Origin of the sequence: Microbacterium hominis (assembly GCF_013282805.1) — a bacterium.
In the GTDB taxonomy this organism is placed as follows: domain Bacteria; phylum Actinomycetota; class Actinomycetes; order Actinomycetales; family Microbacteriaceae; genus Microbacterium; species Microbacterium hominis_B.
The window spans coordinates 2,578,437-2,635,398 of sequence record NZ_CP054038.1; the positions used below are offsets into that span (position 1 = coordinate 2,578,437).

49 protein-coding genes (2 of these 49 only partly in view) are annotated in these 56,962 nt (G+C 72.2%); 23 read left to right on the forward strand and 26 right to left on the reverse strand.

Annotated elements, in window-relative coordinates; all coding sequences use genetic code 11:
• From HQM25_RS11740 to HQM25_RS11750, 3 genes are all read right to left on the reverse strand, one after another.
• Positions 1-38 carry the start of a thiamine-binding protein gene (locus HQM25_RS11740; RefSeq protein ID WP_172990396.1) on the reverse strand. 280 nt of this gene lie to the left of the window's left edge, so 38 of the gene's 318 nt are visible here — the first part of the coding sequence; it begins with the start codon at positions 36-38; the stop codon falls past the left edge of the window.
• Between the two features lie 32 nt (positions 39-70).
• The gene (locus HQM25_RS11745; protein ID WP_172990397.1) at positions 71-1,288 is read right to left on the reverse strand and encodes a glycosyltransferase 87 family protein; all 1,218 of its coding nucleotides are present in this window, start codon (positions 1,286-1,288) and stop codon (positions 71-73) included.
• Positions 1,289-1,374: 86 nt separating this feature from the next.
• Positions 1,375-2,220, reverse strand: coding sequence for an ADP-dependent NAD(P)H-hydrate dehydratase (locus HQM25_RS11750; RefSeq protein WP_172990398.1), 846 nt, complete (start codon positions 2,218-2,220; stop codon positions 1,375-1,377).
• 56 nt (positions 2,221-2,276) lie between these two features.
• On the opposite strand from HQM25_RS11750, the gene HQM25_RS11755 reads away from it, so the two are divergent.
• A complete protein-coding gene (locus HQM25_RS11755; RefSeq protein WP_172990399.1) occupies positions 2,277-3,368 on the forward strand; it encodes an NADH:flavin oxidoreductase/NADH oxidase in 1,092 nt (363 codons plus the stop codon).
• Positions 3,369-3,550: 182 nt separating this feature from the next.
• Here HQM25_RS11755 and HQM25_RS11760 read toward each other — a convergent pair whose 3' ends face one another.
• The gene (locus HQM25_RS11760) at positions 3,551-4,609 is read right to left on the reverse strand and encodes a hemolysin family protein (RefSeq protein WP_172990400.1); all 1,059 of its coding nucleotides are present in this window, start codon (positions 4,607-4,609) and stop codon (positions 3,551-3,553) included.
• On the reverse strand, positions 4,606-5,940 hold the full coding sequence (locus tag HQM25_RS11765; protein WP_172990401.1) for a hemolysin family protein: 1,335 nt from the start codon (positions 5,938-5,940) through the stop codon (positions 4,606-4,608). The genes HQM25_RS11760 and HQM25_RS11765 overlap by 4 nt, the downstream gene beginning before the upstream one ends.
• Positions 5,941-6,385: 445 nt before the next feature.
• On the opposite strand from HQM25_RS11765, the gene HQM25_RS17860 reads away from it, so the two are divergent.
• Complete coding sequence (locus HQM25_RS17860) at positions 6,386-7,339, forward strand: hypothetical protein (protein WP_254359306.1); 954 nt, start codon at positions 6,386-6,388, stop codon at positions 7,337-7,339.
• A 5-nt stretch (positions 7,340-7,344) separates the two neighbouring features.
• The gene (locus tag HQM25_RS11775; RefSeq protein WP_172990402.1) at positions 7,345-7,587 is read left to right on the forward strand and encodes a hypothetical protein; all 243 of its coding nucleotides are present in this window, start codon (positions 7,345-7,347) and stop codon (positions 7,585-7,587) included.
• On the opposite strand, the gene HQM25_RS11780 is transcribed toward HQM25_RS11775, so the two are convergent.
• On the reverse strand, positions 7,577-9,043 hold the full coding sequence (locus tag HQM25_RS11780) for a GuaB1 family IMP dehydrogenase-related protein (RefSeq protein ID WP_172990403.1): 1,467 nt from the start codon (positions 9,041-9,043) through the stop codon (positions 7,577-7,579). The two genes, HQM25_RS11775 and HQM25_RS11780, sit on opposite strands and share 11 nt — an antisense overlap.
• A gap of 177 nt (positions 9,044-9,220) precedes the next feature.
• Between HQM25_RS11780 and HQM25_RS11785 the strand changes: the two genes are divergently transcribed.
• Complete coding sequence (locus HQM25_RS11785; protein ID WP_172990404.1) at positions 9,221-12,955, forward strand: multifunctional oxoglutarate decarboxylase/oxoglutarate dehydrogenase thiamine pyrophosphate-binding subunit/dihydrolipoyllysine-residue succinyltransferase subunit; 3,735 nt, start codon at positions 9,221-9,223, stop codon at positions 12,953-12,955.
• Positions 12,956-13,027: 72 nt separating this feature from the next.
• Complete coding sequence (locus tag HQM25_RS11790; RefSeq protein WP_172990405.1) at positions 13,028-13,930, forward strand: diacylglycerol kinase; 903 nt, start codon at positions 13,028-13,030, stop codon at positions 13,928-13,930.
• A gap of 48 nt (positions 13,931-13,978) precedes the next feature.
• Here HQM25_RS11790 and HQM25_RS11795 read toward each other — a convergent pair whose 3' ends face one another.
• Together HQM25_RS11795 and HQM25_RS11800 are read right to left on the reverse strand one after the other, a co-directional pair.
• Positions 13,979-14,221, reverse strand: coding sequence for a zf-HC2 domain-containing protein (locus HQM25_RS11795; RefSeq protein WP_172990406.1), 243 nt, complete (start codon positions 14,219-14,221; stop codon positions 13,979-13,981).
• The gene (locus tag HQM25_RS11800; protein WP_172990407.1) at positions 14,218-14,817 is read right to left on the reverse strand and encodes a sigma-70 family RNA polymerase sigma factor; all 600 of its coding nucleotides are present in this window, start codon (positions 14,815-14,817) and stop codon (positions 14,218-14,220) included. The genes HQM25_RS11795 and HQM25_RS11800 overlap by 4 nt, the downstream gene beginning before the upstream one ends.
• 141 nt (positions 14,818-14,958) lie before the next feature.
• On the opposite strand from HQM25_RS11800, the gene aroA reads away from it, so the two are divergent.
• Genes aroA through bcp form a run of 3 tightly spaced genes read left to right on the forward strand, consistent with a single transcriptional unit; the run spans position 14,959 to position 17,870 of the window.
• The gene (gene aroA / locus HQM25_RS11805) at positions 14,959-16,323 is read left to right on the forward strand and encodes a 3-phosphoshikimate 1-carboxyvinyltransferase (protein WP_172990408.1); all 1,365 of its coding nucleotides are present in this window, start codon (positions 14,959-14,961) and stop codon (positions 16,321-16,323) included.
• Positions 16,320-17,384 carry a ribosome small subunit-dependent GTPase A gene (rsgA, locus tag HQM25_RS11810; protein WP_172990409.1) on the forward strand — a complete coding sequence of 355 codons (1,065 nt, stop codon included), beginning with the start codon at positions 16,320-16,322 and terminating at the stop codon, positions 17,382-17,384. Before aroA ends, rsgA begins: the two co-directional genes overlap by 4 nt.
• Positions 17,385-17,393: 9 nt before the next feature.
• On the forward strand, positions 17,394-17,870 hold the full coding sequence (bcp, locus tag HQM25_RS11815) for a thioredoxin-dependent thiol peroxidase (protein ID WP_172990410.1): 477 nt from the start codon (positions 17,394-17,396) through the stop codon (positions 17,868-17,870).
• Positions 17,871-17,932: 62 nt separating this feature from the next.
• Here the strand turns inward: bcp and HQM25_RS11820 are convergent, their stop codons facing one another.
• On the reverse strand, positions 17,933-18,313 hold the full coding sequence (locus HQM25_RS11820; protein ID WP_172990411.1) for a histidine kinase: 381 nt from the start codon (positions 18,311-18,313) through the stop codon (positions 17,933-17,935).
• 248 nt (positions 18,314-18,561) lie between these two features.
• Here HQM25_RS11820 and HQM25_RS11825 point away from each other — a divergent pair, with 248 nt between their 5' ends.
• A complete protein-coding gene (locus tag HQM25_RS11825; protein ID WP_172990412.1) occupies positions 18,562-18,810 on the forward strand; it encodes a WhiB family transcriptional regulator in 249 nt (82 codons plus the stop codon).
• A gap of 81 nt (positions 18,811-18,891) precedes the next feature.
• Here HQM25_RS11825 and HQM25_RS11830 read toward each other — a convergent pair whose 3' ends face one another.
• From HQM25_RS11830 to HQM25_RS11840, 3 genes are read right to left on the reverse strand one after another with little or no spacing between them, the layout of a single operon-like run.
• Positions 18,892-20,379: a sensor histidine kinase gene (locus HQM25_RS11830; RefSeq protein ID WP_172990413.1), complete on the reverse strand. Its 1,488-nt coding sequence runs from the start codon at positions 20,377-20,379 to the stop codon at positions 18,892-18,894.
• A 9-nt stretch (positions 20,380-20,388) separates the two neighbouring features.
• Positions 20,389-21,621 (reverse strand): AAA family ATPase, encoded by a 1,233-nt coding sequence (locus HQM25_RS11835; RefSeq protein WP_172990414.1) that lies wholly within the window; start codon positions 21,619-21,621, stop codon positions 20,389-20,391.
• Entirely contained in the window at positions 21,618-22,247 is a 630-nt protein-coding gene (locus HQM25_RS11840) for an SAF domain-containing protein (protein ID WP_172990415.1), read from the reverse strand. Before HQM25_RS11840 ends, HQM25_RS11835 begins: the two co-directional genes overlap by 4 nt.
• A gap of 100 nt (positions 22,248-22,347) precedes the next feature.
• Here HQM25_RS11840 and HQM25_RS11845 point away from each other — a divergent pair, with 100 nt between their 5' ends.
• A complete protein-coding gene (locus tag HQM25_RS11845; RefSeq protein ID WP_172990416.1) occupies positions 22,348-22,626 on the forward strand; it encodes a DNA-binding protein in 279 nt (92 codons plus the stop codon).
• 25 nt (positions 22,627-22,651) lie between these two features.
• Here the strand turns inward: HQM25_RS11845 and HQM25_RS11850 are convergent, their stop codons facing one another.
• Positions 22,652-23,254: a hypothetical protein gene (locus tag HQM25_RS11850; protein ID WP_172990417.1), complete on the reverse strand. Its 603-nt coding sequence runs from the start codon at positions 23,252-23,254 to the stop codon at positions 22,652-22,654.
• Between the two features lie 128 nt (positions 23,255-23,382).
• On the opposite strand from HQM25_RS11850, the gene HQM25_RS11855 reads away from it, so the two are divergent.
• Positions 23,383-23,823, forward strand: coding sequence for an Rv3235 family protein (locus HQM25_RS11855; RefSeq protein ID WP_172990418.1), 441 nt, complete (start codon positions 23,383-23,385; stop codon positions 23,821-23,823).
• 92 nt (positions 23,824-23,915) lie between these two features.
• Here HQM25_RS11855 and HQM25_RS11860 read toward each other — a convergent pair whose 3' ends face one another.
• From HQM25_RS11860 to secA, 3 genes are all read right to left on the reverse strand, one after another.
• On the reverse strand, positions 23,916-25,142 hold the full coding sequence (locus tag HQM25_RS11860) for a pyridoxal phosphate-dependent aminotransferase (RefSeq protein WP_172990419.1): 1,227 nt from the start codon (positions 25,140-25,142) through the stop codon (positions 23,916-23,918).
• A gap of 65 nt (positions 25,143-25,207) precedes the next feature.
• On the reverse strand, positions 25,208-25,816 hold the full coding sequence (locus HQM25_RS11865; protein ID WP_172990420.1) for a PH domain-containing protein: 609 nt from the start codon (positions 25,814-25,816) through the stop codon (positions 25,208-25,210).
• Positions 25,817-25,890: 74 nt separating this feature from the next.
• Positions 25,891-28,713 (reverse strand): preprotein translocase subunit SecA, encoded by a 2,823-nt coding sequence (gene secA, locus HQM25_RS11870; protein WP_172990421.1) that lies wholly within the window; start codon positions 28,711-28,713, stop codon positions 25,891-25,893.
• 256 nt (positions 28,714-28,969) lie between these two features.
• On the opposite strand from secA, the gene HQM25_RS11875 reads away from it, so the two are divergent.
• The 3 genes from HQM25_RS11875 to HQM25_RS11885 are packed head-to-tail and all read left to right on the forward strand — an operon-like array spanning position 28,970 to position 33,161.
• Positions 28,970-29,590 (forward strand): PadR family transcriptional regulator, encoded by a 621-nt coding sequence (locus tag HQM25_RS11875; RefSeq protein WP_172990422.1) that lies wholly within the window; start codon positions 28,970-28,972, stop codon positions 29,588-29,590.
• Positions 29,587-30,303, forward strand: coding sequence for an ABC transporter ATP-binding protein (locus tag HQM25_RS11880; protein WP_172990423.1), 717 nt, complete (start codon positions 29,587-29,589; stop codon positions 30,301-30,303). Before HQM25_RS11875 ends, HQM25_RS11880 begins: the two co-directional genes overlap by 4 nt.
• A complete protein-coding gene (locus HQM25_RS11885) occupies positions 30,300-33,161 on the forward strand; it encodes an ABC transporter permease (protein WP_254359307.1) in 2,862 nt (953 codons plus the stop codon). Before HQM25_RS11880 ends, HQM25_RS11885 begins: the two co-directional genes overlap by 4 nt.
• A 150-nt stretch (positions 33,162-33,311) precedes the next feature.
• Here the strand turns inward: HQM25_RS11885 and HQM25_RS11890 are convergent, their stop codons facing one another.
• Positions 33,312-35,051 (reverse strand): SulP family inorganic anion transporter, encoded by a 1,740-nt coding sequence (locus tag HQM25_RS11890; RefSeq protein WP_254359308.1) that lies wholly within the window; start codon positions 35,049-35,051, stop codon positions 33,312-33,314.
• Positions 35,052-35,088: 37 nt separating this feature from the next.
• On the opposite strand from HQM25_RS11890, the gene HQM25_RS11895 reads away from it, so the two are divergent.
• Positions 35,089-36,951 carry a DEAD/DEAH box helicase gene (locus HQM25_RS11895; protein WP_172990424.1) on the forward strand — a complete coding sequence of 621 codons (1,863 nt, stop codon included), beginning with the start codon at positions 35,089-35,091 and terminating at the stop codon, positions 36,949-36,951.
• An 84-nt stretch (positions 36,952-37,035) separates the two neighbouring features.
• Positions 37,036-38,391, forward strand: coding sequence for a hypothetical protein (locus tag HQM25_RS11900; protein ID WP_172990425.1), 1,356 nt, complete (start codon positions 37,036-37,038; stop codon positions 38,389-38,391).
• A gap of 200 nt (positions 38,392-38,591) precedes the next feature.
• Here HQM25_RS11900 and hpf read toward each other — a convergent pair whose 3' ends face one another.
• From hpf to mtrA, 5 genes are all read right to left on the reverse strand, one after another.
• Positions 38,592-39,251, reverse strand: coding sequence for a ribosome hibernation-promoting factor, HPF/YfiA family (hpf, locus tag HQM25_RS11905; RefSeq protein ID WP_172990426.1), 660 nt, complete (start codon positions 39,249-39,251; stop codon positions 38,592-38,594).
• A gap of 88 nt (positions 39,252-39,339) precedes the next feature.
• Positions 39,340-40,032: a ComF family protein gene (locus HQM25_RS11910; protein ID WP_172990427.1), complete on the reverse strand. Its 693-nt coding sequence runs from the start codon at positions 40,030-40,032 to the stop codon at positions 39,340-39,342.
• A gap of 107 nt (positions 40,033-40,139) precedes the next feature.
• Positions 40,140-41,810 carry an LpqB family beta-propeller domain-containing protein gene (locus HQM25_RS11915; protein WP_172990428.1) on the reverse strand — a complete coding sequence of 557 codons (1,671 nt, stop codon included), beginning with the start codon at positions 41,808-41,810 and terminating at the stop codon, positions 40,140-40,142.
• A gap of 2 nt (positions 41,811-41,812) precedes the next feature.
• Positions 41,813-43,519: an MtrAB system histidine kinase MtrB gene (mtrB, locus tag HQM25_RS11920; RefSeq protein ID WP_172990429.1), complete on the reverse strand. Its 1,707-nt coding sequence runs from the start codon at positions 43,517-43,519 to the stop codon at positions 41,813-41,815.
• A 7-nt stretch (positions 43,520-43,526) separates the two neighbouring features.
• Entirely contained in the window at positions 43,527-44,207 is a 681-nt protein-coding gene (gene mtrA / locus HQM25_RS11925) for an MtrAB system response regulator MtrA (protein WP_172990430.1), read from the reverse strand.
• A gap of 204 nt (positions 44,208-44,411) precedes the next feature.
• On the opposite strand from mtrA, the gene HQM25_RS11930 reads away from it, so the two are divergent.
• From HQM25_RS11930 to aqpZ, 6 genes are all read left to right on the forward strand, one after another.
• Positions 44,412-45,722 carry a hypothetical protein gene (locus HQM25_RS11930; RefSeq protein ID WP_172990431.1) on the forward strand — a complete coding sequence of 437 codons (1,311 nt, stop codon included), beginning with the start codon at positions 44,412-44,414 and terminating at the stop codon, positions 45,720-45,722.
• Positions 45,722-46,387: a DUF4129 domain-containing protein gene (locus HQM25_RS11935; protein WP_172990432.1), complete on the forward strand. Its 666-nt coding sequence runs from the start codon at positions 45,722-45,724 to the stop codon at positions 46,385-46,387. Before HQM25_RS11930 ends, HQM25_RS11935 begins: the two co-directional genes overlap by 1 nt.
• Complete coding sequence (locus HQM25_RS11940; RefSeq protein ID WP_254359309.1) at positions 46,384-47,565, forward strand: DUF4350 domain-containing protein; 1,182 nt, start codon at positions 46,384-46,386, stop codon at positions 47,563-47,565. Before HQM25_RS11935 ends, HQM25_RS11940 begins: the two co-directional genes overlap by 4 nt.
• On the forward strand, positions 47,565-48,575 hold the full coding sequence (locus tag HQM25_RS11945) for an AAA family ATPase (protein WP_172990433.1): 1,011 nt from the start codon (positions 47,565-47,567) through the stop codon (positions 48,573-48,575). The genes HQM25_RS11940 and HQM25_RS11945 overlap by 1 nt, the downstream gene beginning before the upstream one ends.
• Before the next feature lie 22 nt (positions 48,576-48,597).
• Entirely contained in the window at positions 48,598-49,911 is a 1,314-nt protein-coding gene (locus HQM25_RS11950; protein ID WP_172990434.1) for a DUF58 domain-containing protein, read from the forward strand.
• A 102-nt stretch (positions 49,912-50,013) separates the two neighbouring features.
• Positions 50,014-50,802 carry an aquaporin Z gene (aqpZ, locus tag HQM25_RS11955; protein WP_217275144.1) on the forward strand — a complete coding sequence of 263 codons (789 nt, stop codon included), beginning with the start codon at positions 50,014-50,016 and terminating at the stop codon, positions 50,800-50,802.
• A 75-nt stretch (positions 50,803-50,877) separates the two neighbouring features.
• Here aqpZ and katG read toward each other — a convergent pair whose 3' ends face one another.
• Genes katG through HQM25_RS11970 form a run of 3 tightly spaced genes read right to left on the reverse strand, consistent with a single transcriptional unit; the run spans position 50,878 to position 54,714 of the window.
• Positions 50,878-53,139, reverse strand: a complete 2,262-nt coding sequence (gene katG, locus HQM25_RS11960; protein WP_254359310.1) for a catalase/peroxidase HPI — start codon at positions 53,137-53,139, stop codon at positions 50,878-50,880.
• Positions 53,140-53,182: 43 nt separating this feature from the next.
• Positions 53,183-53,668 carry a Fur family transcriptional regulator gene (locus HQM25_RS11965; protein WP_172990435.1) on the reverse strand — a complete coding sequence of 162 codons (486 nt, stop codon included), beginning with the start codon at positions 53,666-53,668 and terminating at the stop codon, positions 53,183-53,185.
• Positions 53,669-53,718: 50 nt separating this feature from the next.
• Positions 53,719-54,714 (reverse strand): stage II sporulation protein M, encoded by a 996-nt coding sequence (locus HQM25_RS11970; RefSeq protein ID WP_172990436.1) that lies wholly within the window; start codon positions 54,712-54,714, stop codon positions 53,719-53,721.
• 16 nt (positions 54,715-54,730) lie between these two features.
• On the opposite strand from HQM25_RS11970, the gene HQM25_RS11975 reads away from it, so the two are divergent.
• Entirely contained in the window at positions 54,731-55,585 is an 855-nt protein-coding gene (locus HQM25_RS11975; protein WP_172990437.1) for an RDD family protein, read from the forward strand.
• A gap of 66 nt (positions 55,586-55,651) precedes the next feature.
• Here the strand turns inward: HQM25_RS11975 and ahcY are convergent, their stop codons facing one another.
• Positions 55,652-56,962: the 3' portion of an adenosylhomocysteinase gene (ahcY, locus tag HQM25_RS11980; protein ID WP_172990438.1), read on the reverse strand. 168 nt of this gene lie beyond the right edge of the window; the window shows 1,311 of its 1,479 coding nt (coding positions 169-1,479); the start codon falls outside the window, past its right edge; it ends in the stop codon at positions 55,652-55,654.

Consider the following 56,962-nt stretch of genomic DNA (forward strand, 5'->3'; position numbering starts at 1 on the left):
CCGGTGCCGCTGGGGGCGACGGAGAAGGCGACGAGCATGGGAACCTCCAGGGTTGCTCTCGGAAGGGGGATCAGGGTTCGACGGGCGCCGCGACACGCCGCGGACGCACCGGTACACGCACCAGCCGCACGATCGCCCACGCGAACAGGGCGACCAGCAGCAGGTTGCGCACCGTGATGAGGATCACCAGGGCCGGGTTCACCACGAGCAGCGCGTCGTACAGCCACGGGAAGAGGAGCTGGGTGAGCAGCAGGGTCGCGAGGGCGAGCACCGCGGGCATGCGCCAGCGACGACGGTCGAGCACCAGCGCGAGAACGAGCGGGGGGATGAGCCAGGCCAGGTACTGCGGGGAGCCGACCTTGTTGAGCACGATGAACCCGAGCACCAGGGCGAGGGCGAGCGGAGGCAGCAGCCGTGCGGCGCTCGCACGGCGCCACGCCTTCGCGGCGCCCACGGCGGTGATCGCGCCCATCCCGACCGCCAGCACCGGCGTCATCGCGGCGATCACCGGATCGATGAAGGGCCCCGTGATCTGGAAGGTCACCATGTCGGCGTCGTAATAGACCCAGGCGCCCGGGTCTCCGAGCATCGCGAGCCACAGGTAGCCGGTGCTCACCGGCGCCTCCACCTGCAGGCCGCGCGCGGCCTGATCGCCCACGAAGCTGAAGACGTTGCGGGCACCGCCGAGCAGCACGACGGCCAGACCCACCGCCGCGGTGACCACCGCCGCCCCGCCCACGATCGCGAGCCTGCGCCGCACGGCGATGAGCGCAGCCGCCAGGAGCGCCGCCGGCCACACCTTCAGCCAGGTCGCGGCCGCCAGCAGCGCCGCGGCCAGCCACGGGCGGCCGAACACCCACAGCAGCCCGGCGATGGCGAGCGGCACGGTGAGGGCGTCGAGTCGGAACATCCCCACCCCGCCCAGAGCGAGCGCCGCGGCGAGCCAGAACCACGCGGCGCGCACGCGGCCTCGCGAACGGGCGTCGCCGACGAGCATCGCGAAGACCGCCGCGTCGGCGGCGGTGACGAGCAGCCCCCACGCGAGCGTGTAGTCGCCCACGAGCACCATGACGCCGCGCGCGAGGAGCATCGGGAGGAGGGCGAACGCGGGGTACACCCAGCCGATCGTGACGCCCGGCACCTCGATGCCGAACACCACCTGGTCGGCCCACCAGCGGTAGAGCTGGTCGACATCCCACGAGGCGGCTTTCGCGTCGGCGAAGCCGAGGGCGATGAGCGCGACGTGCACGAGCGCGAACGCCCCCCACAACGCCGCCCGCCTCGACACGCCTCCATCGTACGGACCCTCGCGGTTCGGAGCGCCCACGCTCGGCGGGGCGACGGCGTGGCGGTCCGCGGTTGCGGGCGCCGCGGTCAGCGCGCGAGCGCCTCGGCGACGGCGCGGGGAAGGGCCGCGGCGACGTCGGACGCGGTGATCGGCCCGCCCGCCGGCCCCAGGGCGCCGGCCGCGAGCGTGGCGGCGCGGCCGTGCAGCCACACCCCCGCCGCCGCCGCACGCGCGAGCGCCTCGCCGTGCGCCGCGGTGCCGGCGACGACCGCGCCGATCGCCCCGGCCAGCACATCGCCGGTTCCCGCGGCCGCCAGCCACGGCGTTCCGGCGTCGACGACGATCGCCTCCGCGTCGGGCGCGGCGACCACGGTCTGCGCCCCCTTGAGAACGACCACGCCCCGCAGGGCGCGCGCGGTCTCGGCCGCGGCGTCGATGCGGGCGGCGAGGCCGGGCGCGGCATCCCCTCCCGTCGGGGCGGCGAGACCGAGCGCGGACCGCAGCCGCGCATGCTCGCCCGCGTGCGGCGTGACGATGAGCGGCGCGGTCGCTGCCGGAGCGAGATCGAGAGCTCCGGCATCGACGACCACCGGCACGGGGCCGGCGAGGACCTCGCCGAGCGTCGCCGCCTCGTCGTCGTCGCGGTCGGCGGCATCCGTGCCCGATCCGATCAGCCACGCCTGCACCCGCCCCGCCGCGACGACCGTCTCCGGCCGACGCGCGAGCACGAGCGCCGTCGGACGGTCGGGCCCGAGATAGCGCACCATGCCGACGCCGGTGCGCCACGCCGCCTCCACGCCCAGCACGGCAGCCCCCGGATAGCGCTGCGACCCGGTGCGCACCCCGAGCACGCCCCGGGAATACTTGTCGTCGTCGCCTGTTGGCCTGCGGAGGACCTGCGCCGTGTCGGTGCGGTTCCACGTCACGGACATGACGCCACCCTATCCACCGGCCGGATCCCCGACCGCCGCCGCTTCGAATCGAGACCATGAGCCTGCTGTTCACGCCCCTGACCGTCGGATCGGTCACCGCCCGCAACCGCCTGTGGGTCGCGCCGATGTGCCAGTACAGCGCCGTCGACGGGATGCCGCAGGAGTGGCACCACGTTCACCTCGCGCAGTTCGCCTCGGGCGGGGCGGGGATCGTCATCGCCGAGGCCACCGCAGTGACCCCCGAGGGGCGGATCTCCCCCGACGATACCGGCCTGTGGAACGACGCCCAGCGCGACGCCTGGGCGCCGATCGCGGCGGCCATCCGCTCGCGCGGCGCCGTGCCCGGCATCCAGCTCGCGCACGCCGGCCGCAAGGCCTCCACCTTCGCCCCCTTCGCCCCCGAACGCGGGTCGGTGCCCGCGGGCGCGGGCGGATGGCAGACCGTGGCCCCCTCGGCGATCGCGTTCGACGGGCTCGCGGCGCCGGTCGCGCTCGACCTCGCCGGCATCGACCGCGTCATCGCGGACTTCGCCGCCGCCGCGACCCGCGCCCGGGCGGCCGGGTTCGAGGTGCTCGAGGTGCACGCCGCGCACGGCTATCTGCTTCACCAGTTCCTCTCCCCGCTGTCGAATCTGCGCGACGACGAGTACGGCGGTTCGCTCGAGAACCGCGCACGCCTGCTCCTGCGGGTGGTCGATGCGGTGCGGGATGCCGCACCCGACGCGACGCTGTTCGTGAGGTTTTCGGGATCGGACGCCGCTCCCGGCGGATGGGACGCCGCGCAGACGGCGACCGTGGCAGGGTGGGCCGCGCGGCGCGGCGCCCGGTTCTTCGACATCTCCAGCGGCGGTCTCGTCGCACACCAGCAGATCACGCCCGGGCCCGGTTACCAGGTCGGCTACGCCGCACAGGTGCGCGCCGACGCCGGAGTGCCGGTGAGCGCGGTCGGCATGATCGACGACGCCGCCCAGGCGGAGGCCGTGCTCGCCGCCGGCGACGCGGATGCGATCATGGCCGGTCGCGAGTGGCTGCGCGACCCGCACTACGCGCTGCGCGCCGCCGGCGAGCTCGGCGACGCCATCGACTACTGGCCGCCGCAGTACGTGCGCGCCCGTCGCCGCCGCGAGGCGCCCGTGAATCGCGGGTGAACGACAGGTGAGCGGCCCCGGAGTCGCGGGCGGGCCGCGGGTGCGCCGCCCCTCCGCCGCGGGCGCGCCGCGGGTGCGCCGCCCCTGAGTCGCGGGCGGGCCGCGGGTGCGCCGCCCCCGATGCGACGAGCCCGCCGCGCGCACAGGCGCACGGCGGGCTCGCACGGTGTCGGCGGCTCAGCTCATCGCAGACCGCGGCGGGTGGCATCCTGCACTTCGCCGACGAGCTCCTCGATGATGTCTTCCAGGAAGAGCACCGCGGTCGTCTCCCCCGACTCGTCGCGCACCTGCGCGAGGTGCCGGCCGGCCCGGCGCATGAGCGCGAGGGCATCCTCGAGATCGGTGGTCTCCAGCACCGGCACCATGTGATGGATGCGCTTGGCGGGGATGGGCACCGAGACCTCGTGCGCGGCATCCGGCCCCTCGGCCGCCCGCAGGATGTCCTTGAGGTGCACGTAGCCGCGCGGAGCGCCCACCTCGTCGACGATCACGTACCGGGAGAATCCGTGCTTGGCCACCGCCCGCTCGATCTGATGCGGGGTGGTCGTCGCGGGCAGCGTGATGAGGCTCGCGAGCGGCACGGCGACGTCCTTCGCCTTCTTGTCGGTGAACTCCACCACCGCCGCCACGGTGCCGGCCGCATCGTCGAGCACGCCCTCGATGCGGGACTGGTTCACGATCGTCGCGACCTCCTCGAGCGTGAAGGTCGAGGCGGCCTCGTCCTTCGGCTCGACGCGGAACAGGCGCACCACGTGGTTGGCGATCCAGTTGAGCGTGACGATCACGGGGTGGAAGACCTTCGACACCCACACCAGCGGGGTGGCGAGCATCAGCACGGAACGGTCGGGCACCGAGAACGCGAGGTTCTTCGGCACCATCTCGCCGAACACCACGTGCAGATAGGACACCACCAGCAGGGCGATGACGAACGCGATGACGTCGACGGTGCCCTCCGCCATGCCGGTGAGCTTCAGCGGCTCGGCCAGCAGGTGGTGGATCGCGGGCTCGGAGACGTTCAGGATCAGCAGCGAGCAGATCGTGATGCCGAGCTGACTGGTCGCCAGCATGAGCGTCGCGTGCTCCATGGCGTACAGCGCCGTCTTGGCCGCGCGGGAGCCTTTCTCGGCGAGCGGCTCGATCTGCGAGCGCCGCGCGGAGATGACCGCGAACTCGGCGCCCACGAAGAAGGCGTTAGCGATCAGCAGCACGAACAGCCAGGCAAGTCCTGCCCAATCGCTCATCGCGCACCCCCTTCCTCGGCGGCCGCGGCGTGGTCGGCGGGCACCGGGGTGGGCGTGAAGCGCACGCGGTCGACGCGACGGCCGTCCATGCGCTGCACCTCGAGGGTGCCGTCCTCCAGCTCCAGGCGATCCCCGACGACGGGGATGCGCTCGAGCACGCTCATGACGAACCCGCCGACGGTGTCGTAGACATCGCTCTCCGGAATGCGGATGCCGGTGCGGTCGAGCACCTCATCGGGGCGCAGCTCGCCCGGGAAGAGCACGGAGCCCGCGGCCCGCACCACGTCGGCGCGGCGGCGGTCGTGCTCGTCGAGCACCTCGCCGACGATCTCCTCGACGAGGTCTTCGAGCGTGACGACGCCGGCGGTGCCGCCGTACTCGTCGACGACGATCGCCATCTGGTAGCCCCGCGCCCGCAGCTCCGACACGAGCGCGTCGAGGTGCACGGCCTCGGGCACCCGCAGCGGCTCGGTCGAGAGGGCGCCGGCGGGCACCTCCATGCGCTTGGCGCGCGGCACGCCGACGGCGGCCTTCAGGTGCACGATGCCGGTGATGTCGTCCATCGATTCGTCGAACACGGGGAACCGGCTGTGCCCGGTGCGACGGGCGAGCTGGATGACCTCTTCGACCGGCTCGTCGGCCGCGATCGCGTGGATGCTGGGCCTCGGCGTCATCACGTCGGCCGCGGTCAGGCGCGCGAAGGTGAGACTGCGATCCAGCAGCGACGCGGTGTCCTCCTCGAGGACGCCCGCGCTGGCGGAGCGGCGCACGAGACTGGACAGCTCCTCGGCCGTGCGCGCGCCGGACAGCTCCTCCTTGGGCTCGATGCCGAGCGCGCGCAGCACGCCGTTCGCGCTGCCGTTGAGCACGACGATCGCCGGGCGGAACACCGTCGTGAAGGCGACCTGGAACGGCATCACGAGCTTGGCGGTCTGGCGCGGGATCGCCAGGGCGAAGTTCTTGGGGACGAGCTCGCCGAGGATCATCGACAGGATCGTCGCGGTGGAGATCGCGACGATCACGGCGACCGGCGAGACCAGGCCGGCCGGCATCCCCCAGGCCTCGAAGACGGGACGCAGGAGGTTGGAGATCGCCGGCTCCATCGTGTAGCCGGTCAGCAGCGTGGTGAGCGTGATGCCCAGCTGCGCGCTGGACAGATGCGTCGAGGTGATCTTGAGAGCGCTGATGGTCAGCGCGAGTCGGGTCTCACCGGCATCCCGGCGCGCTTCGAGGTCCGCGCGATCGAGGTTCACCAGCGCGAACTCGCTGGCGACGAACAAGCCGGTTCCGACTGTGAGCAGGAGCCCCACGCCCAACATGACGTAATCCATCACGCATCACCTCCCTTCGTGCGGGAGGCGGGTCGGTGGGGCGAGCGTCTGCAACTAGGAGGGTCGTCCATCGTGCCGACAAGTCTACGACAGCCGACCGACGTTGCCGACGGTCGGCTGTGCTTTCGCGCGCGCGGCGCGGACGCGCACACGCGAGTCCCACGACCGCGGCAGGCTCCGGCATCCGCGCCACCGCGCAGCACCCCCACCCCACGACCGCGGCAGGCTCCGGCATCCGCGCCACCGCGCAGCACCCCCACCCCACGACCGCGGCAGGTTCCGGCATCCGCGCCACCGATCGACGCAGCGGATGCCGCGAACTGCCGCGCTCGAGTGCTCGCCGGGGCCCTGCATCGTCGCCTCCCCCGCGTCGATTCGCGCGGAGTCCGTCCACAGACGCGCCCGCGTGCCGCGCCAGCGGCGTGCGAGCGGGAGCCTGGGGCAAATGCGTGCCATCGAATCCGTTCCCCTCGAGATCGTTCGGCGTGCCGGGCGCGCCGACCCCATCGACGACCGCAGACTGCGCAAGCTCATCGAGGCGGGCAGCTGGACCCGGATCGGGCCCGGCGCATTCACGGCCTCCGAACCGTGGAACGCACTCCGGCCGATCGAGCGTCACCGCGTGCGGGTGCTCGAGGCCGCGCGCCGGATGCGTCCGGGCGCACTGTTCTCGCACCTCTCGGCAGCGGCGCTGCTCGACATCGATGTGCTCGGTGCATGGCCCCAGCGCGTCGAGATCACGATCCCGGCGGCCCGCGGCGGTCGCTCGAGCGGACTGATCGTGCGTCATGCCGTGAACTCCGGCACGCCTGAGACGTCGAGTTTCGGCGTCCATCGCGTCACGACGCCCGCCCAGACCGCACTGGACCTCGCGCGGATCCTCCCGTTCGCCAGAGCGGTCTCGATCCTCGACCAGGCACTGTGGACCGCCCGTCCGGGTGGGCCGCTCGCCACGCGCGATGAGATCCTCGCGCTATGGGACGGCGCCCCTCACCGGGGCAACCCGCGCGCGCTGCGCGCGATCGAGTTCGCGAACCCCCTCGCCGCGAACCCGCGCGAATCGCAGAGTCGTGTCGTGCTCGCCCAGCTCGGCTTTCCGTGGCCGCGCCTGCAGGAGCGCCGCGTGCTGCGCAGCGGCCGCGTCGTATTCGGCGACTTCTACTTCCCCGAACACGATCATTGGGGTGAGTTCGATGGGGAGGGCAAGTACCGCAGCCCCGAGTTCGGCTCGACGCGGGATGCCGCGCAGATCGTCATCGACGAGAAGAACCGCGAGAACGAGATCCGTCGCGAGGTGCGCGGCTTCTCCCGCTGGGAACCGGCCGACGCAGACCACCCGCGCCGTCTGTACGACATCCTCGTCGCCGACGGGCTGCCGAGCGCACTCCCGCGCCCCTGAAGCCCGTGGCGGGTCACGCGAGCGGTCGCCCCACGACCGCGGCAGGCTCCGGCATCCGCGCCACCGCGCAGCACCCCCACCCCACGACCGCGGCAGGCTCCGGCATCCGCGCCACCGATCGACGCAGCGGATGCCGCGAACTGCCGCGCTCGTGGGAGCCGTCGCAAGACTCGCACGCGGCGGGCACGCGGCGGGCACGCGGCGGGCACGCGGCGGGCCGGGCGCGCGGCGCGAGCCTCACCAGCTGACGGGGAGCGCCTTGCCCTCTTCGTAGCCGGCGGCGGACTGCAGACCGACCCGCGCGCGCTCGTGGAACTCGGCCACGGTCGCGGCGCCCGCGTACGTGAACGAGGACCGCACGCCCGACGTGATCATGTCGAGCAGATCCTCCAGACCCGGACGCAGCGGATCGAGGTAGATCTTCGACGAGGAGATCCCCTCCGCGAACAGCTCCTTGCGGGCGAGCTCGTAGGGGTCCAGCCGGCCGAACCGCTCGTGCACGGCCTTGGTCGAGGCCATTCCCCACGACTCCTTGTAGGCGCGGCCGTCGGCATCGATCCGCAGTTCGCCCGGGGCTTCGATCGTCCCGGCGAACCACGAGCCGATCATGACCGACGCCGCACCCGCCGCCAGCGCGAGGGCGACGTCGCGCGGGTAGCGCACGCCGCCGTCGGCCCACACGTGGGCGCCCATGATGCGCGCCGCTTCGGCGGCCTCGAGCACGGCCGAGAACTGGGGACGACCGACGGCCGTCATCATGCGCGTGGTGCACATGGCGCCGGGCCCGACGCCGACCTTGAGGATGTCCGCTCCCGCGGCGATGAGGTCGTGCACCCCTTCGGCGGTCACGATGTTCCCCGCCGCGATCGGGATGCCGAGCTTGAGGTCCGACACGGCCTGCAGCGCGCGCAGCATGCCGTCCTGGTGCCCGTGCGCCGTGTCCACCACGAGCACGTCGACGCCGGCTCCCGCCAGCGCCTTGGCCTTTGCCGCGACGTCGCCGTTGATGCCGATCGCGGCGGCGACGATGAGCCGGCCGGACGCGTCGACGGCGGGGCGGTAGAGGGTGCCGCGCAGGGCGCTGCGCGCCGAGAGCGTGCCGACGAGGTGTCCGTGGTGGAGCACGCACACGGTCTCGGCCCCGACCGCGGTGATGACGTCGAAGGCGTGGCGCGCACCGTCGATGTCGTCGGCGTCGATGGATGCCGCGCGACCGCGCGCGAGGTCGCCCAGCCGCGCATCGGGAAGAGCGGTGCCCAGCCGGGTGGCGGGCACCACGCCGAGGATGTCGTCGGCCGGCACGCCGCGCTCGCCGGCGCGGGAGGCGTCGGCGACCACGATGCCGTGGCCCTCCGTGGCGGGCAGCAGCCGCGCCGCGTCCGCGACCGTGGCATCGGGCGGGAGGATGAGCGGCGTGTCCCACACGACCGGCTGCGATTTGACCCATCGGATGGCCGCGTCGAGGTCCTGCAGCGGCATGTCCTGGGGCAGCACCCCGAGCCCGCCGCGCCGGGCGAGCGTGGCCGCCAGGCGGGCGCCGGTCACGGAGTTCATGTTGGCGGCGACGAGGGGGATCGTCGCCGTCGTTCCGTCGCCTGGAGACAGGTCCACATCGAGGCGGCTCGTGATCGCCGAGCGCCGAGGAACCAGGAACACGTCCGAGTAGGTCAGATCGACGGTCGGACGTTCGCCGTAGAAGTCCACGCGTCAAGGTTAGTGATTCTTTCCCGTACCGATAATCCTTCGCGATCGTGCACGCGACGCTCAGGTTCGGCCGAGATCGGCCCTGCCAGACTGGGCTAGGCTTAACAGCCGTGCGCGCGGCCGCTTCTCGTCCGCGCGATCTCAACGATTTTCACCGAGGAAAGCAGGCGATTCAGCGTGTCGAGCCAGGTGACGGGCGTCGGGGTGTCGAACGAGGGAGAGTTCGGTGCCAACGAGTGGCTCGTCGACGAACTGTATGAGCAGTTCAAGATCGATCGGAACTCCGTCGACAAGGAGTGGTGGCCCGTTCTCGAGGCCTACCGTCCGGTGACCTCCGACTCCGCCGGCTCCCCGGCATCCGCCCCCGCGACCCCCGCCCCGGCGGCCACGGCCGCCCCCGCGGCGCCGGCCGCCGCGGCCCCGGCGCCTGCCGCGGCCGCCCACCCGGTGACCGCGCCCATTCCGGTGATCGGCGCCCAGCCCGTCGCGCGCACCACGGCGCGCCCCGCCGCGCCGCAGCCGATCCCCGCGCAGGCTCCCAAGTCCGAGCCGTCGTCGGCGGACGAGGCCGCAGAGGACAAGATCACCGTCCTCAAGGGCATGCCCAAGGCGCTCGCGGCCAACATGGACGAGTCGCTCACCGTCCCCACCGCGACGAGCGTGCGCACGGTGCCGGCCAAGCTCATGATCGACAACCGGATCGTGATCAACAACCACATGTCGCGCACCCGCGGCGGCAAGGTGAGCTTCACCCACCTCATCGGCTGGGCCATCATCCAGGCGCTCAAGGAGTTCCCGAGCCAGAACGTGTTCTACGCCGAGATGGAGGGCAAGCCCTCGGTGGTCGCCCCGGCGCACGTGAACCTCGGCATCGCGATCGATCTGCCCCGACCCGACGGGACGCGCGCGCTCATGGTGCCGAGCATCAAGCGCGCCGACCAGCTCACCTTCGGCGAGTACCTCACCACCTACGAGGACCTGGTGACCCGTGCCCGCGGCAACAAGCTCACGGCAGCCGACTTCCAGGGCACCACGATCTCCCTGACCAACCCGGGCGGCATCGGCACCGTCCACTCGGTGCCGCGACTCATGAAGGGCCAGGGCTGCATCGTCGGCGCCGGCGCCCTCGAGTACCCGGCCGAGTTCCAGGGCGCCAGCGAGAAGACTCTGAACGAGCTGGCGATCGGCAAGACGATCACCCTCACGAGCACGTACGACCACCGCGTCATCCAGGGCGCCGGGTCGGGCGAGTTCCTCAAGAAGGTGCACGAGCTGCTCATCGGGCAGCGCGGGTTCTACGACGACATCTTCGCGGCGCTGCGCATCCCCTACGCCCCGATCCACTGGGCCGCCGACATCAACGTCGACCTGGCCGAGCGCGTCGACAAGCAGGCGCGCGTGCAGGAGCTCATCAACTCGTTCCGGGTGCGCGGCCACCTCATGGCCGACATCGACCCGCTCGAGTACATGCAGCGCACGCACCCGGATCTGGAGATCGAGCAGCACGGGCTGACCTTCTGGGACCTCGACCGCGAGTTCGTCACCGGCGGGTTCGGCGGCAAGCGCACCATGAAGCTGCGCGACATCCTCGGCGTCCTGCGCGACTCGTACTGCCGCACGATCGGCATCGAGTACATGCACATCCAGGATCCGGGCCAGCGCGCCTGGTTCCAGGAGAACGTCGAGCTCAAGTACCAGAAGCCCGGCCACGACGAGCAGCTGCGGATCCTCGAGAAGCTGAACCAGGCGGAGGCTTTCGAGACGTTCCTGCAGACCAAGTACGTCGGGCAGAAGCGGTTCAGCCTCGAAGGCGGCGAGTCCCTCATCCCGCTGATGGACGAGATCCTCCAGGGGGCGGCCGAGGCGGGCCTCGACGGCGCCGCGATCGGCATGGCCCACCGCGGGCGCCTGAACGTGCTCACCAACATCGCAGGCAAGACGTACGGCCAGGTGTTCCGCGAGTTCGAAGGCTCCGTCGCGATCGGCTCGAAGAGCGGCTCCGGCGATGTGAAGTACCACCTGGGCACCGAGGGCACCTTCGTCGCCGACGGCGGCGAGGAGCTGCCCGTGTACCTCGCGGCGAACCCCTCGCACCTCGAGACCGTCGACGGCGTGCTCGAGGGCATCGTTCGGGCCAAGCAGGACCGCAAGCCCATCGGATCGTTCTCGTGGCTTCCGATCCTCGTGCACGGCGACGCCGCGTTCGCCGGTCAGGGCGTGGTGGTCGAGACCCTGCAGATGTCGCAGCTGCGCGCCTACCGCACCGGCGGCACCGTGCACGTGGTCGTCAACAATCAGGTCGGCTTCACCACGACGCCGCAGGACGCCCGGTCGTCGGTGTACGCGACCGACGTCGCCAAGACGATCCAGTCGCCCATCTTCCACGTGAACGGCGATGACCCGGAGGCCGTGACCCGCGTCGCACAGCTCGCGTTCGCCTACCGCGAGAAGTTCCACCGCGACGTCGTCATCGACCTGGTGTGCTACCGCCGCCGTGGCCACAACGAGGGCGACGACCCCTCGATGACGCAGCCGCTGATGACGAACCTCATCGAGGCCAAGCGCTCCGTGCGACGCCTGTACACCGAGTCGCTCGTCGGCCGCGGTGACATCACCGAGGAGGAGTACGAGCAGGCCAAGCGCGACTTCCAGGACCGCCTGGAGATCGCCTTCGCCGAGACGCACGCCGCCGAGACCGGTTCGTCGGCCATCGTCGATGAGACCGCCGAGATCGAGCCCGCCGTCGGCGAGCCCGACACCACCGGCGTCTCGCGCGACGTGGTGCAGCTCATCGGCGATGCGTTCGTGAACAAGCCCGACGGCTTCACCGTGCACAACAAGCTGCAGCAGCTGCTCGACAAGCGGTTCGACATGAGCCGCAACGGCGCCATCGACTGGGCGTTCGGAGAGCTGCTCGCGTTCGGCTCGCTGCTGTTGGAGAAGACGAACGTGCGCCTGGCCGGCCAGGACGCCCGCCGCGGCACCTTCGTCCAGCGCCACTCGGTGCTGCATGATCGTGCGAACGGCCAGGAGTGGATCCCGCTGACGAACCTCTCCGGCGACCAGGGCCGGTTCTGGGTGTACGACTCGCTGCTGAGCGAGTACGCCGCGATGGCGTTCGAGTACGGCTACTCGGTCGAGCGCCCTGACGCACTGGTGCTGTGGGAGGCGCAGTTCGGCGACTTCGCCAACGGCGCGCAGTCGGTCATCGACGAGTTCATCTCCTCGGCCGACCAGAAGTGGGGCCAGCAGTCGAGTGTCGCACTGCTGCTCCCCCACGGCTACGAAGGCCAGGGTCCCGACCACTCGTCGGCGCGCATCGAGCGCTACCTGCAGATGTGCGCTCAGGACAACATGACGGTCGCACGCCCCTCCACCCCGGCGTCGTACTTCCATCTGCTCCGCCGCCAGGCCTACCAGCGCCCTCGCCGCCCGCTCGTGGTGTTCACCCCGAAGGCGATGCTGCGCCTGCGCGGCGCGACCAGCCCGGTCGAGGACTTCACCTCGGGCAAGTTCGAGCCGGTGCTCGACGACAACCGCGGCCTCGACAAGAGCGCGGTCAAGCGCGTGCTGCTGCATTCGGGCAAGATCCACTGGGACCTCAAGTCCGAGCTCGAGAAGAACCCGAACCCGGAGATCGCCCTCGTGCGCCTCGAGCAGTTCTACCCGGCCCCCATCGCCGAGCTGAACGCCGTGATCGACGACTACCCGAACGCCCAGCTCGTGTGGGTGCAGGACGAGCCCGAGAACCAGGGCGCGTGGCCGTTCATCGCCCTCGAGGTGGTCAAGCACCTGCACGGCCGCACGATCCGCCGCGTGTCGCGGTCGGCGGCCGCATCGACGGCGACCGGATCGCCCAAGGTCCACGCCGCCGAGCAGGCCGACATCCTGCGCAAGGCGCTCACGCTCTGACAGCGACGAAGGGGCGCGGCCGGCACCGTCCGGCCGCGCCCCTTCCCGTCCGAGCCTTCCGCCGACTCGCCGATGAGCCGCTCCGTCACCCTCCTGGTCAATCCCGCCGCACGCTCCGGGGCCGCCGCCCCCGTGGCCGCGCGGGCAGCCGCCGAGCTGCGCGCGCGGGGGGTGCAGACGCGGCTCACCGAGGGCGGCAGTGCCGCCGAGTTCGACCTCCTGCTGCGCGATGCGGTGGCGGCCCGCCCCGACGCGATCGTGGTGTGCGGGGGCGACGGCACCGTGCACCTCGCCCTCCAGCGCATGGCGGGCACCGGCATCCCTCTCGGCATCATCCCCTGCGGGACGGGGAACGACTTCGCCGCGGCGGTCGGGGTGGATGCCACGACCTCCGTCGACGCGATCGCCGCCGGCGCGGTGCGCGAGATCGATCTGGCCCGCGTCACGCGCACAGACGGCACCACCCGGCTGTACGGCTCGGTGCTCGCCAGCGGCTTCGACGCGCGCGTGAACGACCGGGCCAACGCCATGCGCTGGCCGCGCGGCGCGCTGCGCTACACCCTGTCGATCCTCATCGAGTTCCTCGCCCTCACCCGCGCCGACTTCGCCGTGGAGGCCGTCGGCGAGGACGACCGGCCGATCCGGTACCGCGGCGGGCTCATCATGGCGACGGTGGGCAACGGCCGCAGTTATGGCGGCGGCATCCCGATCTGTCCGGACGCCGACCTCGCCGACGGGCTGCTGGACCTGGTGCTCGTGCGTCCGCTCAGCAGGACGCGCCTGCTCCGGCTGCTGCCGCGCGTGTACGCGGGCACCCACCTGGCGGTGGACGAGGTGATCGCGCACCGCGTGCGCGCGGTGCGGATCGCCGCGCCCGGCGTGACCGCCTACGCCGACGGCGATCCCGTCGGCGCGCTGCCGCTGCACATCGAAGCGGTCCCCGGCGCGCTGCGCGTCCTCGCCCCCGCTCGGTGAGAGTGGATGCCGCGCCGCGGCCGCGCGGATGCGTGCGCCGTGCGCGCGTCAGTGCGCGGGGTGGGCGGCGCGCAGCTTCGCCAGCACCTGGTCGCGCAGCTCCTCGGGCGCCGACTCCTTGCACGCGCGCGCCAGCACATCGGTGAGGGTGCGCGCCACGAGCGCCTCGTCACGGCATCCGGGACAGTGCTCCAGATGCTCGGCGATGTCGGAGTGCTTGGTCTTGCACACCTCGTTGCGGAGGTACTCCTCGAGGTCGCGCCGCGCCTTCTCGCAGCCGCAATCGGTCATTTCGTGCTCCTTGTGGCGGGCACCGTCATGCCGCGCTCTCTCGCGTAGTCGGCCAGCAGGTCGCGCAGCAGCCGCCGGCCGCGGTGCAGGCGGCTCATCACCGTGCCGATAGGGGTCTTCATGATGTCGGCGATCTCCTGGTAGGCGAATCCCTCGACGTCGGCGAGGTACACGGCCAACCGGAAGTCCTCCGGGATGGACTGCAGCGCATCCTTGACGATGGACGCGGGCATGTGGTCGATCGCCTCCGCCTCGGCGGACCGGGTGCTGGTCGCCGTGGTCGACTCGGCGCCGCCGAGCTGCCAGTCCTCGAGCTCGTCGATCGCCCCCTGATACGGCTCGCGCTGCTTCTTGCGATAGGTGTTGATGTACGTGTTGGTCAGGATGCGGTACAGCCACGCCTTGAGGTTGGTGCCCTGCGTGAAACTCGCCCACGAGGCGAACGCCTTCACGAACGTCTCCTGCACGAGATCGGCGGCGTCCGCCGGGTTGCGCGTCATGCGCATCGCGGCCGCATACAGCTGGTCCATGAAGGGCAGCGCCTGCTCTTCGAACTGCGATCGCGCTTCGTGCGCCTGATCAGTCGATTCGCTCATCACGCGCAAGTCTACGACGGCGGCTCCGGCGAGCTCAGGGTGCTCGTCGAAGTGGTGCTCGGTATCGAGGCGATCGAGGGTCGCTATCAAAACTGCTCCGCTTCACGGTGGTTCGGGCGAGGTTCAGTAGGGTAGAACCCGATGACTGCCGATGGGTATTCCCCCGCGCTCGCACGCGACGCGCGCGACCACTGGTCCGCGCCGGTCGCGGACGGCGCTCTGCGCGCGACCGTCACCGTGCCGGGATCCAAGTCCCTGACCAATCGCGAGCTGATCCTGGCGGCCCTGGCCGACGGTCCGAGCCGCCTGATCTCTCCGTTGCACTCCGACGACTCGGCCCGCATGATCGAGGCGCTGCGCGCGCTCGGCGTCGGCATCGAGTACGAGCCTGGCTCCGGCCACTTCGGCGATGACCTCGTCGTGACGCCGGTGTGGCCACTGCGCGGGAGCACCGTGGTCGACTGCGGCCAGGCGGGCACCGTGATGCGCTTCGTGGCGGCGCTGGGCGGCTTCGCCGACGGCGATGTCACCCTCACCGCGCACGAGAGCGCCCTCCACCGCCCCATGGGTGCGATGATCTCGGCGCTGCGCGACGTCGGCGTCGACATCGATGACGGCGGCCACTGGGCACTCCCGTTCACCGTCCGCGGCCATGGGCACGTGCGCGGCGGTGAGATCACGATCGACGCGAGCGCCTCGAGCCAGTTCGTGTCGGGACTGCTGCTGGCCGCACCGCGCTTCGATGTCGGCATCCACCTCGTCCACTCCGGCGACCGCCTGCCGAGCATGCCGCACATCGACATGACGGTCGAGGCCCTGGCCCACCGCGGCGTGCACGTGGAGCGTCCCGAGGCCGGCGGCTGGATCGTGCCGGCGGGCGCGATCCGCGGCAAGGACATCGCGATCGAGCCAGACCTCTCCAACGCCGCACCTTTCCTCGCCGCGGCGATGATCGCCGGCGGCCAGGTCACGGTGACGGGCTGGCCGGCGCGCTCCACCCAGCCGGGGGCGATGCTCACCGACATCCTGGCCGTCATGGGCGCCCGGGTCTCGCGGCGAGGCGGCGCCCTCACGGTGACCGGCGGCAACGGCATCCGCGGGGTCGACCTCGACCTGTCGGCGGCGGGAGAGCTCACCCCCACGATCTTCGCGCTCGCGGCGTTCGCCGACGCGCCGTCGACGCTCTACGGCATCGGCCACATCCGCGGCCACGAGACCGATCGCATCGCGGCGCTGGTCGGCGAGCTGCGCTCCCTCGGCGGCGAGGCGCACGAGCTCGCCGACGGCATCCGCATCGTGCCGCGACCGCTGCACGGCGGTCTCTGGCACGCCCACCACGACCACCGCCTCGCCACGACGGGCGCGCTCATCGGACTCGCGGTGCCCGGCGTCCAGGTCGACGACATCGGCACGACGGCCAAGACGATGCCGGAGTTCCCGCAGCTGTGGCAGGACATGCTCGACGGCCCGGTCGAGGTCTCGGCGGAGGCGATGCGCGCATCGTGAGCTGGCTCGACGATCTCGACGACGACGACGAACTCGAGTTCGACGAAGCCGATGTGCGCGTGCGCCCCAACCCCAAGGCGAATCGCCCGCGCACCAAGCGGCGTCCGGCCCACGCCGACGCCGCCATCGCGCGTGTGCTGGGCGTCGACCGCGGCCGCTACACCGTGCTCATCGACGAGGACGGACCTGAAGAGCACAGCGTGCTGGCCACGCGCGCGCGGGAGCTGCGCAAGATGCCCATCGTCACCGGCGACCGCGCCCGCGTCGTCGGAGATCGCTCCGGCGACGAGGGCACCCTCGCCCGCATCGTCGGCATCGAGGAGCGCACCTCGCTGCTGCGCCGCAGCGCCGACGACACCGACCAGGTGGAACGGATCATCGTGGCCAACGCCGACCAGATGCTCGTGGTGGTCGCCGCCGCAGACCCCGAGCCCCGGGAGCGTCTGGTCGACCGCTACCTCGTCGCGGCGCTGGATGCCGGCGTCCGGCCCCTGCTCGTGGTGACCAAGACCGACCTCGCCGACCCGACGGCCTTCCTGTCGCACTTCGAGGGGCTCGACCTGCGCGTGTTCACGAGCGCGCGCGAAGAGATGCCGGTGGACGAGATCGGCGAGGCCATCACGGGCCACTCGACCGTCTTCGTCGGCCACTCGGGCGTCGGCAAGTCCACCCTGGTGAACGCCCTCGTCCCGGAGGCTCACCGTGCCACCGGCCACGTCAACGAAGTCACCGGGCGCGGGCGGCACACCTCGAGCTCGACGGTGTCGCTGCGCTACCGCGGCCCTGACGGCAACGGGTGGGTGATCGACACGCCGGGGGTGCGCTCGTTCGGTCTGGGCCACGTCGACCCCGCCAACATCCTGAAGGGCTTCACCGACCTCGCCGCGATCGCCGAGGAGTGCCCGCGCGGCTGCACCCATCTGGCCGACGCGCCCGACTGCGCCATGATCGAAGCGCTCCAGGAGGGGCGGCTCGGCCCCCGCGGCGCCGCGCGCCTGGACTCGCTCCAGCGGCTGCTCGAGACCTTCGCGGACCGCGCATCACGGCCCGCGGCGCCGTAGGCTGGGCCCGTGACCGAACGACTCTCCCCCGGCGACGCCGCCCCCGACTTCACCCTCCTCGACCAGGACGACCGTCAGGTCAGCCTCCGCGACCTGCGCGGAGCCGGAGTGGTCCTCTTCTTCTACCCGGCCGCGATGACGCCGGGGTGCACCACCGAGGCGTGCGACTTCCGCGACAGCCTGGCGCCGCTGCAGGCAGCCGGCTACACCGTCCTCGGCATCTCCCGCGACGACACTGCCACCCTGCGCGCGTTCCGCGAGCGCGACGGGCTCACCTACGATCTCGTGAGCGATCCCGACCACGCCGTCCACACCGCCTACGGCGCGTGGGGCGAGAAGATGAACTACGGCAAGCTCGTCGAGGGCGTGCTGCGCTCCACGTTCGTCATCGACGCCGAAGGGCGCATCGAGCACGCGCTGTACAACGTGAAGGCGACCGGTCACGTGGCCCGGATCCGCAAGCTCGTGGGGCTCGACGCCGCCTAGCACCGACGGCGCGCGCCGCCGGCCCGCACGGGGCGAGCCGGTGTGTCCGTCTGTGCGGGTCGTCAGTCCGCGCTGCGGCTGCGCCGCGCCGACAGCACCAGCGCCACGAGGGTCACCACCGCCGGCGCCGCCAGGGCCAGGGCGATCCCCGGCGCGGCGTACGCCCCTGTGAGCGCCCCGAGCGCCACCGCGAGGATCAGCAGCTGGGTGACGATGCCACCCGAGCGCCCCCACGACAGACCGCGCGCCGCCCCGTAGGCGAACGAGGCCACCGCGGTCACCCCCACGAGCGTGATCACGATCAGCGCGAGGGCGCTCGGCAGCGATGCGACGTCGCCGCCGACCAGTGCCACGACCTGCCACACCGCGATCGCAAGCAGCCCCGCCGCCTCGACGCCGAGCAGTGTCGCCGCGGTCCACGCGAAGGCTCTCGTTCGGTTCACGGACAAATCCTCTCGACGCAACGGCGGGGTTGTTTGTGGAGATCCTCCACTGGTATCGGCGAAGTCATAGCAAAACCCACACAACGCTCAGGATTGGCTCTTGATCAAGGTGAACCGCTATGGGACGATTGGTGAAGCCATGTGCTCCCACAGTGCCGTGGGGCGAGCAAGCCTCGCACACCCCACAGGGTATCGGACCCGAACCGGGCCCTCGTCACTCGATCACCATCGTCACAAGGAGCATCACCATGGACTGGCGCGACAAGGCCGCCTGCCTCACCGTCGACCCCGAACTCTTCTTCCCGGTCGGGAACACCGGCCCTGCGGTCGACCAGATCGAGAAGGCGAAGGCCGTCTGCGCGACGTGCACGGTGACCGAGATCTGTCTGCAGTACGCCCTCGAGACCGGTCAGGACTCGGGCGTCTGGGGCGGCCTGTCCGAGGACGAGCGTCGCGCCCTCAAGCGCCGCGCCGCGCGCGCCCGCCGCGCGAGTTGACGCGCCCGGGCGCGACGCGACCCGGGGCACCTGCCCGGAGCCTGTGAAAGCGGGATGCCTCTCCACGAGGCATCCCGTTTCTCATGCGCTCCGGCGGCCGATGTAGCGCAGCGGGATCTCGATCGTGACCTCGGTGCCGCTGCCCATGATCGTGTGCCAGTCGATCGTGCCGCCCAGCTCCCCCTGGATGAGCGTCCGCACGATCTGTGTGCCCAGGCCTCGGCCGACCTGCCCCTCGGGAAGCCCCGAGCCGGTGTCGCGCACCCGCACCTCCAGGGCCTCGTCGGTGCGGTCGGCGATGATCTCGACGTCGCCCTCCTGGCCGGCGAGGCCGTGCTCGACCGCATTGGTCACGAGTTCGGTGAGCGCCAGGGCGAGCGGCGTCGCGTACTCGCTCGGCAGGGTGCCGAACAACCCGGTGGTGCGTGTGCGCGCGCGGGTGTTCGGTGCGGCAGCGACCTCGGCGACGAGTTTGAGCACGCGGGCGAACACGTCGTCGAAGTCCACGTTCTGCGCGAGACCCTCCGAGAGCGTGTCGTGCACGACGGCGATCGCCGACACGCGCCGCATCGCCTGCGTGAGCGCGTCGCGCGCCCCCTCGGAATGGGAGCGGCGCGCCTGGATGCGCAGCAGCGACGCGACGGTCTGAAGGTTGTTCTTGACCCGGTGGTGGATCTCGCGGATCGTCGCGTCTTTGGTGATGAGCTCCTGCTCCTGGTGACGGATCTCCGTCACGTCGCGGCAGAGCACGAGCGCCCCGATGCGGGTGCCGTGGTCGCGCAGCGGAATGGTGCGCAGCGACACGGTCACCCCGCGCGCCTCGACGTCGGTGCGCCAGGGCGCGCGGCCCGACGCGACGACGGGGAGCGACTCGTCGAACTGGCGCTTCTCGGGGAGGATGCCGGTGGCCACCTCGACCAGCGACTCGCCCTCCAGCTCGTCATCGAAGCCGAGCCGGTTGAACGCGGACAGCGCGTTGGGGCTCGCGAAGGTCACCACGCCGTCGACGTCGAGGCGGATGAGTCCGTCGGAGGCGCGCGGGGCGCCGCGGCGCGGCGACGTGGGAGCGGTCAGGTCGGGGAACTCCCCGGAGGCCATCATCCCGAACAGGTCGTCGGCGCAGTCGTTGAAGGTGATCTGCTGCCGCGACGGCGTGCGCGCCTCGCCGAGGTTCGTGTGCCGGGTGAGCACGCCGATCGTGACGGCCGGTTCGCCGTTCTTCACCCGTACGATCGGCACCGCCCGCACCCGCGTCGGCGTCTCCTCGAACCAGTCGGGCGACGCGGAGTCGACGATGCGGCCGCTCTGGAAGGCCTCGCGGATCTGGGTGCGCCACTGCGGACGCACACGATCGCCGACGATGTCGCGATAGAACAGGGTCGCCGCCCCGCTCGGTCGGGTGTGGCCGACCGCGATGAACGAGTCATCCTCGGTCGGGACCCAGATCACGATGTCGGCGAACGCCAGATCGGCGAGGAGCTGGCCGTCGCCGGCGAGTCGGTGGAGCCACTCCACATCGGCCTCGCTCGACCGGCCCTGGGCGTATACGAGATCGCTGAGGGTCGACACGTGACCAGCTTAGGGTCGCGCGAGCACCGGCGCCGAAACCACGGCGTCGCCCACGAAACGACGGACCGCCAGCGTGAGCGGCGACTTCGGCGCCACCTCGGCGATCGGGCGTCCCGACAGCAGCGCCGCGTCCGCAGACCGCGGGTCCTGCGGGAGGAACCACACATCGCGCACACCGCCGAAGCGCTCGAGCGTGCGCCGCACCTGCCCGCGCGCGTCGATGCCCAGCGCCCCCGAGCGCAGCCGGTTCGCGACCACGGCCAACGGCGTCGCCCCGATCGTGGCGCGCAGGTCGGCGTGCGCACGCAGGAAGCGCGAGACCCCCAGCGGATCGGCCCCCGCGACGGCCACGACGAGGTCGGCCGCGCGCAGGGCGGCGAGGGTCGCGGCGTTGCGGCGAGGGCCGGCCAGATCGCTCATGATCTCCTCGTCGCGCTCCAGTGACGCCGCGACATCGACGACGACGTAATCCGCCCACGAGCGGCACGCCGCGAGCGCCCCGGCCACCCGCGTCTCGGTGAGCTCGGGCCATCGCGAGGGACGGTTGATCCCCGGCAGGACATCGACCCCCGTCCCGGGGAGGGGGATGCTGATCCGGGCCAGCTCGCGGGCATCGAGCCCGCCGAGCTCGACCTGACGGCACGCGGCGGCGAAGCCAGGCCCCTCGTCGGGCAGACCGAGCGCGAGAGCGATCGAGGGTGCGTGCGAATCGGCGTCGACGAGGGCGACCGATCGTCCGCCGCGGGCGAGTTCGACGGCGAGCTCGATGGCGACCGTGGAGCGGCCGGGCGCTCCGGCCGCACCCCACACGACGATGACGCGCGGATCGACGCCGGAGGGGGCCTCGATGGCGGCCTCAGCGGGCACGGGCGCTCCCCGGAGCACATCCGCGAGATCGTGGGGCGCGATATCGAGGGGCATCGGAGATCCCAGTCCGAACAGACTCGCCAGGCGCGCCGCGTCACCGCCGTCGCCTGCGAGCGGCACGATGCGGGTGCCGGCGCGGTCGCACAGCGCCACGACGTCGGCGGTCAGGGTGTCGCGCGCGACCTCGAGCACCACGGCCGCCGCCTCGGCGATCGCCCGCACGAGGGATTCGGCGTCGGCGCCGAACGCCTCATCGACCGCGGCCAGCGCGAGGGCGTCGGCATCGACCACCGCGATGGCGTCGATCCCCTCTCTGTCCAGTCCGAAGGCCAGACGAGGAGCGTGGGCGGAGGCCGCGGCGACGACGACCTTCATCGGGCGGCCCCGGCCACGGGCACCACCGACAGCGCGGAGCCGCCCGCCATGGCCGCCAGGAGAGCCGCGACATCGGCGCGCGCGATCACGAGTTCGAGCGCGGGCCCCGACGAGCCGACGACGCCGTCGTCGCGCAGGACCGCGGCGACCGTCGCATCCGGAATGAGGATGCGCGGCGTCTCGAACTCTCCGGGCGCGGACACCGGCGCCGCCCACACCTCGACGACCGCCCCGGTGTCGACGGCGGCGGGGACCTCGGCGGCGCTGCGGACGACGACACTGGTCGTGCGCGCCAGCGCCGGCGCGCCCACCGCGGAGACCGGCAGGAGCTCGCCCTCCTCCACGGTGCGCGTGAGGACTCCCGCATCGCCGAGCGTTGCGGGGGTCAGGTACGCCGCATCGGCCTGGCCGAGCGCGACCTCCACGATGCGCAGGTCGTCGGCGCTCAGGGCCTCGCCGGGCACGAGCGTGCGCGCGGCCGCGTAGACCGGCTCGGTCTGGCGCGCCGACGAGACGACCAGCCAGACGCCGGCGATGGAGGCGACGACGAGCACGATGCCGAGGAGGAAGCGCACATCGCCCCAGAACGGGCGACGCGCGGGACGGGGCGGGTCGAAAGTGGACACGCGTTCCATCGTGGCGCAGTCCGCGAACGACGCCCGAACGTTATCCACAGGGCTCGTCGCGCCCCTCCTGTCACCCCGGGTGCGCTCCATAATGGACGACATGTCCGAACGCTCCTCCCGCCCCGCGCGACTGGCCCCGGCGGCCGTCGGCGAGCTGCTGGGGATCTCCGTCGACGAGGTCATGGCACTCGTCCTCGAGAACCGCCTGCGCGCGGTGAGGCTCGGCTCCCCCGCACGCTGGAGCATCGAGACCGCCAGCATCGACGAGTACCTCGACGACCAGACCGAGGAGACGCGCCGCATGGCGCTGTGGCAGCAGTCGAACGAGGCGAGCTTCCCGGAGCTGTGGGGCAGCGGGCGGGTGCGCAACCCCGACTGAGCCGCTCCGGTGGCAGATCCCCGTCTCAGAAGACGGGCACGGCGCCGGTCGCGCGCACGAACGAGACCGCCGCGAACGGGATCATCCGATGACCGGTGATCCGCTCCGCGCGCCGCGGCGCACCCGCCTCGTGCAGTGCGAGGTCGAGGTGGTCGGCGCCGGCACGATCGATCGTGCCGGCCAGAAGCCGGCCCGCTGTCGTCATCACGGCGACCTCGGCACGGCGTCGCACCAGATCGCGCAACGCGAATCCGAACGTGACCCGCTCGGCGAGCGCGGAGGGCGGGGAGGTGGACGGGCGGGCGCTGCGCAGGAGGTCGGCATGCGGCATCCCGAACCCGAGCACGGCGCCGAGCGGCGCCAGCACCGCCCCCGGTCGCGCGGACTCTGCGAGGGCGACCCAATCGGCGCCCACCCCCACGACCTCGCATTCGAGCACGGTGCCGTCGATCAGCGACACGGTGACCGCGCCGTCGCCGACCCGGTCGATGAGGGCGCCCAGTCGCTCGCGCAACGTCACTCGGGACAGCCGCAGCCGCTCGGCCTCGGTGTCCAGCGCAGCACGCTCGGCCTCCCACTCGGAGGCGAGCTGATCCTCGAGGTCGTCGAAGAAGCGATCCCAGCGCACTCCGCGAGCGTAGGGCAACGATGACGATCGGGTTACGAGTTATCCACAGAACGAACCTGGATGCTTGCTGATAGTTGTCTGTGTGTTCTACTAGCGGGCAAGACATCCCCCTGTCGAGATTGGCTCCCATGGCACAGACGCCTGCGGGCACCGCCCGCGCACTCCCCACCCCGGTCGATGCGGCCGAGATCGAACGGTTCTTCGGACCGCAGCGCACCTCCACGGCCCAGCTGGGCGACCCCGAGCCCTTCCTGCGGAACCTCACGCGGAATGTGCTCGAAGTGTTCGCGGGCGTGCGCGAAGCCGAGCACGTGGCCCGCTGGATGGCGGAGGAGCCGTATCGCAAGCTCGTGGTGCGCGCCAACCTCTCCGCGCGCGCCCGCAGCGCCCGGGGAGTGCCCGCGAAGCGGCCCGTGCACCACATCATGTCGGTGCGCCACTCGTCGCCCGCCGACGGCGTGATCGAAGCGGTCATCATCGTCCGCGGCCCGGCGCGCACGCGCGCCGTCGCGATCCGCGCCGAGGGCCTCGACGGGCGCCTGCGCGCCACCTCGGTCGCGATCCTCTGAGTCTCCCCGACCGGCGAGCGGGCCGCCCCCGACGATGTGGGCGGCTCCTCGTCAGCATGGGCTGAGCGCGAGACCGGCGCGAACTGTCGCGGCTACTGCCGGTACGAAGACAGGAAGTTCCCCAGCCGCTCGATCGCCTCGGTCAGCACGCGCGCCTCCGGCAGCGTGACGATGCGCAGGTGGTCGGGAGTCGGCCAGTTGAATCCGGTCCCCTGCACGAGGAGCACGTGCTCGGCGACGAGGAAGTCGTACACGAGGCGGGCGTCGTCGTGGATCTCGTAGACATTCGGATCCAGTCGCGGGAACGCGTAGAGCGCACCCTGGGGCTTCAGGCACGACACGCCGGGGATCGATTCGAGCGTCTGCCACGCGGCATCCCGCTGCTCGTGCAGCCGCCCGCTCGGGGCGATGAGCGCGTCGATCGACTGCACGCCCGACAGCGCGGCCTGCACGGCGTGCTGCGCGGGCACGTTCGGGCACAGGCGCGTGGAGGCCAGGAGCTGGACCCCCTCGAGGAACCCGGCGGCGTGGCGCTTGGGGCCGGTGATCACCATCCAGCCGGAACGGTAGCCGGCCACGCGGTAGGTCTTGGACAGCCCGTTGAAGGTGAGGCACAGAAGATCAGGCGCGAGGGTGGCGAGCGGGATGTGCTGCGCGTCGTCGAAGAGGATGCGATCGTAGATCTCGTCGCTCAGCAGCAGCAGCGAGTGCTCGCGGGCGATCTCGACGATTCCCTGGAGCACCTCGCGCGAGTAGACCGCGCCGGTGGGGTTGTTGGGGTTGATGACCACGATCGCCTTCGTGCGGGGCGTGATCTTCTCGCGGATGTCCTCGAGGTCGGGCTGCCAGCCGTTCTCGTTGTCGCACCGGTAGTGCACGGGGGTGCCGTCGGCGAGGCTCGTCATCGCCGTCCACAGCGGGTAGTCGGGGGCCGGGATCAGCACCTCGTCGCCCTCGTCGAGCAGCGCCTGCATCGTCATCGTGATCAGCTCCGACACCCCGTTGCCGAGGTAGACGTCGTCGGGGTCGAACTGCGGGAAGCCCGGCACCTGCTCGTAGCGGGAGACGATGGCCCGCCGCGCCGACATGATGCCGCGGCTGTCGCTGTAGCCGTGGGCGTGCGGGATCGCCTCGATCATGTCCCGCACGATCTGGTAGGGGGATTCGAAGCCGAACACGGCGGGATTGCCGGTGTTGAGCTTGAGGATCGTGTGCCCGTCGGCCTCGAGTCGGTCGGCCTCCACCAGTGCCTGCCCGCGGATCTCGTACAGGACGTTCTTCAGCTTGCTCGACTGGTCGAGGGGACGGAGGGGGCTCATCGCCTCAGGATATCGGCGCGACGCGGATGCCAATCGCCCACGCGTGGCCCGCGCGGGGCCGATGCTCACCCGAGGATCAGCAGCAGGGCGGCGGTGGCCACCACCGCCGCGACCGTGCCGTGCACGACAGACAGGTTGATGGTGGGCGGGGGCACGACGCGCGGGTCGCCGGGCATCGGCCGCCGCTGGTCCATCCGGCGCCGGATCGTCTGCGCGACGATCGTCGCCGGGGTGCGCTCGCGGTTCGGGTCCAGGCGCAGCGGCTCGACGCCCTTCACGATGACCGGGGACGAGGCGTAGGCGTCGGCGGCGCGCACCGCGCCCCAGAGGAAGCTCGTGCCCACGCCGGGAGCGGCGACCGGGACATAGGTGCGCCCGTCGAACGTGCGGATCGTGAGCCGGCGCCCTCCCGTCACCTCGCGGATCGCCGCGATCGGGATGGTCACCGTCGAGAGCGTGTTGCGCACGAGCACCGCCTCGGCGTCGACCCGGACGAGCGGATACCCCCACAGCACGTACACGCACCACCACGCCAGGAGCACGAGCGGAATCAGCGACGGCAGGTCCCGCGAGGGGATGACCGCCGCCGCGGCGATCGACACCGCCGAGGCCAGCCCTCCGACCACGACGACCGTGCGGGCAGCGGGCCCGCGGAACTCCGCAGCATCCACCATCGCCTCAGAGTAGAGCGACCGCCGCCCCCTCGCCAGAGGTGGACGGCGGTCGCGGAGCGCGCGGGGGCGCGGGACTACTTGTTCTTCTCGGCCGCGCGGCGCTGGGCGCGGTTGAGCGGCGCCTGCTCGGCGGGTGCGGGGGCCTCAGTGCGCTGGCCGAACGCGCCGCGCGAAGGCTCGGCGGGCGCCGCGGCGGGCGCCTGCTGCTGGGCCGCCGCAGCGGCCGCCGCCTGCCGCAGTCGCGTGGTGGCCGCCTGCTGCACCTGACCGCGCTCGTTGCGCACCTCGACCTCGCCGGCGTCGTTGGCCGCCGAGTACTGCAGCCGCTGACCGTCGGTCGGCGGCGCGCTCAGACCCTTCGCCTCGACCTGGGTCACCTGCTCGCCGTCGCCGGCGCGGCGCACCTCGACCTCGAGGTTGTAGAGGTAGCCGACCGACTCCTCCTTGATCTGCCCCATCATCGACTGGAACATCTGGTAGCCCTCGCGCTGATACTCGATGAGCGGGTCGCGCTGGGCCATGGCACGCAGGCCGATGCCGTCCTTCAGGTAGTCCATCTCGTAGAGGTGGTCGCGCCAGCGGCGGTCGAGCACCTGCAGCACGACACGGCGCTCGAGCTCGCGCGTCGCCGCCTCGCCGAGCGTCTGCTCGCGCTTGTCGTACGCGATCTTCGCGTCCGAGAGGATCTCGCGCTTGAGTCCCTCCGCGGTCATGCCGCGCCGACCTGCCGCCTCGGCGACGACCTCGTCGATGGTGACGTCGACGGGGTAGAGGGTCTTCAGCTCGGTCCAGAGGGCGTCGAAGTCCCAGTTCTCGGCGTGGCCCGACCCGGTGTGGTCGTCGATGACCGCGTTGATCGCGTCTTCGATGAAGTGCTGCACCCGATCGGCGATGTCGTCGCCGTGCAGGATGTGGCGGCGGTCGGAGTAGATCGCCTCACGCTGACGGTTGAGGACGTCGTCGTACTTGAGGACGTTCTTGCGGATCTCGGCGTTGCGCGCCTCGACCTGCGCCTGCGCGCTCTTGATCGCCCGCGACACCATTCCGGATTCGATCGCGACGTCGTCGGGGAAGTTGGTGCGCGACAGGATCGCCTCGGCAGCGCCCGACTGGAACAGCCGCATGAGGTCGTCGGTCAGCGAGAGGTAGAACCGGCTCTCGCCGGGGTCGCCCTGACGCCCCGACCGACCGCGCAGCTGGTTGTCGATGCGGCGCGACTCGTGCCGCTCGGTGCCGAGCACGTACAGCCCGCCCGCGGCGATCACCTTCTCCGCCTCGCCCCCGACGACCTCCTTGGTGGCGTCGTACACGGCGTCCCACTCGGCCTCGTAGGCCTCGGGGGTCTCGACGGGGTCGAGGCCCTTGGCCTTCATCTCCTGCACGGCGAGGAACTCGGCGTTGCCGCCGAGCATGATGTCGGTGCCTCGACCGGCCATGTTCGTGGCGACGGTGACGGCGCCCAGGCGCCCGGCGCGGGCGACGATCTCGGCCTCGCGCGCATGGTTCTTCGCGTTGAGGACCTCGTGCTTGATGCCCTTCTTGGCCAGCAGGCGCGAGAGGTACTCGCTCTTCTCGACGCTCACGGTGCCCACGAGCACCGGCTGGCCCTCCTTGTGGCGCGCCACGATGTCTTCGACGACCTGGGCGAACTTCGCCTGCTCGTTCTTGTAGACGAGGTCGGGCTGGTCCTTGCGCACCATGGGCTTGTTCGTCGGGATCGAGACGACGCCGAGCTGGTAGGTGGACATGAACTCCGCCGCCTCGGTCTCGGCGGTACCGGTCATGCCGGCGAGCTTGTCGTACAGGCGGAAGTAGTTCTGCAGGGTGACCGTGGCGAGCGTCTGGTTCTCGGCCTTGACCGGCACGGCCTCCTTGGCCTCGATGGCCTGGTGGATGCCTTCGTTGTAGCGGCGTCCGACCAGGATGCGGCCGGTGTGCTCGTCGACGATCATGACCTCGTCGTTCATGACGACGTAGTCGGTGTCGCGCTTGAAGAGCGCGAGGGCCTTGATCGAGTTGTTGAGGAACGAGATGAGCGGAGTGTTCGCCGACTCGTACAGGTTGTCGATGCCGAGGTAGTCCTCGACCTTCTCGATGCCGGGCTCGAGCACGCCGATGGTGCGCTTCTTCTCATCGACCTCGTAGTCGACGCCGGCCTCGAGGGTCTTCGCGATCTTGGCGAACTCGACGAACCAGCGGTTGGCCTCGCCCGACGACGGGCCGGAGATGATCAGCGGCGTGCGGGCCTCGTCGATGAGGATCGAGTCGACCTCGTCGACGATGGCGAAGAAGTGACCCCGCTGCACGAGGTCCTCCTTGCGCCAGGCCATGTTGTCGCGCAGGTAGTCGAAGCCGAACTCGTTGTTCGTGCCGTAGGTGATGTCGGCGTTGTACTGCTGACGACGCACCTCGGGCGTCTGCCCGGCGACGATCGTGCCGGTGGTCATGCCGAGGGCGCGGTAGATGCGGCCCATGAGCTCGGACTGGTACGACGCGAGGAAGTCGTTGACCGTGACCACGTGCACGCCCTCGCCGGCGATCGCGTTGAGGTACACGGGGAAGGCTCCGGTGAGCGTCTTGCCCTCACCGGTCTTCATCTCGGCGATGTTGCCGAGGTGCAGGGCCGCGCCGCCCATGAGCTGCACGTCGTACGCGCGCTGCCCGAGCGTGCGCTTGGCGGCCTCGCGGACCGCGGCGAACGCCTCGGGCATGAGGCGGTCGAGGGACTCCCCCGCCTGATAGCGCTGACGCAGTTCGGCGGTCTCGCCGCGCAGCTCGTCATCGGTGAGCTGCGCGTAGTCCTCTTCGAGGGCGTTCACGGCCTTCACGACCTGCTGCAGCCGTCGGAGGATTCGGCCCTCGCCGGCACGAAGCAGTTTCTCGAGAGGGTTGGCCACGGAGTGTCTCCATACTGTCGGGAATGGCGCGATCGGCGCCGCTGCCGCCCGGCGCTCCCGCGCTCAGGCATACCTGCCCATGTTATCCGGCCGTGACCTTGACGTGCGCTGGACGATGGATGCTTCGCCCGGCGCGAACACGCCGCGGCGCGAACACGCCAGGCGCACCGATGCTTCCCTTTGCATGCCCGGTATGCATATACTCGGCAACCAGATACCCGGTATGCATACCCGGCATGCAGATAGGAGCCCACCGATGTCGGTGCGACAGAGCCTGTTGGCGATCCTCGACCAGGGGCCGTGCTACGGCTACCAGCTGAGGACGGAGTTCGACCGCCGGACCGGGTCGACCTGGCCCCTGAACGTCGGCCAGATCTACAACACCCTCGACCGGCTCGAGCGAGACGGGCTCGTCGAGAAGGGCGACGTCGACGAGCACGGCCACGTCTACTGGCAGATCACGCCCGCGGGCTCGGCCGAGGTGGCGGCGTGGCTCTCCTCCCCCGTCGAGCGCTCCGGCGGCACCCGCGACGAGCTCGCCATCAAGCTGGCGGTGGCCGCGACGCTCCCTGGCGTCGACGTCGCCGCGGTGATCCAGACGCAGCGGCGGGCATCGCTGGCCCAGCTCCAGTCGCTGCAGCGCGCCAAGTACGCCGGCGCCGACCCGCACGGCCCGGAGGAGCTCGCCTGGGCCCTGGTCGTCGACTCCATGATCTTCGCTGCCGAGGCCGAGGTGCGCTGGCTCGACCACACCGAGCAGCGCCTGGCGCTGCATCCCGAGCACGCCCTGGCCCTGGAGCTGTCGACCGAGCGGCCCAAGCGCGGGCGCCCCGCGAAGGCCGACGGCGCCGCGATCGAGACGGCGGGCTCGCGATGACCGCGGCGGTGCTTCGCCTGATCGGCGTGACGCAGCAGTACGGCTCGGGGCCGACCGCGGTATCGGCGCTGTCGGGCGTCGACCTCGCCGTCGCGGCCGGCGAACTGGTCGCGATCATGGGCGCCTCGGGCTCAGGCAAATCGACGCTGCTGTCGATCGCGGGGGGCCTCGCCACGCCGACCTCGGGCGAGGTCGTGATCGAAGGTGCGCACCTGTCGACGCAGACCCCGCGGCAGCTCGCGGCGCTGCGACGCCGGTCGCTCGGCTTCGTCTTCCAAGATTTCAATCTCATCCCGACCCTCACGGCGCTCGAGAACGTGACGCTGCCCCTCGAGCTCGACGGCTTCCGAGCCCGGGTGGCGCGCCGTGCGGGTCGGGATGCCCTCGCATCGGTCGGCCTCGCCGAGAAGGGCGACGCCTACCCCGACGATCTCTCCGGCGGTCAGCAGCAGCGTGTCGCGATCGCCCGGGCGGTCGTGGGCGGGCGGCGGCTGATCCTCGCCGACGAGCCGACCGGTGCGCTGGACTCCGTCACGGGGGAGCTCGTGCTGCGGATGCTGCGGGCGAGAGTGGATGCCGGTGCCGCCGGCATCCTCGTCACCCACGAGGCCCGGCACGCCGCGTTCGCCGACCGGATCGTGTTCCTGCGCGACGGCCGCATCATCGACGAGTCGCGCCGCGATGGCGCCGAGACCCTCCTGGCCCGCGCGTGACCGGCGTGCTGGAGGCGCCCGCCGCTGTCGACGACGCCGCCCCCGCGCCGGCGCGCCCGCGCGGGGCGACCGCAGCGCGGTGGCGGGTCGCCGGCCGCCTCGCGCGCAGGCAGGTGCGCCGCACCGGCCTGTCGAGCCTGCTCATCGCGACCCTCGTCGCACTCCCCATCGCCGCGATGACCGCCTACGGGGTGTTCGCGGCGAGCACCCTGGGCACCGCCGAGGACAAGGCGGACGTGGAACTCGGGAGCATGCAGGCGTGGATCGCGCCGGTCGGGGTGCCCGGCGAGGGGTTCTGGCAGGCGCCGACGCAGCCGCTGTGGAACGGGTACCCGGCCGAGCCCGGCCAGGGCTGGGTCGTCCCCGAGGGCGATCCGGTGGAAGACCCGACCGCGTTCCTGCCCGCCGGCACCGAGTCGCTGCTGATCGCGGAGGGAAGCGCCCGTGTGGAGACGCGCGCGGGCCTGGGCCTCGTGCCGGCGTGGACGGGCGACACGTGGGACCCGCGGTTCGCGGGCGCCTTCGACCTCGTCGACGGCGCCCGCCCGACGGGTCCCGACGAGGCGATGGTGACCCCCGCGACCCTCGAGCGCCTCGGCGTCGGGATCGGCGGCGACCTCGTGCTCGCCGACGGGACCGCGACCTTCGAGATCGTCGGCACTCTGGATGCCGGCATCCTGCGTGACGAGGAGAGCGCCGTGTTCCTCCCCGGCACGGCCGCGGTGCGCGCGCTCGTCGGCGGCGACCAGCGCTGGTATCTGCCCGATCTCGCCCTGACGTGGGACGACGTGCAGGCCCTCAACGAGGAGGGCGTCGTGGCGTACTCGCGGGAGGTGATGCTCGATCCGCCGACGCAGCTGCGCGAAGAGGTGAAGGGGTCGGTCGCCGACAGCTGGTCGATGATGTGGCAGACCGTGCTGGTCGCGTCCGCGGGCGGCCTGTTCGCCGCGTACGTCGTCGTGATGCTCGCCGGCGCCGCGTTCGCGGTGGCGGCCCGCCGCCAGCAGCGCTCGCTGGCGGTCGCCGCGAGCGTCGGGGCCGACCGACGCGACCTCTCGCGCACGATCCTGCTGCAGGGCACCGCGCTCGGCGCCGTCGGCGGGCTCGCGGGCGTGGTGCTCGGCATCGGCCTCGCCGCACTCATCATGACCCTCACCGCCGACGGCAGCGCGATCCAGTTCTGGGGCTTCCACGTGCCGTGGCCGGCCCTGGCGGCGATCTTCGTGTTCGCGGTGGCGGTGGGGACGGCATCCGCCCTGGTCCCCGCCCGCACGGTCGCCCTCACCGACGCGCTGAGTGCGCTGCGCGGCGCGCGGCGCCCGCAGAAGCCGAAGGGCGCGCGCCCGGTATGGGGCTCGATCGTGCTCGTCGCGGGTGTGGGGGTCACGATCGCCTGCGCGTTCATCGTCGCGGCCGTGAACGCGTCGGATCTGCCGTGGGATTCGCCGTGGCGCTACATCCCGGCGTACGGGATCGTCATCGGGCCGATCCTCGCGCAGATCGGCATCCTGATGTCCGGTCGCTGGCTGCTGTGGGTCACCGCGCGCGGTCTGTCGCGGGTGGGGCTGGCCGCCCGGCTCGCCGCGCGGGATGCCGCCGCCAACGCGGGGCGGACCGTTCCGGCGTTCGCGGCGATCGCGGCGACCGTGTTCATCGGCGTGTTCGCCGTCGCGCAGTCCTCGATGCAGACGGCGCAGAACGCTCGGAACCACTACTACCAGGCGCCGCTCGGCACCGTCGCGATCAGCGTCTGGCCGGGGTGGGAGCCGACCACGGGCGAGGTCGAGGCCGAGGATGCCGGGGCCGGTGCCGCCGCGGCGCGGGAGCTCGCCGCCGATGCCGGCGCGACCGATGCCGCCGTCGTCGCCCGCCAGCAGGGGTTCTGGGCGTACGCGTCGGAGAGCCAGGTGCCCGACGACGCGGTGTGGGTCATGGCGGTGCTTCCCGAGGAGCATCTGCTGGACCCGGAGGTGCAGGACACGTGGATCGGTGCCGACCCGGACAACCCGCTGTCGGTGATCGACCCCTCGGAGCTCGAGACGGCGCTCGGGACGGACCTCTCCCCCGCGCAGCTGGACGCCTATCGGGAGGGCGCCGCGCTCGTCGCCGACGAGCGCTTCGTCACCGACGGCACGGTCGAGATCGGCGCCTGGGCAGGAGCCGACCACTACGCCGGCCGCACCCCCTTCAACATCTGGATCCGCGATGCGTCCGCCCCCGCCGTGGCCGATCCGCTGCGCGAGGAGCGTGTCGACGCGATCGTCGTGGATGCCCCGCTGCAGCCGGTGACGATCGCCGTCGCGCCCGCGACCGCCGAACGGCTCGGCATGGCGGCGACTCCGGAGCGCGTCGTCGCCACCTTCGCCGAGCAGCCGACGACCGTTCAGCGCGACCGCATGCAGGCGGAAGCGGAGCTGCGCAGCGGTGGGGACTTCACCCTCGGCGTCGCCGTCGAGGACGGCCCTCCCAGCGATCTGCCGTGGCTCGTTCCGCTGCTCGCCGTCGTCGCCGTGCTCGTGCTCGGCGCCTCGGCCGTCGCCCTGGGCCTGGCCCGGTTCGAGCGGCGCCCCGACGACGCGACCCTCGCGGCCGTCGGCGGCACACGGTCGCTCCGCCGACGCATCGCGTTCTGGCAGGGCCTGGTCATCGCGGGCTTCGGCACCCTCGCGGGCGCGGCCGCCGGCATCCTCCCGCCCATCGGCTTCGCCATCCAGTCGCAGGGGAACCTGCTGCTCGGCGATGTGCGGTGGGCCCTGCTCGGCGTGTTCTGCCTCGGCCTGCCGCTGGCGATCGCGCTGGCGAACGTGATCGTGCCGCCGCGGCATCCCGACCTCACCCGGCGCACCGCCATCACGTGAGACGGATCACACCCCCGTCGACACTCGCTTCATGAACCGTCAGAGAGGACCCGCCATGCCCCAGAACCGTCCGCCCATCGACCCGGCCGCCCTGCATCTGCCGCCCACCGAGGCGATCGACATCTCCGAGATCCTCGCGCTCGAGGCCGCTCAGCCCCGCTGAGAGCCCCTGCCCTGCCCGGCGCCCGGGAAGGCCCTGACGGCGGTGTCGAGGTCGGCGTAGACGTGATCGTCGGGCACCCGGCCGCGCAGGCCGTAGATGCGCAGGGTCTCGAGCACGTCGGACTCGGGTCGCGCCACGATGAGGTCCACACCGTGGGCGTCGAGCCAGTCGATGAGGCCCGAAAGCGCCACGCCCGCCGAGTAGTCGATGTCGGAGATCCCGGCAGCGTCGAGGATCAGCCAGCGCACGGGGTGCGGCGCCCCCGTCACGAGCCGCTGCACCTCCTCGACGAAGCGCGTCGCATTGGCGTAGAACAGGTCGGCGCCGTAGCGGAACACGATCAGCCCCGGCGCGCTCTCCCCGCCGGGGGCGGCGGGCACGTACTCGTAGCCGCGCTTGCCGCGCACACCGAGCACGAAGGCGTGCGCGAGGTACTGCCTCCCGACGACGTCCAGCAGCGACAGGGCGATCGCGAGGATGACCCCGGCGCCCACTCCCACGATGAACACCGTCAGCGCAGTCGCGGCGGCGATGAAGAACTCGCGCCGGCGCACGCGGGCGACCCGCACGAGACCTTTCACGTCGATGAGCTCGAGGCCGATGACGAAGACCACTCCGCCGAGCACGGCCTTGGGCAGGTCGGTGAGCAGGTCGGTGAGGAAGAGCAGCACCACCAAGGTCACGGCGACGACCGTGAGGTTCGCCACCTGCGTGCGCCCGCCCTGGCCGTCGAGGATCTGGGTCTTGGTCGGCGAGCCGTTGACCACGAAGGTCCCGCTGAATCCGGCGGCGAGATTGGATGCCGCGAGCCCGACGATGTCGCGGTTCACATCCGCGCGATCGCCGTGCTTCATCGCGAAGCTGCGGGAGGTCGCCGCACTCTGGGCGATGATGATGATGAAGCAGGCGAAGGCCGTGGACAGGACCGCCGGCAGGTCGCCCCACGTGATGCCCGCGGGCAGCCCGATGGGCGGGAGCCCGCCCTGGATGGCGCCGACGACCTCCACACCGTACGCGGAGGCATCCGTCACCGTCGCGAGGATGAGCAGGCCCACCACCGCGATGATCGCGCCGGGGATCTTGGGCAGCCACGCCTTGAACGCGAAGATGACGGCGATCGTCGCCGCGCCGTAGCCCAGCGTCGGCCAGGAGACGCTGCCGAGGGAGGTCAGCCAGGCCCACTGCTGCTCGAACCAGTTTCCCGAGCCCTTCGGGACGCCGAGGATGTCGGGGATCTGGCCCGTCGCGACCTGGATGCCCACCCCGGTGAGGAACCCGATGAGCACCGACGACGACAGGAAGTCGCCGATGAACCCGAGCCGGGCGATCCGCGCGATCACCAGCAGCACGCCGCACACGAGCGCGGTCAGACTCGTCAGCCCCACCCACTCGGGCGAGCCGGGGGTGGCCCCCGAGACGCCCGCGGCCACGAGCCCCGAGGCGAGGATCGCGGCCGTCGCCGAGTCGCCCCCGACCACCAGCATCTTCGACGAGCCGAGCAGGGCGAACGCGAGCAGCGGCAGCAGGATCGTGTAGAGGCCCGTCACGATCGGGGTCTGGGCGATCGAGGTGTAGCCCATCACCTCGGGGATGGCGATCGCCGCGAGCGTCACGCCCGCCAGCACATCCCGCGGCAGCCAGGCCGCCTTGTACCCGCGCATCGACACCGGCACGAGCGCTTTCGGCAACGCCATGGTCCCTCCCCAGACGAGGTCGTCGCGTGGCATCCTGTCGTCTCACAGGCGTCGCGCACTACTCTGAACTGTGACCGAAACCGAGAGCCTTGTCGAGAGCGCGGCAGCCGAGCAGCCCGTCGAGACCCCCCGCGAGAAGACGTTCGCAGACCTCGGGCTCGGTGAGGCGGTGCTCAAGGCCCTCCGCGAGATCGGGTACGAGACCCCGTCGGCGATCCAGGCGGCGACCATCCCGACACTCCTCGACGGGCGCGATGTGGTCGGAATGGCCCAGACCGGCACCGGCAAGACCGCGGCCTTCGCGCTGCCCATCGTCGACCGGCTCGACGTCTCGCAGAAGAGCCCGCAGGCCCTCGTGCTCGCCCCGACGCGGGAGCTCGCACTGCAGGTGTGCGAGGCGTTCGAGAAGTACGCGTCGCACCTGCGGAACGTGCACGTGCTGCCCGTCTACGGAGGCCAGGGCTACGGCGTGCAGCTGTCGGCGCTGCGCCGCGGCGTGCACATCGTCGTGGGCACCCCCGGCCGCATCATCGACCACCTCGAGAAGGGCACCCTCGACCTCTCGGAGCTGAAGTACCTCGTGCTCGACGAGGCCGACGAGATGCTCAAGATGGGCTTCGCCGAAGACGTCGAGACGATCCTCGCCGAGACGCCGGACACCAAGCAGGTCGCCCTCTTCTCCGCGACGATGCCCGCCGCGATCCGCAGGATGTCGAAGCAGTACCTCCACGAGCCCGAAGAGATCACGGTCAAGACCAAGACCACGACCTCCGCCACCATCACCCAGCGCTACCTGATCACGGCGTGGCAGCAGAAGATGGACGTGCTCACGCGCATCCTCGAGGTCGAGAACTTCGACGGCATGATCGTGTTCGGAAGGACCCGCTCGGTGACCGAGGAGATCGCCGAGAAGCTGCGCGCCCGCGGGTATTCCGCCGCAGCGATCAACGGCGACATCGCCCAGCCGCAGCGCGAGAAGACCGTGAACCAGCTGAAGTCGGGCAAGCTCGACATCCTCGTCGCCACCGACGTCGCCGCCCGCGGACTCGACGTCGAGCGCATCTCGCACGTGGTCAACTACGACATCCCCACCGACACCGAGTCCTACGTGCACCGCATCGGCCGCACCGGCCGCGCCGGCCGCTCGGGCGATGCGATCTCGTTCGTGACGCCCAAGGAGCGCTGGCTCGTGCGCGCCATCGAGAAGGCGACGCGCCAGGAGCTCACCGAGATGGGCCTTCCCAGCGTCGACGAGGTCAACGAGACCCGCCTGTCGCGCTTCGACGACCGCATCACCGCGGCCCTCGCCGAGAACGAGCGCGTCGACCGCTTCCGCGACATCGTCGCCCACTACGTGCGCCACCACGACGTGCCCGAGGTCGACGTCGCGGCGGCCCTCGCGATCGTCGCCCAGGGCGAGACGCCCCTGCTGCTGGAGCCCGACCCCGAGCCCAAGCGCGAGCGGGGCGAGCGCGCCGACCGCGGTGAGCGAGGCTTCGACCGCGACGACCGCGAGCGCGGCCCCAAGCGCGACCGCACGCCGCGCGAGGGCTTCGCGAACTACCGCATCGCCGTCGGCCGCCGCCAGCGCGTGGAGCCGCGTCAGATCGTCGGCGCGCTCGCCAACGAGGGCGGCCTGCGCCGCGACGACTTCGGCGCGATCCAGATCATGCCGGATTTCTCGCTCGTCGAGCTTCCCGCCGACCTTCCCCAGGACACCTTCGACCGCCTGGCCGACACCCGCATCTCGGGTCAGCTGATCGAGCTGCGCCTGGACACGGGGCGTCCGCAGCGCCGCGACGGCGACCGCAAGCCGTTCCGCAAGGACGACCGCTCCGGCGACCGCCCGCGCCGCGGATACGGCGATCGTGACGACCGGCCGCGCCGCGACTACGGCGACCGCAAGCCGCGGCACAAGCGCGACGAGGGGTGAGCCTGCGCGCGACTGCGCGGACCGCCGGGCCGCGGCATCCACAGCCTTCAGCCGCCTCCCAGAACGCCCCATAGGATCGAAGGCATGGCCGGATTCTGGGGCAGACGCAAGCGCGAGCAGGAAGAGCTGGCGGCGCAGGACGCCGATCTCGCGCGTCGCGCGAAGACGGCGCTGGTCGCCGCCGACGAGCGCATCCGCGTGACCTCCGACGAGCTGGTGTTCGCCGACGCCGAGCTCGGTCCCGGGGCCACGAGCGAGCTGCGCGACGCCGTCGAGTCGGTGCGAACGCACCTGCAGGAGGCGTTCCACCTGCACCAGCTCAACCACGACGAGATCCCCGACACTCCCGAGGAGCTGCGCACCCGCAACGCGCGCATCGTGCAGCTGTGCGAGTGGGCCGAGGATCTGCTCGACGATCGCACGTCGGCGCTCGCCGAGCGCATCGCGCTGGCCCGCCGGGCTCCCGAGATCATCGCGAAGGTCCGCAGCGATGCGGTGCGGCTGCGGGCGCGCATCCCCGATGCCCGCGACACCGTGCAGCGCATGGGCGCGAGGTACTCCCCCCACGCGCTGGCGCAGATCGAGGCGAACCCCGCCGAGGCCGATCAGCTCCTCGGCTTCGCCGAGCACAGCGCCGGCATCGCCGAGCGCCGCCGCGAGGCGGGGCAGCGCGAGCAGGCGAACATGGCGCTCGAGGCCTCCACGGAGGCGGTGCGGCGCGCCGAGACGCTGCTCGACGCGGTCGAGACGTTCGAGGTCGAGGCGCTGCGCGCGGAATCCACCCTCGCCGCCATCGTCGAGGACTCCCGCGAAGACCTGGTGGTCGCCCTCCGCGAGCCGCAGACGCCGGGGGTCACCACGGCGATCGCCGCGCTGCAGCGGGCCCTCGCGGCCCTGCCGGCGGCGGGGGTCAACACCGACCCCTTCGAGCAGCTCACGCGCCTGCGCGAGGCGAATGCCGGGCTGGATGCCGCCATCGCGGCCGCCCGCGAGCGCGCGGCGCGTCCGATCCCCCCGCTCGAGCACGTGCGCCACGCGATCGACGACGCGGATCGGCAGCTGGCGGTCGCCCGCGATGTGATCGCCGGGCACCGCGGCTGGATCGGCGCCGACGCGCGCACCCGGATCGCCGAAGCCGAGCGCGTGCGGGTCGACCTCGACCGGTACCTCGGCACCTCGGCGGCGGCCGCCGTGAACATCGACGAGGACCACCGCGAGCAGGCCTTCGCCATGGCGCGACGCGTCGCCTTCCTCGCCAGCGAGGCGCTGCAGCTGGCGCAGCGCGACATCGACCAGTCGCGTCCGCAGGGCTACGACCAGTGGGGCGGCGGCCCCCAGGGCGGCTGGGGCGGCGGTCGCCGCGACGGCGGCAGCGGGGTGATGGGCGGCATCCTCGGCGGCCTCGTGATCGGCAGCCTCCTCGACGGCATGTTCGACTGATCACCCGCCCCGCCCCTTCCTCCCCGCGCCGAGGGTGCATCGCCGCGTCGAGGGTGGGTCTGCACGCCGAGAGAGCGGCGCGAATGGTGCTCTCTCGGCGCGCAGATGGACTCTCGCTGCGTGGTCGGTGGCGGGCGGGGCCGCACACGACCGCGCCCCGGACCTCGAGGCCCGGGGCGCGTGTCGAAGAGTGGATGCCTCTACGAGGCGACCGCCTCGGGTGCGGCCTGCGTCGTCAGCGAGATGACGCCGTAGTCCCAGCCCTTGCGCCGGTACACGACGCTCGGGTGGTCGGTGCGGGCATCGACGAAGAGGAAGAAGTCATGGCCCACGAGCTCCATGCGATCGACGGCCTCCTCGACCGTCATCCATTCGGCGTCGAACTCCTTCGTGCGGATCACGACCGGCGTGTAGTCGGCCTCCTCCGCGTCGGGGGTGATGACCGGGATCTCTCCCGTGGCCACCGCCCGCAGCATGTCGACCGAAGCGGGCTGCACATCGATGCCCTGCAGTGCGCCGCTCCCCTTCTCGAACTTGGCCCCCCGCGGGTGGTTCCGAGCGTCGACGCGCTTGTCCTTCGCGCGCCGCAGCTGCTCGCAGAGCTTGTCGACCGCGAGGTCGAGCGCGGCGAACTTGTCGCCGTCGGTCGCCTCGGCGCGCACGAGCGGGCCCTTGCCGGTGACCGTGAGTTCGACCGTGTCGTCCTCCATCCGGCCGTTGTGGTAGGCGCGGTGGGTGACCTTGATATCGACCCGCTGCGCGCGCGGAGCGAGGTGCTCGATGCGGGTTGCCTTGTCTTCGACAACCGAGCGGAATCGATCGGTGATTCCCACTCCCACGCCGACGATGCTGGTATCCATCCCTGACCTCCTTGTTCCGGTCCACCCGGCCAAGGGCGGACCATCAGTCGCCTTGTCCCCACCACGGTAGCCGTGGACCGCTCCCCTGTCACCTGTGAGTTTCGAATGCGACAGATCCCGTTCCGGCTCCCGACATGCGGGGGCTGTACCGGCGCGGCGTGGCGGCCACCGCGGCCGCGGACACGACCTCGGCGCCGGCTGCCCGGAGCGCCCGCACGGCCTCGGCGAGCGTCGCCCCGGTGGTCACGACGTCGTCGATCACGATGACGCGCAGCCCCGCGGCATCCCGCGCCCGGAGGGTTCCGGCGACGTTGCGCCGCCGGTCGTCGCGGCCGAGCCCGCGCTGGTCGGCCGGTGCGCGCACGTGGGCCAGCAGCCGCGCCGTGGGCAGTTCGGCGCGCCGGGCGATGAGGTCCACGACCCGGTATCCGCGCCGCCGGAACGCCGCGCGTGTCGTCGGGATGGGCACCACGACCGCGCCCGCACCGGCGGTGCCGGCGTCCGCCGCCGCGCGCAGAGCCGGTGCCAGTGCCCGGGCGAGTCCGGTGCGTCCGTCCTCTTTCAGCGCACGCAGCACGCGCGCGGGCACCCCGTCGAAGGCGAGTCCCGCCCACACGGGCACCCCGCCGGCCTCCCCGGACCGGCGGGGATCCGGCCTCAGCGCCGCGCTGCACGCCTCGCACAGCCCGATGTCGGGCTCGTCGCACCCGGCGCACTCCACGGGCAGCAGCAGCGTCAGCGCGCCGGTCAGGGCCGCGCGCACGGCGGGATCCAGTGGCATGAGGACACTCTGGGCGCGCGCAGCCCCGCCGGCGCGCGCGGAGGGGCACCTGTGGAGCGAAGCAGACCCTCACGCTCCTGGGGAGGAGGCGAAGCGACGGCTCGGCGCTATTGGGGCGTGCCCTGCTGGGTGGCGAGGACCAGCACCCCGGTGGCGGTCTGCGTCCAGTTCACCCCGCGCTGCACGAGCAGCGCCCCGTCGTCGAGGTGCACGCGGAGATTCGACGCCGTCGCGCCACCGGCGAGGGTCAGCGACCCCGTCGGGGCGGCGCTGGTCTCGCCGGGACCGCCGACGGGCTGCTCGAGCACCGTCGGCTCCGCCTCGCCGGCGACCAGGACCGCCACGGTGGCGTCGTCGATCCACGTGAGACCCCGCGCCGCGCTCGGCAGCTCCCCCAGCACGGCCGGTTCGCCGAGTCGCTCGGGGACGCCGTCGGCGCGCACGATCCCCGCGATCCAGACCTCGGCGCGGCCGCCGACGGTCACGGCCGCCGCGAGACGGGTGCCGTCGCGGGAGACCGCGATCGCGGAGATGCCGGTGGCGCCCGGCAGATCGCCGGCGAGATCGATCACCGTGTCATCGGGTGTGACCGCCCACAGTGCGGACGGGAGCCCCGTCGGCACGGACCACACCGTCCCGGTCCCGTCGACGCTGGGATCGACAAGTCCCGCCCTCTCATCGACCGTGGCGACCTGCCCGTCGTCGCGCACGCGCACAACGAGGCCGTCGCCGGTGCGCACCGCGGCGACGTCGCGATCGGGAGCGACCTGCACCGCCGCCGGCGAGAGATCCGCGATCGCCGGCGACAGTCCGTCGACGGGCGTGAGGTCGTCGCCGACGAGGAACCCGAAGCCGGCCTCGGTGAGCACCAGCGGCGGACCGGCGACCCTCGTCGACCGGGTGGCGACCGTGCTGGCGCTGAGCGCCGTGTCCGACACCGACATCTCGACATCGCTCACGCCGGCGGTGGCCAGGCTCGTGACCAGCTGGGTCTGCATGCGGTCGAGCGTCTCCTGGTCGAGGGTGAGCGCCTCCGCGGAGAGCGAGACGTCAGCGACGCCCGCCGACAGCGGCACGGAGGCCGGGTCCAGCGTCACCGCGTCGGGGAACGCGTTCACCACGGACTCGGCGAGCCACGGGCTGGGCGCGCCGTCGGCGAGGGCGTCGACGATGCGCACGCGCGCCGTGTTCGTCGGGAACCAGCGCAGATCGGGCACGAGGTACGTCCAGGTGGGGTCGAAGTACTGCACCGCGTAGGCGTGGAAGACGCTCGGGAACACGTCCTCCGCCAGCACGATCCCGTCGGGGGCGGCCGTGATGCGCCACTCCCCGTCGTCCTGCAGAGCGAGCGAGAACGTGAGGTCGCTGGCGGCGCCGTCGCTGGGCGCGTACGTCCCCTGCGCGTCGACGATCGCCTCGGTCTGCAGGGTCGCCACGACCGTGCCCTCGCCGGTCGCGACGTAGGTGCGGTCGCCGCTGTCGATGGTCACCTGCGCCGAAGGATTCCAGGTGCCCCGGAACGACGGAGCGAGATACTCCTGAGCCCGCGCCCAGTTGGCCGTGGCGCCGGTGCCGGCGCGGATGAACCCGTCGACGATCTGCTCCGGCGTGGCGCCGGGCTGGGGCAGCGCGGGCCGGAAGGCGAAGTCCGGCTCGCCCAGATCCTCGCCCGCGGCCAGGCCCGGGGTGACCGGCCCGGTCGTGGGCAGGCCCGCGCACGCGGCGAGGGCGAGCGCGGCCACGAGCGCCGTCGCGGCGCTGAGCAGTCGGCGCGGCATCCTCACAGTCCCTCCCGGCCGGCGGCATCGCGCAGCTGTCCGGCGTCGTCGATCATGACCTCGATCGGCTGTGTGAGCCCGAGGTCGTCGATCCCGGCGACGCTGTCATCGCCTGGATCGACCGCGATGGGCGAGTGCGTCCCGACCTCCGCGCCGGCAGTGCGCGGGATGGTCAGCACGAAGTGCGAGCCGCGGCCGAGCTCCGACCACACCGCCAGCCGGCCGCCGTGCAGGCGCGCGTCGCCGAGGGCGATCGACAGGCCCAGCCCGGTGCCCCCGATCGTGCGGGTGCGCGACGGATCGGCGCGCCAGAACCGGTCGAACACGCGATCGACGTCCTCGCGTCGCATCCCGAGGCCGTAGTCGCGCACCCCGAGCGCGACCGTCTGCTGATCGCTGTCGACGGTCACCACGATCGGCCGCCCCTCGCCGTGCTCGATCGCATTGCCCAGGAGGTTCCGGAGGATCCGGCGCACCCGGCGCGGGTCCATGTCGACCGGGGAATATCCTCCCGGCGCGACCAGTCGCACATCGCTGCCGTGCTGCTCGGCGAGCTGGCTCATCGATCCGATGACGTCCTCCGCGAGGTGGGCGATACTGGTCGGCTCGAGCTCGAGCTGCACCGAGCCGGCGTCGTAGCGGCTGATCTCCAGGAGGTCGGTGAGCAGGGTCTCGAACCGCTGCACCTGGGCGTTCAGCAGCTCCGCGGCGCGCGCGGTGGCCGGGGCGAAGTCCTCGCGCTGGTCGTTGATCATGTCGGCGGCGAGGCGGATGGTGGTCAGCGGCGTCCGCAGCTCGTGCGAGACGTCGGAGACGAAGCGCTGCTGCACGAGCGAGAGGTCGGCCAGCGCCTTGATCTGGGACTGGATGCTGTCGGCCATCGCGTTGAACGACCGGCCGAGGGTGGCCAGCTCGTCTTCGCCGTGCACGTCCAGGCGCACCCCGAGGTCGCCGGCGGCGAGCTTGGCACTGGTCTCGGCGGCCTCGCCGATGGGCGTGGTGACCGACCTCAGCACGAACCATGCGATGCCGCCGATGATGAGCACGAGGGCGATGCCGACGACCCAGAGGGTGCCGTGGATGAACCCGAGCGTCTGCGACGCGCTGTCGAGGTCGTACCCGAGATACAGCTCGAACGCGCCGACGTCGTCGACGATCAGCTGCTGGCCGACGATGATGCCCGGGATGGGGTCGCCTCCGTCGATCGGGAGCCCCACCGACTGCCACCACTGCTGCGTCGCGTCGGAGCGCACGGCCTCGCGCATGCCGTCGGAGATGATCTGCTCGTCGAACTGGCGCGAGGTGAAGTCCTGCACGACCGTGGAGGGCGCGCCGATGCGCAGCGCCGCGATGACGTCGCTCGACGACTGCTCGGCGAGGGTGTTCTGCACGTCGAGCCACAGGTTCTGCAGCGCCGCGGTGTCCCCCTGCGTGTCGGCGGAGTCCAGGGTGGTCTGGGCGGCCTGGGTGGCCCGTCGCGCGTCGATCAGCACCTGGTCCTTGCGCGCCTGGAACAGGTCGTTCTGGATCGCGAGCGCCATCCACACGCAGGCGATGAGGATCGCCAGCACCGTGAGGGCGAGGGTGATCACCAGGGTGCGGAACCGCAGCGATCGCCGCCAGACGCCCGCGAGCGTGTCGGGCCAGGCGCGCCACGCCCGCCATCTGCTCGTCGGGGTGACGCCCGTCACCGTCGGCGAGGTGACCATGGATGCCTCACACGGCCGCGCCGGCGCGATAGCCCACCCCGCGCACCGTGGTCACGATGCGGGGGTTGTCGGGATCGCGCTCGACCTTGGCGCGCAGCCTCTGCACGTGGACGTTCACCAGGCGCGTGTCGGCCTTGTAGTGGTAGCCCCACACCTGCTCGAGGAGCATCTCGCGCGAGAACACCTGCTGCGGCTTGGAGGCGAGCGCCACGAGAAGCTCGAACTCCAGCGGCGTCAGGGCGATGGGCGCGTCGTCGCGGCGCACCTCGTGGGCGGCGACGTCGACGAACAGGTCGCCGATGCGCAGGGTCTCGGCGGCGCTCTGGCCGGCCGGGCGCAGCCGCGTGCGGATGCGGGCGACGAGCTCCTTCGGGTTGAACGGCTTGACGATGTAGTCGTCGGCGCCCGACTCGAGCCCCTTGACCACGTCGGCGGTGTCGGTGCGCGCGGTGAGCATGATGATCGGGATGCCGGACTCGGCGCGCACGCGCGTGCAGATCTCGATCCCGTCCATGCCGGGCAGCATCAGGTCGAGGAGGATCAGGTCGGGTCGCTCGGCCCGGAAGACCTCGACCGCCTGGGCCCCGTCGGCGCAGAACACCGTGTCGAACCCCTCCGTGCGCAGCACGATGCCGATCATCTCGGCGAGGGCGGTGTCGTCGTCGACTACCAGGATGCGTGATGTCATCTCGCGCGTTCGTCCTTTGCGTCGGGCAGGCGGATGGTGACGGCGAGGGCCGTCCGGTGCGCTCCCCACAGATTAGTCGACGCGGGCGGGAGTTCGGCCGAGCCGTGCCACGATAGGGACACGGCGGCGTTTCGAGCGCCGAGGTCCGCACCCGCCGCCGCCACCGCCGCCCGTGCGCGGGCGGGAGCACCGCGAGAGGACACCGTGACCGCCTACCCGGCCTGGACCCCGGCCTCACGGCCCGGGATCATCCCGCTGCACCCGCTGACGTTCGGCACGATCCTGGGCCGCTCGTTCGCGGCCCTGCGCCACAATCCGCGCGTGCTGCTGGGCTTCGCGCTGGGCGTGCAGGCGATCGCGTACGTCGTGGTGCTGCTCGCGGTGGGCGGCATCGCCTTCCTCGCCTTCTCGCGCCTGGACACACTGCGCCCGGGCACCGACGAGTTCGACCAGGTGATGGCGGGGTCGATCGCTCTCACCATCGTCGCGGGCGTCGTGCTGGGGCTCGCGGCCGGTGCGCTCTCGGTCGTCGTGCAGGCGATCGTGATCGTGGAGGTCGCCCACGCCGCGGTCGCCGAGAAGCTGACCCTGGCGCAGCTGTGGCAGCAGGTGCGCCCCGTCATCTGGCGGCTGATCGGGTACACGGTGCTGCTCATCCTCGCCGTGCTGGTCTCATTCGTGATCGTGGGCGCCGCCATCGCGGCGTCGGCACTGGCGACCCCCGTGGCGGCGGTGCTGCTGGGCATCCTCGCCGTGCTGGCGGCGATCCCCCTCTACCTGTGGCTGGCGACGAAGCTGCTGCTGGTGCCGGCGGCGATCGTGATCGAGCACGCCACGATCGGCCAGGCGATCGGACGGGCGTGGACGCTCGTGCGCGGGCGGTTCTGGCCCGCGCTCGGCATCATCGTGGTGATCTCGCTCGTGTTCAGCACGGTCGCACAGGTGGTGGGGCTGCCCTTCGGATTCCTGTCGACCGGCCTCACCACGATCATCGCGCCGACGGGCGCCCCCGAAGCCTCCGCGATCGTCGGGATCGTCGTGCTCGGCCTGCTCACCCAGGTGGTGACCCTTCTGGTGCAGGCGGTCGCGCTCGTCGTGCAGGCCACGGCAACCGGCATCCTCTACATCGACTGCCGCATGCGGCGCGAGGGGCTCGACCTCGATCTGCTCGCCTACATCGACCGGCGCGACGCCGGCGCGTCCGACCTCGCCGACCCGTACCGCGCGCACATCGGGCGCGTCATCGCCCCGCGCCCTCCGGCACCGCCGCCCGCCGCAGCGCCCGGGTACGCACCGCCGCCCGCCGCGGCTCCCGGGTACGCACCGCCGCCCGCCGCGGCTCCCGCATACCCCGCACCGCCCGCCCCCGCTGCGCCCGCCACGCCCGCGAGCCCGGCGCCCGCACCGCCCGTGAGTCCGCAGCCCACGAGCCCGCCGCCGGCACCCCACCGATGGGCAGCGCCCGGGCAGACCGCGCCGGCGGAGCCGAGCCCGGACGCGCCGACGGACCGGTGATGGCCGGTCTGCTCCGGATGACGTCGGGGGTGCCTCCGCTCACGCCCGACGGCGAACAGGGGCGCGACTGGGCGGAGCGCGAGCTGTCCGACCCGCGGTACGAAGCAGCCCAGCCGACGCTGTTCGACCGCATCGCACGGGCGATCGGCGAGTTCTTCGAGAACCTCTTCTCCTCTCAGCTGCCGGCCGACTGGGGTCCGACCTTGGCGCTCATCGCCGCCGTCGTCGTGGTCGCGGTCATCGTCGCGGCGGTCGTGGTGTGGGGCCTGCCGCGCGCGACGCGCCGGGCACCGGCATCCCTCGGCTCGCTCTTCGACGACGCCGACGAGCGATCGGCCGCCGAATTGCGCCGCGACGCGCAGGCGCACGCCGCACGTGAGGAATGGACGCCCGCGATCGTGCTGCGCTTCCGGGCGCTCGCCCGCGCCGTGCACGAGCGCGGGATCGTCGACACCCCTCCGGGGACGACCGCGCACGGATTCGCGCGTGCCGCGGCCGCGCCGTTCCCGGCCCACGCCGCGGCGATCGAGCAGGCGGCGGGCGCCTTCGACGACGTGCGCTACCTCCGCCGGCCCGGCACGGCCGCCGCCTACGAGCGCGTGGCCGCGGCGGACGCGTCCGTGCAGGCCGCGCGCCCGCGGATCGCCGACGAGGTGGGCGTGTGAGCACCCTCGAACGGGCCCCCGCCGCCACCGGCGCGCGCCGACGACGCGGCGTGATCGGCTGGATCGCCATCGGCGTGACGCTGCTGGTCGTCGGCGCCGCGGGGGCGGCCATCGCCGGGCTCGGCCAGTGGGCGCAGCGCGATGCGCTCGACCCGGAGTCGTTCGGCGCCGCCGGCACACGTGCGCTCGCGGAGGTTCTGCGCGCGCAGGGCGTCGAGGTGCGCGTCACGCGCCAGCGCGACGAGGCGGTGCGCCTGCTCGGTGCGGAGCGTGCCACGCTGGCGCTGGCCGATCCGGCCGCCCTGTCCGATGAGGCTGTGCTCGCGCTGGCCGCGGCGGCCGTCGACACGGTGCTGCTCGACCCCCGCTCGCGCACCCTCGACCTGCTTCTGCACGCCACCCGCCCCGCCGGCGAGGCGCCCATCGACGTCGTCGACCCGTCGTGCGCACTGCCCGACGCCCGTCGTGCCGGCCCCGTCGTCCCCGGCGCCGTCTACACGCCCGGCTCTGCGGCGGATGCGGCGTGCTACCCGGTCGGCGACGCCTACGGGCTGGTCGTCTCCGACGACGGCGCCCGGCGCGTGAGCGCGCTCGACGGACGGGCGATGCTCGCCAACGACCGCCTCGCCGACAACGGCAACGCGGCCCTCGGGGTGAACCTCCTCGGCCGGAATCCGCTCGTCGTCTGGTACGTCCCGACCCTCGCCGACACCGACATCGCCGACACCGACCCCTCGCTGGGCGATCTCACCCCGCCGTGGGTCAGCCCCGTCATCGTGCTGGCGCTGGCCGCGGGGCTCGCCGCCGCCATCTGGCGCGGCCGGCGGTTCGGCCCCCTCGTCGCGGAGCGGATGCCGGTCACGGTGCGCGCCTCCGAGACCACCGAGGGCCGCGCGCGACTGTACGCCCACTCCCGCGACGCGGGGCACGCGGCCGACCAGCTCCGCCTCGCCGCCCTTCCCCGCCTCGCGCGTCTCCTCGGCCTCAGCGCGAGCGCCTCGGCGGGCGAGATCGCCGATGCCGCCGCCGCCCGCATCGGCGCCGACCGCGGTGCGGTGCGGGGAGTACTGTTCGACATCGTGCCCGAGGGCGACGCCGATCTCGTCGCCCTCCACACCCGCCTGCAGGAGCTCGAGCGCGCCGTCGCCCGGGCGGCCCGCCCCGAAAGGACCCCGTGATGACCGACGAGAACGCTGTGCCCGCACACACCGCCGCCCCCGCGGCCGGCGCCGCGACCGACGACGCCCTGAGGGAGTCGATGAACCGCGTGCGCCTCGAGGTGGGCAAGGCGGTCGTCGGTCAGGACGGCACGGTGACGGGCCTGCTGATCGCCCTCCTCGCCGGCGGTCACGTGCTGCTGGAAGGCGTGCCGGGCGTCGCGAAGACGCTGCTGGTGCGGGCGCTCAGCACGGCGCTGGGCCTGGACACCAAGCGCATCCAGTTCACGCCCGACCTGATGCCCGGCGATGTGTCGGGATCGCTCGTGTACGACGCGCGCACCGGCGAGTTCGAGTTCCGCGAAGGGCCCGTCTTCACCCACATCGTGCTGGCGGACGAGATCAACCGCACCCCGCCGAAGACCCAGGCCGCCCTGCTGGAGGCCATGGAGGAGCGCCAGGTCTCGACCGACGGCGTCACGCGTCGGCTCCCCGACCCCTTCCTCGTCGCCGCGACCCAGAACCCGGTCGAGCACGAGGGCACGTACACGCTGCCCGAGGCCCAGCTCGACCGGTTCCTGCTGAAGCTGCTGGTCGAGACGCCCTCGCGCGACGCCGAGTTCGCGTTGCTGCGCCGCCACGCCGACGGCTTCGACCCGCGCGACCTCGCCGCCGCGGGCCTTGGGCAGGTGGTCAGCGCCGACGAGGTGCGCGCGGCGCGGCGCGCCGCGGCCGCGGTCGAGGTCTCGGACGACCTGATCGGCTATGTCGTCGACCTCGCGCAGGCGAGCAGGCGCAGCCCCTCGGTGCAGCTCGGCGCGAGCCCGCGCGCGGCGACCGCGCTGGTGGCGACCGCGAAGGCGTGGGCGTGGCTTGGCGGCTACCCCGCGATCACCCCCGACCACGTGCAGACGATGCTCGTGCCCACCTGGCGGCACCGCATCCGCCTGCGTCCCGATGCCGAGCTCGAAGGCGTGTCGGTCGACGCGGTTCTGGGCTCGGTCGTGCAGCAGACCCGCGTGCCGCTGTGACCTCGTCGAACGCCCCGAGCGCATGTACCTGACCGGCCGCGCCCCCCTGTTCGTCGCCGCCGGCGTGGTGCCGGTGGTGCTGCTGTCGACGGCGGGCGTCGACGCGTGGCTCGCCGCCGCCGGCTGGATCGCCCTGTGCGCGGTCGCCTTCGCCCTCGACGCCCTCGCCGCCCCGGATCCGCGGCAGGTGCGCATCCGGCGCTCGCTGCCCGCGCGCGTCGGCCGGGGCCGCCCGGTGGTCAGCGAAGTGCGCGTGCAGAATCTCGGCGCACGCACGCTGCGGCTGCGGCTGCGCGACGCCTGGCAGCCCACCGCCGGAGCCCCGGCCGACCGGCCGCGCCTGGTCGTTCCGCCGGGCGAGAGCCGCGCGGCGGCGATCCCGCTCCTGCCGCGCCGTCGCGGCGAGATCGCGAGCGGGTTCGTCGTGCTCCGCTCCGACGGGCCGGTGCGTCTGGCCGGCCGCCAGGCGCGCATCGCCTCCCGCGGCGCGGTGCGCGTGCTGCCGCCGTTCACCGCGCGCCGCCATCTCCCCTCGCGGCTGGCGCGGCTGCGCGAGCTCGACGGCAACACGAGCGTGCAGGTGCGCGGTCAGGGCACGGAGTTCGACAGCCTGCGCGAGTACGTGCGCGGCGATGACGTGCGCTCCATCGACTGGCGCGCCACCGCGCGCGCAGGCAGCACCATGCTGCGCACGTGGCGGCCCGAACGCGACCGCCACGTCGTGATCGTCGTCGACACCGGGCGCACGGCGGCCGCGCGCGTGGGCGACGGGGTCCGGCTGGATGCCGCGATGGAGGCCGCGCTCCTCCTCGCCGCCCTCGCCTCGCGCGCCGGCGACCACGTGCACCTCCTGATGTTCGACCGCGTCACCCGCGCGCGGGTGACGCGGGTGGACGGCGCCGCCCTCCTGCCGGCTCTGGTCGACGCGATGGCGCCCGTCGAGCCCCAGCTGATCGACACCGACTGGGATGCCGCCTTCGCCGCCGCCCGGCAGCTGAGCTCACGCCCCGCGCTGGTGGTGCTCCTGACCGCACAGGATGCGGCCGAAGCCGCGCGGGGATTCCTCGGCTCACTCCCGGCCCTGGCTGCCCGCACCCACGTGCTGGTGGGGGCGGTGACCGATGAGGCCGCCGCGGCAGGCGCTCCGGCCTCCGAACGGCCCGATGCCGACGACGTGTACCGGCTCGCCGCCTACGCGCGCGCCGAGCGCGACGCCGCCACGGTCGCGGCGGCGATCGGACGGGCCGGCGCCGAGGCGATCGCGGGCACGCCCGAGGATCTGCCGCCACGGATCGCCGACAGGTATCTCGCGCTGAAGGCGGCCGGCCGGCTCTGAACGCGCAGGCACGCGGCGATGACACGTCGATGTCGATCCGTCGCGCCTCCTGACGTTGCGCTCCCCCTCCCGCTACTCTCTGGCCGAGGAAAGGAGTCCGCCATGACGGATACCACCACCGAGCCCAAGATGGCGACCAAGCTCATCGCCGAGGCGTTCGGAACCCTGCTGCTCGTCTTCGGCGGCGTCGGCACCGCGCTGATCGCCTCCGCGTTCCCCTACGACGACGCGGCCAATCCACTCGGCGTGGGCTTCGTCGGCGTCGCGCTCGCCTTCGGGCTGACCGTCGTCGTCGGCGCCTACGCGTGGGGCCCGGTATCGGGCGGTCACTTCAATCCCGCCATCACGCTCGGACTCGCGGCATCCGGCCGGTTCCCGTGGAAGGACACGATCGGCTACATCATCGCGCAGCTGATCGGCGGGGTGGTCGCGACGACCCTCATCGTGCTGATCGGGGTCTTCGGCCCCGACGGCTGGCTCTCCAGCGCCCAAGACGGCGGCTTCGCCTCAAACGGCTTCGACGCGCTCTCGCCCGGGGGCTTCGGGCTCGGCGCGGCCATCGTGGCGGAGATCCTGCTGACCGCGATCTTCGTGCTCATCATCCTGGGCGTGACCCACCCCACCCGCGGGAACGCGCTGCTCGCGCCGCTGGCGATCGGCCTGACGCTGACCCTCATCCACCTCATCTCGATCCCGATCGACAACACGTCGGTGAACCCCGCGCGGTCGCTCGCCGCCGCGATCTACGGCGGTCCCGAGCCGCTGGCCCAGCTGTGGGTGTTCATCGTCTTCCCGATCGTCGGCGGTCTCATCGCCGGCTGGGTGCACCGGGCGCTCCTGGAGAAGACCCCCGCTCCGCCCGCCGAGGAGACCGCGCGCGTCGAGCCCTGACCGCCGCGTCCCCCGCGAACGGAAGCGGCCCGCCCCCTCGGGGACGGGCCGCTTCGTGCATCGCGGTGACGCGGGTCAGACGAGGTCGAAGCGGTCGAGCTCGGTGACCTTGCCCCAGGCCTTCACGAAGTCGCGCACGAACTTCTCGTTCGCGTCGTCGGAGCCGTACACCTCGGCGAGGGCGCGCAGCTCGGAGTTCGAGCCGAACACGAGGTCCGAGCGGGTGCCGATGCCGACCTTCTCGCCCGAGCCGTCCTTCGTGCCCAGGAACGCGTGCGCGCCCGGGTCGAGCGGCTTCCAGGTGGTGCCGAGGTCGAGCAGGTTCACGAAGAAGTCGTTCGTGAGCACGCCCGGGCGCTCGGTGAGCACACCGTAGGCGGAGCCGTCGTAGTTGGCACCCAGCACCCGCAGGCCGCCGACGAGCACGGTGAGCTCCGGCGCCGACAGGGTGAGGAGGTTCGCCTTGTCGACCAGCAGGTACTCGGCGGGAAGCTCGGCGAGCGGGCCGTAGTAGTTGCGGAATCCGTCGGCCACGGGCTCCAGGTACTGGAACGACTCGACGTCGGTCTGCTCCTGCGAGGCGTCGGTGCGACCCGGGTGGAAGACCACCTCGGCCTCGACGCCGGCGTCGGCGGCCGCCTTCTCGACCGCCGCGTTACCGGCGAGCACGATGAGGTCGGCCAGCGAGACCTTCTTGGCGCCCTGCGCGTCGAAGTCGGCCTTGACGGCCTCGAGCACCTCGAGCACCTTGGCGAGCTGGGCGGGGTTGTTGACCTCCCAGTCCTTCTGCGGCGCGAGGCGGATGCGGGCGCCGTTGACGCCGCCGCGCTTGTCGCTGCCGCGGAACGAGGATGCCGCCGCCCACGTGGTCGAGACGAGCTCGGCCACCGAGAGGCCGGACTCGAGGATGCGGGCCTTCAGCGCCGCCGCGTCGGCGGCGTCGATGAGCTCGTGATCCACGGCCGGGACGCGGTCCTGCCAGATGAGCTCCTCAGCGGGCACCTCGGGGCCGAGGTAGCGCTCGATCGGGCCCATGTCGCGGTGGGTCAGCTTGAACCACGCGCGGGCGAACGCGTCGGAGAACGCCGCGGGGTCCTCGGCGAACCGCTTCGAGATCTCGCCGTACGCGGGGTCGAAGCGCAGCGCGAGGTCGGTGGTGAGCATGCGGGGCTCGCGGTGGCCCTCCGAGTGCGCGAGCGGGACCATGTCGGCGCCGCCGCCGTTCTTCGGGCGCCACTGGTGCGCACCGGCGGGGCTCTGGAAGAGCTCCCATTCGTAGGCGAAGAGGATGTGGAAGAACTCGTTGTCCCAGCGGGTCGGGTGGTAGGTCCACGTCACCTCGAGGCCCGAGGTGATGGTGTCGTCGCCCTTGCCGGTGCCGTGCGCGTTCGCCCAGCCCAGGCCCTGCTGCTCGATCGAGGCGGCCTCGGGGTTGTCGCCGACGTTGCTGTCGGATGCCGCGCCGTGCGTCTTGCCGAAGGTGTGGCCGCCGGCGATGAGGGCGACGGTCTCCTCGTCGTTCATCGCCATGCGGGAGAAGGTCTCGCGGATGTCGCGCGCCGCCAGCAGCGGGTCGGGGTTGCCGTTCGGGCCCTCGGGGTTGACGTAGATGAGACCCATCTGCACGGCCGCGAGGGGCTTCTCGAGGTCGCGGTCGCCCGAGTAGCGCTCATCGGCGAGCCAGGTGGTCTCCGGGCCCCAGTACACGTCGTCGTCCGGCTCCCACACGTCGGGGCGACCGCCGGCGAAGCCGAAGGTCTGGAAGCCCATCGACTCGAGCGCGACGTTGCCGGCGAGGATAATGAGATCGGCCCACGACAGGGCCTGGCCGTACTTCTTCTTGACGGGCCACAGCAGGCGCCGCGCCTTGTCGAGGTTCACGTTGTCCGGCCACGAGTTCAGCGGCGCGAAGCGCTGCTGGCCGGCGCCGCCGCCGCCGCGACCGTCGGTGACACGGTAGGTGCCGGCCGAGTGCCACGCCATGCGGATCGCGAGGGGGCCGTAGTGGCCGAAGTCGGCGGGCCACCAGTCCTGCGACGTGGTGAGCGCCTCCTCGATGTCCTTCTTGACGGCGGGCAGGTCGAGGGTCTCGAACGCCGTCTTGTAGTCGAACTCTTCGCCGAGCGGGTTGGCCACGGCAGGGTTCTTCGCGAGGACCTTGAGGTTCAGCTGGTTGGGCCACCACACGCGGTTCGCCGAGCCCGCGGTGGGGTGCGGCTGAGAGGTGTGGACGACCGGGCAGCCGCCCGGCTGGGCCGGCTCGTCCGTCACGGTGACGGACTGGTCGACCTCGGTCTCACCGCCGATGCCGGCGGTGGTCTCGTCATGCTGGGTCATGATGTTCCTTCCTGGAAGGGTGCGGAAAGGGGCGTCGGAGAAGTCAGGAGGAGACGGTGGATGCCGCGGCCGCGGCATCCACCGAAGATGCGGCGGCACGCGCGGCGCAGGCGGGGCACACGCCCCAGAAGGTCACCTCTGCCACCTGCACGGCGTAGCCGTGCGACTCGGACGGCGTCAGGCACGGCGCCGGCCCGACGGCGCAGTCGACGTCTTCGACGGCGCCGCACTCGGTGCACACGAGGTGGTGGTGATTGTCGTCGACCCGCAGCTCGAACAGCCCGGGGCGGCCCGCGGGCTCGATGCGGCGCACCAGGCCGGCGTCGGCGAAGTCGGCGAGCGCGTTGTAGACGGACTGCAGGCTGGTCTGCGGCAGGGATCCCGTCACGACCCGGAACACCTCGTCGGCGCTGACGTGCGAACGCGCGCGCAGCGCGTCGACGACGGCTCGACGGGACTCGGTGACCCGCAGCCCCGCACCGCGCAGGAGCTCGACGGCGTCGAGGTCGTGGCGGAGAGGGCGGGTCACGCCCTCCACCTTACCCTTGTTTTGATTGAATCAAAACAACAGGCGAATGGCTATCCGGAGACCAGCGTGGCCGCCCCCGTCTCGAATTCGGTGAGGTCGCCGGTCTCGCCGCGGCGGTGCGCGCGGCCGCCGATGAGCACCATGTAGACCACGAAGGCGCCGAGTGCGAGCGCGCCGATGCCGATCTTGACCGGCCACGGCCACGGCTGCGCGGTGACGAACCCCTCGATGAGCCCGGCCGCCGCGAGGGCGATCACGAGCCCGATCGCCACCGTCGCCAGCGACCTCCCGGCCGCCGCCAAGGCCGCACCGCGGGTGCGCGGCCCCGGTGCCACCCACGCCCAGAAGATGTGGAGTCCGGCCGCCGCGGCCGTGAAGACACAGGTCAGCTCGAGCAGGCCGTGCGGAAGGATGTAGAGCACGAACACATCGCCACGCCCGAAGGCGAGCATGACGGCCGCAGCCGTCCCGACGCCGACCGCGTTCTGCACCAGCACCATGAGCGGCCATACGCCGGTGACCCCGAACAGCACGCACTGGGCGGCGATCCACGCGTTGTTGGTCCACACGGTGCCGGCGAACACGGCCGCCGGGTTCTCGCTGTAGTACTCGGTGAACTCGTTCTGCGCGTACTGCTCCAGCGCGGCCCTCGGGCCGAGACTCGCCACGAGAGCCGCGTCGCCCGACACCCACAGGGCGACGGTGGTCGCCACGACCACGAACGCGACCGCGATCACGAGCGTCGTCCACCGGAGGCGGTACAGTGCCGCCGGAAGCTGCCGCACGAAGAACCGCGGCACCTGCCGCAGCACGTTCTCCGGCCCGCCGGTCAGGCGCAGGCGCGCGCGGGCGAGCATGGTCGACACGTGATCGCCCTGCACGGAGCGGCCCGCCGAGCTCTTCGCGTCGGCGAGATCGGCCGACGCGGCGCGGTAGCGCACCACCAGCTCGTCCACCTCGGCGCCGGTGAGCCGACGCTCGCGGCTGAGCTCGTCCAGCCGCTCCCACTCCCCACGCCGGGCGGCCGTGAGTGCGTCGAGGTCCATGTGCTTCACTGTACCCATGCCCGATGGACCGGCCCCCGCGCCCCGTGCGGTCGACATCCATCAGGACGAGGTGCTCACCGGCGAGGCGGTCGCGCTCGACGTGCAGCCGGTGGGATTCTTCCTGCGCGCCCTCGGCACACTGCTCGACATGCTGCTCGGGGTCGCGGTGTTCGTGCTGTTCGGGCTGCTGGCCACCTGGCTGCTCGGCGAGAGCCTGCTCGACGGCGCGGTGCTGCCCATCCTCACGATCGCGGTCGTCGTGATCGTGACGATCGTCGTGCCCACCGCGGTGGAGACCGCCTCGCGCGGACGCAGTCTCGGCCGGCTGGCGGTCGGCGGCCGCATCGTGCGCACCGACGGCGGCGCCGCGGGATTCCGTCACGCCTTCATCCGGGCTCTCGTCGGCGTGTTCGAGCTGTGGCTCACCTTCGGCGCCGTCGCCGCGCTCGTGGGCGCGTTCACGCCGCGCGCGCAGCGCCTGGGCGACCTGCTGGCCGGCACCTACAGCGAGCGCACGCGCACACCGCGACTGCCTGCCCCGCCGGGGGGCGTCCCCTCGGAGCTGGTGGCGTGGGCGGCGACGGCAGATGTCGCGCGCCTTCCCGACCGCCTCGCGCGGCGCATCTCGCGCTTCGGCGCGTCGGCGGCGAACCTCGACCCCGTGGCGCGGCGACGGCTCGCGCTCGCGCTGGCCGAGGAGACCGCGGCGCACGTCTCGCCCGTGCCGGAGGTCGACGCGGAGACGTTCCTGCTCGGGGTCGCCGCCGTCCGCCGTGATCGCGAGCTGCGCGCCCTCGCACTCGAGGCGGCGCGCGTGGATGCGCTCACCGCCACGGCCGCTGCGGGCACCCGCGGGTTCCCGCGGCGCTGAGGCGCTCCGGCTCCCACAGCCGGGCGCGCCCGGTCGGCGACGCGGCGGACCCGCGTGCGACGCGCGTCAGTACCGGTAGTGCTCGAGCTTGTACGGACCCTCCACCGGCACGCCGATGTAGGCGGCCTGGGCGGGCGTGAGCTCCGTGAGCGTCACGCCCAGAGCGTCGAGGTGCAGGCGCGCGACCTTCTCGTCGAGGTGCTTGGGCAGCACGTACACGGCGGTGGGATACTCCTCGCGCTTGGTGTACAGCTCGATCTGGGCGAGCACCTGGTTGGTGAACGAGGCGCTCATGACGAACGACGGGTGCCCGGTGGCGTTGCCCAGGTTGAGCAGTCGCCCCTCGCTGAGCACGAGCACGCTGCGGCCCGTCGGCAGACGCCACTCGTGCACCTGCGGCTTGATCTCGATCCGCTCCGCCCCGGGCAGGGCCTCCAGCGCAGCCATGTCGATCTCGTTGTCGAAATGGCCGACGTTGCCGACGATCGCGAGGTGCTTGAGGGCGAGCAGGTGCTCGACGGTGACGACGTCCTTGTTGCCGGTGCCCGTGATGAGGATGTCGACCTGCCCGGCCACCTCGTCGAGACGGGCGACCTGGTAGCCGTCCATCGCGGCCTGCAGGGCGCAGATGGGGTCGACCTCGCTCACGATCACGCGGGCGCCCTGTCCGCGGAGGGCCTCCGCCGCACCCTTGCCCACGTCGCCGTACCCGCACACGAAGGCGACCTTGCCGCCCATGAGCACATCGGTGGCGCGGTTGATGCCGTCGGGAAGCGAGTGGCGGATGCCGTACTTGTTGTCGAACTTGGACTTGGTGACCGAGTCGTTCACGTTGATCGCCGGGAACAGCAGCTCCCCGGCCGCGGCGAGCTCGTACAGCCGGTGCACACCGGTGGTGGTCTCCTCGGTCACCCCGAGCAGCCCCTCGGACATGCGCGTGAAGCGCTGCGGGTCGCGCGCCATGCTCGCACGCAGGGTGTCGAGCACGATCCGGTACTCCTCGGAGTCGCCGGGTGCGGCATCCGGAACAGCCCCCGCGCGCTCGAACTCGACGCCCTTGTGCACCAGCAGGGTGGCGTCGCCGCCGTCGTCGAGGATGAGGTTCGGCCCCTCGAACCCCTCGGCGGACCAGTCGAAGATGCGGTCCGCGAGGCGCCAGTACTCGGCGAGCGTCTCGCCCTTCCAGGCGAACACCGGAACGCCCGACGGCTCCTCGACGGAGCCGCGCGGGCCCACCACGACCGCCGCGGCGGCTTCGTCCTGGGTCGAGAAGATGTTGCAGCTGGCCCACCGCACCTGGGCGCCGAGAGCGACGAGCGTCTCGATCAGCACGGCCGTCTGCACCGTCATGTGCAGCGACCCCGCGATGCGGGCGCC

Bases quoted from the DNA above. Each gene is read 5' to 3' on its own strand.
- HQM25_RS11900 (WP_172990425.1), top strand. From the start codon at position 37,036: ATGGCCGGATTCTGGGGCAGACGCAAGCGCGAGCAGGAAGAGCTGGCG.
- HQM25_RS11835 (WP_172990414.1), bottom strand. From the start codon at position 21,621: ATGAAGGTCGTCGTCGCCGCGGCCTCCGCCCACGCTCCTCGTCTGGCC.
- HQM25_RS11860 (WP_172990419.1), bottom strand. From the start codon at position 25,142: ATGAGCCCCCTCCGTCCCCTCGACCAGTCGAGCAAGCTGAAGAACGTC.
- HQM25_RS11945 (WP_172990433.1), top strand. From the start codon at position 47,565: ATGACCGACGAGAACGCTGTGCCCGCACACACCGCCGCCCCCGCGGCC.
- HQM25_RS11975 (WP_172990437.1), top strand. From the start codon at position 54,731: ATGCCCGATGGACCGGCCCCCGCGCCCCGTGCGGTCGACATCCATCAG.
- HQM25_RS11875 (WP_172990422.1), top strand. From the start codon at position 28,970: ATGTCGGTGCGACAGAGCCTGTTGGCGATCCTCGACCAGGGGCCGTGC.
- HQM25_RS11790 (WP_172990405.1), top strand. From the start codon at position 13,028: ATGAGCCGCTCCGTCACCCTCCTGGTCAATCCCGCCGCACGCTCCGGG.
- HQM25_RS11755 (WP_172990399.1), top strand. From the start codon at position 2,277: ATGAGCCTGCTGTTCACGCCCCTGACCGTCGGATCGGTCACCGCCCGC.
- HQM25_RS11880 (WP_172990423.1), top strand. From the start codon at position 29,587: ATGACCGCGGCGGTGCTTCGCCTGATCGGCGTGACGCAGCAGTACGGC.
- HQM25_RS11915 (WP_172990428.1), bottom strand. From the start codon at position 41,810: ATGCCGCGCCGACTGCTCAGCGCCGCGACGGCGCTCGTGGCCGCGCTC.
- HQM25_RS11750 (WP_172990398.1), bottom strand. From the start codon at position 2,220: ATGTCCGTGACGTGGAACCGCACCGACACGGCGCAGGTCCTCCGCAGG.
- mtrA (WP_172990430.1), bottom strand. From the start codon at position 44,207: ATGACATCACGCATCCTGGTAGTCGACGACGACACCGCCCTCGCCGAG.
- HQM25_RS11970 (WP_172990436.1), bottom strand. From the start codon at position 54,714: ATGGACCTCGACGCACTCACGGCCGCCCGGCGTGGGGAGTGGGAGCGG.
- HQM25_RS17860 (WP_254359306.1), top strand. From the start codon at position 6,386: ATGCGTGCCATCGAATCCGTTCCCCTCGAGATCGTTCGGCGTGCCGGG.
- HQM25_RS11795 (WP_172990406.1), bottom strand. From the start codon at position 14,221: ATGACCGATTGCGGCTGCGAGAAGGCGCGGCGCGACCTCGAGGAGTAC.
- HQM25_RS11825 (WP_172990412.1), top strand. From the start codon at position 18,562: ATGGACTGGCGCGACAAGGCCGCCTGCCTCACCGTCGACCCCGAACTC.
- HQM25_RS11910 (WP_172990427.1), bottom strand. From the start codon at position 40,032: ATGCCACTGGATCCCGCCGTGCGCGCGGCCCTGACCGGCGCGCTGACG.
- HQM25_RS11865 (WP_172990420.1), bottom strand. From the start codon at position 25,816: ATGGTGGATGCTGCGGAGTTCCGCGGGCCCGCTGCCCGCACGGTCGTC.
- HQM25_RS11800 (WP_172990407.1), bottom strand. From the start codon at position 14,817: ATGAGCGAATCGACTGATCAGGCGCACGAAGCGCGATCGCAGTTCGAA.
- katG (WP_254359310.1), bottom strand. From the start codon at position 53,139: ATGACCCAGCATGACGAGACCACCGCCGGCATCGGCGGTGAGACCGAG.
- HQM25_RS11845 (WP_172990416.1), top strand. From the start codon at position 22,348: ATGTCCGAACGCTCCTCCCGCCCCGCGCGACTGGCCCCGGCGGCCGTC.
- mtrB (WP_172990429.1), bottom strand. From the start codon at position 43,519: ATGGTCACCTCGCCGACGGTGACGGGCGTCACCCCGACGAGCAGATGG.
- HQM25_RS11950 (WP_172990434.1), top strand. From the start codon at position 48,598: ATGTACCTGACCGGCCGCGCCCCCCTGTTCGTCGCCGCCGGCGTGGTG.
- HQM25_RS11935 (WP_172990432.1), top strand. From the start codon at position 45,722: ATGGCCGGTCTGCTCCGGATGACGTCGGGGGTGCCTCCGCTCACGCCC.
- HQM25_RS11890 (WP_254359308.1), bottom strand. From the start codon at position 35,051: ATGCCACGCGACGACCTCGTCTGGGGAGGGACCATGGCGTTGCCGAAA.
- aroA (WP_172990408.1), top strand. From the start codon at position 14,959: ATGACTGCCGATGGGTATTCCCCCGCGCTCGCACGCGACGCGCGCGAC.
- HQM25_RS11765 (WP_172990401.1), bottom strand. From the start codon at position 5,940: ATGGATTACGTCATGTTGGGCGTGGGGCTCCTGCTCACAGTCGGAACC.
- aqpZ (WP_217275144.1), top strand. From the start codon at position 50,014: ATGACGGATACCACCACCGAGCCCAAGATGGCGACCAAGCTCATCGCC.
- HQM25_RS11855 (WP_172990418.1), top strand. From the start codon at position 23,383: ATGGCACAGACGCCTGCGGGCACCGCCCGCGCACTCCCCACCCCGGTC.
- HQM25_RS11760 (WP_172990400.1), bottom strand. From the start codon at position 4,609: ATGAGCGATTGGGCAGGACTTGCCTGGCTGTTCGTGCTGCTGATCGCT.
- hpf (WP_172990426.1), bottom strand. From the start codon at position 39,251: ATGGATACCAGCATCGTCGGCGTGGGAGTGGGAATCACCGATCGATTC.